53 protein-coding genes and 3 pseudogenes (2 of these 56 running past the window's edge) are annotated in these 57,671 nt (G+C 68.0%); 47 read left to right on the top strand and 9 right to left on the bottom strand.

What is annotated here, in order from left to right; all coding sequences use genetic code 11:
- From pgeF to TPAU_RS13180, 8 genes are all read left to right on the top strand, one after another.
- On the top strand, positions 1-210 hold the 3' end of the coding sequence (gene pgeF / locus TPAU_RS13215; protein ID WP_013127259.1) for a peptidoglycan editing factor PgeF. Its footprint begins 552 nt before the window's first position; 210 of the gene's 762 nt are visible here — the last part of the coding sequence; the start codon falls outside the window, past its left edge; its stop codon occupies positions 208-210.
- The gene (locus TPAU_RS13210) at positions 207-917 is read left to right on the top strand and encodes a YggS family pyridoxal phosphate-dependent enzyme (protein ID WP_013127258.1); all 711 of its coding nucleotides are present in this window, start codon (positions 207-209) and stop codon (positions 915-917) included. The genes pgeF and TPAU_RS13210 overlap by 4 nt, the downstream gene beginning before the upstream one ends.
- Before the next feature lie 52 nt (positions 918-969).
- Positions 970-1,638, top strand: coding sequence for a cell division protein SepF (locus tag TPAU_RS13205; RefSeq protein ID WP_013127257.1), 669 nt, complete (start codon positions 970-972; stop codon positions 1,636-1,638).
- A 22-nt stretch (positions 1,639-1,660) separates the two neighbouring features.
- Positions 1,661-1,960, top strand: a complete 300-nt coding sequence (locus tag TPAU_RS13200; RefSeq protein ID WP_013127256.1) for a YggT family protein — start codon at positions 1,661-1,663, stop codon at positions 1,958-1,960.
- Between the two features lie 158 nt (positions 1,961-2,118).
- Positions 2,119-2,919 carry a DivIVA-like cell division protein Wag31 gene (gene wag31 / locus TPAU_RS13195; RefSeq protein ID WP_013127255.1) on the top strand — a complete coding sequence of 267 codons (801 nt, stop codon included), beginning with the start codon at positions 2,119-2,121 and terminating at the stop codon, positions 2,917-2,919.
- 29 nt (positions 2,920-2,948) lie between these two features.
- Positions 2,949-3,617: a hypothetical protein gene (locus TPAU_RS21960; RefSeq protein ID WP_013127254.1), complete on the top strand. Its 669-nt coding sequence runs from the start codon at positions 2,949-2,951 to the stop codon at positions 3,615-3,617.
- 262 nt (positions 3,618-3,879) lie between these two features.
- Positions 3,880-6,999: an isoleucine--tRNA ligase gene (ileS, locus tag TPAU_RS13185; protein ID WP_049825990.1), complete on the top strand. Its 3,120-nt coding sequence runs from the start codon at positions 3,880-3,882 to the stop codon at positions 6,997-6,999.
- Positions 6,968-8,368, top strand: coding sequence for a DNA polymerase IV (locus TPAU_RS13180; protein WP_013127252.1), 1,401 nt, complete (start codon positions 6,968-6,970; stop codon positions 8,366-8,368). The genes ileS and TPAU_RS13180 overlap by 32 nt, the downstream gene beginning before the upstream one ends.
- Before the next feature lie 19 nt (positions 8,369-8,387).
- Here the strand turns inward: TPAU_RS13180 and TPAU_RS23570 are convergent, their stop codons facing one another.
- The 3 genes and pseudogenes from TPAU_RS23570 to TPAU_RS13170 all read right to left on the bottom strand — a co-directional run bounded on the left by TPAU_RS23570 (position 8,388) and on the right by TPAU_RS13170 (position 10,551).
- Positions 8,388-8,855, bottom strand: a complete 468-nt coding sequence (locus TPAU_RS23570; RefSeq protein ID WP_049825847.1) for an HNH endonuclease signature motif containing protein — start codon at positions 8,853-8,855, stop codon at positions 8,388-8,390.
- 223 nt (positions 8,856-9,078) lie between these two features.
- Positions 9,079-9,915: pseudogene (locus TPAU_RS23565) on the bottom strand (DUF222 domain-containing protein); the annotation flags it as partial.
- Between the two features lie 237 nt (positions 9,916-10,152).
- Complete coding sequence (locus tag TPAU_RS13170; RefSeq protein WP_013127251.1) at positions 10,153-10,551, bottom strand: SRPBCC family protein; 399 nt, start codon at positions 10,549-10,551, stop codon at positions 10,153-10,155.
- A gap of 66 nt (positions 10,552-10,617) precedes the next feature.
- Here TPAU_RS13170 and TPAU_RS13165 point away from each other — a divergent pair, with 66 nt between their 5' ends.
- Positions 10,618-11,406 (top strand): DUF6891 domain-containing protein, encoded by a 789-nt coding sequence (locus TPAU_RS13165; RefSeq protein ID WP_013127250.1) that lies wholly within the window; start codon positions 10,618-10,620, stop codon positions 11,404-11,406.
- Positions 11,407-11,418: 12 nt separating this feature from the next.
- Here TPAU_RS13165 and TPAU_RS13160 read toward each other — a convergent pair whose 3' ends face one another.
- Positions 11,419-12,366, bottom strand: a complete 948-nt coding sequence (locus TPAU_RS13160) for an asparaginase (protein WP_013127249.1) — start codon at positions 12,364-12,366, stop codon at positions 11,419-11,421.
- A gap of 124 nt (positions 12,367-12,490) precedes the next feature.
- Between TPAU_RS13160 and TPAU_RS13155 the strand changes: the two genes are divergently transcribed.
- The gene (locus TPAU_RS13155; RefSeq protein WP_013127248.1) at positions 12,491-12,988 is read left to right on the top strand and encodes a WKL family lipoprotein; all 498 of its coding nucleotides are present in this window, start codon (positions 12,491-12,493) and stop codon (positions 12,986-12,988) included.
- A gap of 3 nt (positions 12,989-12,991) precedes the next feature.
- Here the strand turns inward: TPAU_RS13155 and TPAU_RS21945 are convergent, their stop codons facing one another.
- On the bottom strand, positions 12,992-13,990 hold the full coding sequence (locus TPAU_RS21945; RefSeq protein ID WP_049825845.1) for a hypothetical protein: 999 nt from the start codon (positions 13,988-13,990) through the stop codon (positions 12,992-12,994).
- On the opposite strand from TPAU_RS21945, the gene lspA reads away from it, so the two are divergent.
- From lspA to dnaE, 10 genes and pseudogenes are all read left to right on the top strand, one after another.
- Positions 13,989-14,537 (top strand): signal peptidase II, encoded by a 549-nt coding sequence (lspA, locus tag TPAU_RS13145; RefSeq protein WP_013127246.1) that lies wholly within the window; start codon positions 13,989-13,991, stop codon positions 14,535-14,537. The two genes, TPAU_RS21945 and lspA, sit on opposite strands and share 2 nt — an antisense overlap.
- Positions 14,530-15,456: an RluA family pseudouridine synthase gene (locus TPAU_RS13140; RefSeq protein ID WP_013127245.1), complete on the top strand. Its 927-nt coding sequence runs from the start codon at positions 14,530-14,532 to the stop codon at positions 15,454-15,456. Before lspA ends, TPAU_RS13140 begins: the two co-directional genes overlap by 8 nt.
- Positions 15,453-16,115, top strand: coding sequence for a hypothetical protein (locus tag TPAU_RS13135; protein ID WP_013127244.1), 663 nt, complete (start codon positions 15,453-15,455; stop codon positions 16,113-16,115). Before TPAU_RS13140 ends, TPAU_RS13135 begins: the two co-directional genes overlap by 4 nt.
- Before the next feature lie 116 nt (positions 16,116-16,231).
- Positions 16,232-16,990, top strand: a pseudogene (locus TPAU_RS23560) (SRPBCC family protein); the annotation flags it as partial.
- A 341-nt stretch (positions 16,991-17,331) separates the two neighbouring features.
- A complete protein-coding gene (locus tag TPAU_RS23555) occupies positions 17,332-17,598 on the top strand; it encodes a DUF1731 domain-containing protein (protein ID WP_245537793.1) in 267 nt (88 codons plus the stop codon).
- Positions 17,599-17,708: 110 nt separating this feature from the next.
- The gene (locus TPAU_RS13125) at positions 17,709-18,341 is read left to right on the top strand and encodes a TetR/AcrR family transcriptional regulator (protein WP_013127243.1); all 633 of its coding nucleotides are present in this window, start codon (positions 17,709-17,711) and stop codon (positions 18,339-18,341) included.
- Positions 18,338-20,070, top strand: a pseudogene (locus TPAU_RS13120) (ABC transporter ATP-binding protein). The gene TPAU_RS13125 and the pseudogene TPAU_RS13120 overlap by 4 nt, the downstream one beginning before the upstream one ends.
- A 50-nt stretch (positions 20,071-20,120) precedes the next feature.
- Positions 20,121-21,887 carry an ABC transporter ATP-binding protein gene (locus TPAU_RS13115; RefSeq protein WP_083773951.1) on the top strand — a complete coding sequence of 589 codons (1,767 nt, stop codon included), beginning with the start codon at positions 20,121-20,123 and terminating at the stop codon, positions 21,885-21,887.
- Between the two features lie 89 nt (positions 21,888-21,976).
- On the top strand, positions 21,977-23,236 hold the full coding sequence (locus TPAU_RS13110) for a serine/threonine-protein kinase (RefSeq protein ID WP_013127241.1): 1,260 nt from the start codon (positions 21,977-21,979) through the stop codon (positions 23,234-23,236).
- 137 nt (positions 23,237-23,373) lie between these two features.
- Positions 23,374-26,925 (top strand): DNA polymerase III subunit alpha, encoded by a 3,552-nt coding sequence (gene dnaE / locus TPAU_RS13105; RefSeq protein ID WP_013127240.1) that lies wholly within the window; start codon positions 23,374-23,376, stop codon positions 26,923-26,925.
- An 84-nt stretch (positions 26,926-27,009) separates the two neighbouring features.
- On the opposite strand, the gene TPAU_RS13100 is transcribed toward dnaE, so the two are convergent.
- Entirely contained in the window at positions 27,010-27,261 is a 252-nt protein-coding gene (locus tag TPAU_RS13100) for a hypothetical protein (RefSeq protein ID WP_013127239.1), read from the bottom strand.
- A gap of 71 nt (positions 27,262-27,332) precedes the next feature.
- Between TPAU_RS13100 and aroC the strand changes: the two genes are divergently transcribed.
- The 19 genes from aroC to TPAU_RS13000 all read left to right on the top strand — a co-directional run bounded on the left by aroC (position 27,333) and on the right by TPAU_RS13000 (position 46,948).
- Entirely contained in the window at positions 27,333-28,547 is a 1,215-nt protein-coding gene (gene aroC / locus TPAU_RS13095; protein WP_013127238.1) for a chorismate synthase, read from the top strand.
- Complete coding sequence (locus TPAU_RS13090) at positions 28,547-29,167, top strand: shikimate kinase (protein WP_013127237.1); 621 nt, start codon at positions 28,547-28,549, stop codon at positions 29,165-29,167. The genes aroC and TPAU_RS13090 overlap by 1 nt, the downstream gene beginning before the upstream one ends.
- 4 nt (positions 29,168-29,171) lie before the next feature.
- A complete protein-coding gene (gene aroB, locus TPAU_RS13085) occupies positions 29,172-30,287 on the top strand; it encodes a 3-dehydroquinate synthase (RefSeq protein WP_013127236.1) in 1,116 nt (371 codons plus the stop codon).
- Positions 30,288-30,786: 499 nt separating this feature from the next.
- Positions 30,787-32,379 (top strand): sugar transferase, encoded by a 1,593-nt coding sequence (locus TPAU_RS13080; RefSeq protein WP_245537924.1) that lies wholly within the window; start codon positions 30,787-30,789, stop codon positions 32,377-32,379.
- Positions 32,380-32,429: 50 nt separating this feature from the next.
- Positions 32,430-33,458, top strand: a complete 1,029-nt coding sequence (gene gmd, locus TPAU_RS13075) for a GDP-mannose 4,6-dehydratase (RefSeq protein ID WP_013127234.1) — start codon at positions 32,430-32,432, stop codon at positions 33,456-33,458.
- A complete protein-coding gene (locus tag TPAU_RS13070) occupies positions 33,455-34,429 on the top strand; it encodes a GDP-L-fucose synthase family protein (protein WP_013127233.1) in 975 nt (324 codons plus the stop codon). The genes gmd and TPAU_RS13070 overlap by 4 nt, the downstream gene beginning before the upstream one ends.
- Positions 34,426-35,652, top strand: a complete 1,227-nt coding sequence (locus TPAU_RS13065) for a glycosyltransferase family 4 protein (protein WP_013127232.1) — start codon at positions 34,426-34,428, stop codon at positions 35,650-35,652. Before TPAU_RS13070 ends, TPAU_RS13065 begins: the two co-directional genes overlap by 4 nt.
- Positions 35,645-36,853: a hypothetical protein gene (locus TPAU_RS13060; protein WP_013127231.1), complete on the top strand. Its 1,209-nt coding sequence runs from the start codon at positions 35,645-35,647 to the stop codon at positions 36,851-36,853. The genes TPAU_RS13065 and TPAU_RS13060 overlap by 8 nt, the downstream gene beginning before the upstream one ends.
- Positions 36,850-37,986 (top strand): glycosyltransferase, encoded by a 1,137-nt coding sequence (locus TPAU_RS13055; protein WP_013127230.1) that lies wholly within the window; start codon positions 36,850-36,852, stop codon positions 37,984-37,986. The genes TPAU_RS13060 and TPAU_RS13055 overlap by 4 nt, the downstream gene beginning before the upstream one ends.
- On the top strand, positions 37,983-38,585 hold the full coding sequence (locus TPAU_RS13050; protein ID WP_013127229.1) for a YveK family protein: 603 nt from the start codon (positions 37,983-37,985) through the stop codon (positions 38,583-38,585). Before TPAU_RS13055 ends, TPAU_RS13050 begins: the two co-directional genes overlap by 4 nt.
- Before the next feature lie 164 nt (positions 38,586-38,749).
- Positions 38,750-39,984, top strand: a protein-coding gene (locus TPAU_RS13040) for an IS3 family transposase (protein WP_086012687.1) whose coding sequence is annotated in 2 segments (ribosomal slippage) — positions 38,750-39,059 and positions 39,059-39,984 — 1,236 coding nt in all. Because the reading frame shifts where the segments join, the coding sequence is not laid out codon by codon here.
- A 114-nt stretch (positions 39,985-40,098) separates the two neighbouring features.
- Positions 40,099-40,635, top strand: a complete 537-nt coding sequence (locus TPAU_RS13035) for an acyltransferase (RefSeq protein ID WP_013127227.1) — start codon at positions 40,099-40,101, stop codon at positions 40,633-40,635.
- Between the two features lie 3 nt (positions 40,636-40,638).
- Positions 40,639-42,006, top strand: a complete 1,368-nt coding sequence (locus TPAU_RS13030) for an O-antigen ligase family protein (protein ID WP_013127226.1) — start codon at positions 40,639-40,641, stop codon at positions 42,004-42,006.
- A complete protein-coding gene (locus tag TPAU_RS13025) occupies positions 41,964-42,578 on the top strand; it encodes a Wzz/FepE/Etk N-terminal domain-containing protein (RefSeq protein WP_013127225.1) in 615 nt (204 codons plus the stop codon). The genes TPAU_RS13030 and TPAU_RS13025 overlap by 43 nt, the downstream gene beginning before the upstream one ends.
- Positions 42,575-43,132 carry an LbetaH domain-containing protein gene (locus TPAU_RS13020; RefSeq protein ID WP_013127224.1) on the top strand — a complete coding sequence of 186 codons (558 nt, stop codon included), beginning with the start codon at positions 42,575-42,577 and terminating at the stop codon, positions 43,130-43,132. The genes TPAU_RS13025 and TPAU_RS13020 overlap by 4 nt, the downstream gene beginning before the upstream one ends.
- Entirely contained in the window at positions 43,125-43,943 is an 819-nt protein-coding gene (locus TPAU_RS13015) for a glycosyltransferase (RefSeq protein ID WP_013127223.1), read from the top strand. Before TPAU_RS13020 ends, TPAU_RS13015 begins: the two co-directional genes overlap by 8 nt.
- Before the next feature lies 1 nt (position 43,944).
- Positions 43,945-45,246 (top strand): lipopolysaccharide biosynthesis protein, encoded by a 1,302-nt coding sequence (locus tag TPAU_RS13010; RefSeq protein ID WP_041944426.1) that lies wholly within the window; start codon positions 43,945-43,947, stop codon positions 45,244-45,246.
- Complete coding sequence (locus TPAU_RS13005) at positions 45,209-45,892, top strand: SGNH/GDSL hydrolase family protein (RefSeq protein WP_013127221.1); 684 nt, start codon at positions 45,209-45,211, stop codon at positions 45,890-45,892. The genes TPAU_RS13010 and TPAU_RS13005 overlap by 38 nt, the downstream gene beginning before the upstream one ends.
- A gap of 33 nt (positions 45,893-45,925) precedes the next feature.
- Complete coding sequence (locus TPAU_RS13000) at positions 45,926-46,948, top strand: glycosyl hydrolase (RefSeq protein WP_013127220.1); 1,023 nt, start codon at positions 45,926-45,928, stop codon at positions 46,946-46,948.
- A 6-nt stretch (positions 46,949-46,954) separates the two neighbouring features.
- On the opposite strand, the gene TPAU_RS12995 is transcribed toward TPAU_RS13000, so the two are convergent.
- Together TPAU_RS12995 and TPAU_RS12990 are read right to left on the bottom strand one after the other, a co-directional pair.
- Positions 46,955-48,172 (bottom strand): lipase family protein, encoded by a 1,218-nt coding sequence (locus tag TPAU_RS12995; protein ID WP_013127219.1) that lies wholly within the window; start codon positions 48,170-48,172, stop codon positions 46,955-46,957.
- 34 nt (positions 48,173-48,206) lie between these two features.
- On the bottom strand, positions 48,207-48,872 hold the full coding sequence (locus TPAU_RS12990; protein WP_013127218.1) for a TetR/AcrR family transcriptional regulator: 666 nt from the start codon (positions 48,870-48,872) through the stop codon (positions 48,207-48,209).
- 110 nt (positions 48,873-48,982) lie between these two features.
- Here TPAU_RS12990 and TPAU_RS12985 point away from each other — a divergent pair, with 110 nt between their 5' ends.
- From TPAU_RS12985 to TPAU_RS12950, 8 genes are all read left to right on the top strand, one after another.
- Entirely contained in the window at positions 48,983-49,438 is a 456-nt protein-coding gene (locus TPAU_RS12985; RefSeq protein ID WP_013127217.1) for a nitroreductase/quinone reductase family protein, read from the top strand.
- Positions 49,439-49,478: 40 nt separating this feature from the next.
- On the top strand, positions 49,479-52,241 hold the full coding sequence (locus tag TPAU_RS12980) for a helix-turn-helix transcriptional regulator (protein WP_013127216.1): 2,763 nt from the start codon (positions 49,479-49,481) through the stop codon (positions 52,239-52,241).
- 75 nt (positions 52,242-52,316) lie between these two features.
- Entirely contained in the window at positions 52,317-52,682 is a 366-nt protein-coding gene (locus TPAU_RS12975; protein WP_013127215.1) for a YciI family protein, read from the top strand.
- A 37-nt stretch (positions 52,683-52,719) separates the two neighbouring features.
- Entirely contained in the window at positions 52,720-53,256 is a 537-nt protein-coding gene (locus TPAU_RS12970) for a YceI family protein (RefSeq protein ID WP_013127214.1), read from the top strand.
- A gap of 55 nt (positions 53,257-53,311) precedes the next feature.
- Positions 53,312-54,400: a M24 family metallopeptidase gene (locus TPAU_RS12965; protein ID WP_013127213.1), complete on the top strand. Its 1,089-nt coding sequence runs from the start codon at positions 53,312-53,314 to the stop codon at positions 54,398-54,400.
- 15 nt (positions 54,401-54,415) lie between these two features.
- On the top strand, positions 54,416-54,979 hold the full coding sequence (gene efp, locus TPAU_RS12960; protein WP_013127212.1) for an elongation factor P: 564 nt from the start codon (positions 54,416-54,418) through the stop codon (positions 54,977-54,979).
- Positions 54,980-55,477 carry a transcription antitermination factor NusB gene (gene nusB / locus TPAU_RS12955; protein WP_013127211.1) on the top strand — a complete coding sequence of 166 codons (498 nt, stop codon included), beginning with the start codon at positions 54,980-54,982 and terminating at the stop codon, positions 55,475-55,477.
- A gap of 49 nt (positions 55,478-55,526) precedes the next feature.
- The gene (locus TPAU_RS12950) at positions 55,527-56,495 is read left to right on the top strand and encodes a bile acid:sodium symporter family protein (protein WP_013127210.1); all 969 of its coding nucleotides are present in this window, start codon (positions 55,527-55,529) and stop codon (positions 56,493-56,495) included.
- On the opposite strand, the gene TPAU_RS12945 is transcribed toward TPAU_RS12950, so the two are convergent.
- Positions 56,492-57,671 carry the 3' portion of an FAD-dependent oxidoreductase gene (locus TPAU_RS12945; protein ID WP_013127209.1) on the bottom strand. The gene runs 797 nt beyond the window's last position, so the window shows 1,180 of its 1,977 coding nt (coding positions 798-1,977); the start codon falls outside the window, past its right edge; the stop codon is at positions 56,492-56,494. The two genes, TPAU_RS12950 and TPAU_RS12945, sit on opposite strands and share 4 nt — an antisense overlap.

Genomic DNA, 57,671 nt, shown 5'->3' with positions numbered 1-57,671 from the left:
TGCCGCACCGAGAAGGGCACGGACGGACTCGACCTGCGGGCCGGAATCCGGCGGCAGTTGCAGAGCCTGGGGGTCGCTGCGGTGGCAGAGGATCCGCGATGCACTATCAGTGACCGGACGTTGTTCTCCCACCGGCGCGGGGCACCCACCGGCCGCATCGCCTCGGTGATCTGGATCGACCCCGGTGCCGCGAACGCGGACGCGCAGTGAGCCGCCGGGACGAGCTGGCCGAGGGACTCGCTGCTACCCGCTCGCGGCTCGACGCCGCCTGTCGCGCCGCCGGCCGCGATCGCACCGAGGTCGCGCTGCTGCCGGTCACCAAGTTCTTCCCCGCGAGCGATATCGCGCTGCTGCAGGAGTTGGGCTGCACCGATTTCGGCGAGAACCGCGAGCAGGAGGCAGCCGCCAAGGCCGCCGAACTGACGGGAGCCCGGCTGCACATGCTCGGCCACATCCAGCGCAACAAGGCGAAATCCGTGGCCCGCTGGGCGGCGATGGTGCACTCGCTGGACAGTATTCGGCTCGCCGGAGCGCTCGAGCGCTCCACCGAGGCGGCCCTCGAAGCAGGCGTTCGCGCGGCGCCACTGGATGTGCTGATCCAGATCAGTCTCGATGGGGATCCCGCGCGCGGGGGCGTGACCCGGGCGGATCTCGCCGCCTTGGTCGAGACCGTCGCGCAGTCGCCCTCGCTGCGCCTGCGAGGGGTGATGGGAGTGCCTCCGCTGGAAGCGGATCCGGAACGCGCGTTCACCGAGCTGGCGGAGCTGTGGACCGACGTTCGTCGCGACCATCCCGATGCCGATGTGTTCTCGGCCGGAATGTCGGGTGACCTGGAGCTCGCCGTGAAACTCGGATCCACATGTGTGCGTGTCGGAACCGCGATTCTTGGTCGTCGCCCATTAACCTCACTTCCATAACGACAGTCACAACCGTCACACCAGCCCATGCAGGCGCCGAGGAAGGGCAAAGATGAGCACTCTGCACAAGGTCAAGGCGTACTTCGGCATGGTTCCGCTGGACGCGTACGACGACCGGTACGTCGATGACGCGACGCCCGAGCCGCGGGGCCGCCGCAGCCTGGACGACGAGTTCGGCGACTACCGCGGTGATCGCGGCTACGGCTACGCCTACGACGGCCGTCGCGCCGACGAGTACGACTCCTACGACACCGGCTACGGCCGCGAGTCCTACGACGACGGCTACGGCTACCGCGATGGCGGTTTCCGCGAGCCCGCCCGCGCCGAGGCGCCGCGCCTGCCGCGGCTGGAGCCGCTGCGCGATTCCCCGCGTTCCGTCGCCCCCTCGACCCGCGGCGCCCTCGCCATGGACACCCGCGCCGACGTGCTGAGCCAGGAGAATCCGATGTCGCGCATCACCACGCTGCGTCCCACCTCGTACGAGGAGGCCCGCACGATCGGTGAGCGGTTCCGCGAGGGGATCCCGGTGATCATGGACCTCACCGCCATGGACAACGCCGACGCCAAGCGTCTGGTCGATTTCGCCGCCGGGCTGACCTTCGCGCTGCACGGCTCCTTCGACCGGATCACCACGAAGGTCTTCATGTTGGCGACCGCCGATGTGGACGTCACGGCCGAGGATCGCGCGCGGATCGCCGAGACCGGCTTCTACAACCGCTGACGAATTCGGGCAGACTGTATTCGTGCAAGCGATTTGGCTGACCCTGCTCGCCCTGCTGGGCGTCTACACCTTCCTTCTGATCGTCCGCTTGGTGATCGAGGTGGTGAAGTCGTTCGCACGGGAATGGAATCCGTCCGGCATCGTGGCGGTCCTGCTCGAGGCGATCTTCACCGTGACGGATCCGCCGCTGAAGTTGCTCAGGAAGTTCATTCCTCCGCTGAAGATCGGGCAGATCCAGTTGGATCTGTCGTACCTCGTCCTGTTCATTCTGCTCGCCGTTCTGCGCTCGCTGATCCAGTTTGCAGCCGCATCCTCGTCGTGAGTGACCTGGCCCGACGTTCTCAGGATTCCGTCATTTCCTCGCTGAATTCCGGGTGATGAGGAACAAACGGGTCTGGTGTGACAGGATGGGCACCAGTTACAGTGTTGGCCCGAGTGACTTGGGATCTGTCGAGCAGCCGATTTGAGGGGAAACGACCTATGAAGCTGACACCCGCCGATGTGCGCAACGTTGCGTTCAGTAAGCCGCCGATCGGTAAGCGCGGCTACAACGAGGACGAGGTGGATCAGTTCCTCGATCTGGTCGAGACCGAGTTGGCTCGGCTGACCGAGGAGAACAACGACCTGCAGCAGCGCAACGCCGAGCTCGAGCGCGAGCTCGCCGAGGCCCGGTCCGGTGGCGGACAGCCGTCCGCCGGCAGCACCGTCGCGTTCGCGTCGCCGAACACGCCGGCCGTCCAGGAGTCCGCGGCGCCCGCGAACGACGAAGAGGCCAACCTCCGTGCGGCCCGCGTGCTCGCCCTGGCGCAGGACACCGCGGACCGTCTGACCAACAACTCGCGGTCCGAGGCGGAGAAGCTCGTCTCCGACGCGCGTTCGCAGTCCGAGGCGATGGTCACCGACGCCCGGCAGAAGTCCGAGGCGATGGTCTCCGACGCCCGCCAGCGCTCCGATGCGCTGCTGGCCGATGCGCAGACCCGCTCGGAGAACCAGCTTCGCCAGGCGCAGGAGCGTTCCGACGCACTGCAGGCCGAGGCGGAGTCGAAGCACACCGAGATCATGACCACCATCAACCAGCAGCGCACCGTGCTGGAGGGTCGGATCGAGCAGCTCAAGACGTATGAGCGTGAGTACCGCACCCGCCTCAAGACCTACCTCGAGGGTCAGCTGGAGGAGCTGCAGTCGCTGCGCAGCGCGGCGCCGGTCGATCACGGCCAGGGCCGTGGCGGTGACTTCAACGATCCGGGCAACAGCTCGGGCGGCAACCCCTCGTTCAAGTAGCCGCACCCGGACACCAGAAGGCGTAACGGATGCTGTTAGCCGCGCTGGGGGCGACGATCGTCGGGTTCGTCCTGCTGATCGTCGCCCTGGTGACGGGCAATCTGTGGCTCGCCATCGCGTGTGTCGTGGTCTCGGTCATCGGCGTCGTCCTGCTGCTCATCGACGTCCTGACCTACCGCCGCGCCGATCGCGACAAAAGTGTCGCGCAACGTCTCGGCGACGACGAGGCGCCCGCCTGGTCACCGGGTGACGCGGATGCTGATGAGGCTGCGGCCACGGACCCGGGCGACGTGTCGGCGAACGACCCGCCCGCGGTCGCGTCGGCGTCGGGCGTGGTCGCCGATCCCGCCGTCACGACCGGCGATGACGTCGCCGACACGGAGATCACCCAGGTGGTGCCCCGCATCGCCGGTGGTGACGACGATGCGGCCCGCGAGGCGGCCACCGTCGGCCACGAGGAGTTCGGCCATCACGACGTCGCGGCCGACGACGACTCCGAGCCGCCCACCGGGAAGTTCTCGATCGGCGGCCAGCAGTGGTCCCACGAGTCGGCCGCCGACACCGACGACGATTCGACCCGAGGCCTGTTCGCGCCCGGCCGGTACGACCCCGACATGACCGACCAGATCCCGCAGATCGAGGTCGAGCGTGCGTGGGGCGCCGAATGGGAGCCGCCGGAAGAACCCGGCACGAAGTAGCGTTATTCTGATACTGCGTCGATCCGGCCATCACCGGGGAGCATCCGGAAGAACAGGCGCCTGGCGCCCCAGTAGAACCGGACGGGCGGGCCCGTCACAGCCCGTGAAAGAGCGGCGCCACCCGCCCGGAATCCGGAGCGTGCGGCGCAAGCGGGGTGGTACCGCGGTCACCGACAACAGGTCGGGCATCGTCCCCGTGCTGGTAGTACACGGCACGAGGAGAATCGCAGTGAGCGACAAGCGCCCCTATCCCCAGGTGGACATGACGGTCGACGCGGGTGCACCCGCACGGACCGGTGCACCGTCGTTCCCCGACCTCGAGGAGCGTGTCCTCGCGTACTGGGCCGAGAACGACACCTTCCGGAAGACGATCGCGAACCGCGCCGACGCGGAGGAGTTCGTCTTCTACGACGGTCCGCCCTTCGCCAACGGACTTCCGCACTACGGCCACCTGCTGACCGGCTACGTCAAGGACCTCGTCCCGCGCTACCAGACGATGCGCGGCAAGAAGGTGGACCGCCGGTTCGGTTGGGACACCCACGGCCTGCCCGCCGAGCTCGAGGCCGAGCGCCAGCTGGGGATCAAGGACAAGTCCGAGATCGAGACCATGGGCGTGGAGAAGTTCAACGACTACTGCCGCACCTCGGTGCTGCGCTACACCGAGGAGTGGCGCCAGTACGTCACCCGCCAGGCCCGCTGGGTGGACTTCGACAACGACTACAAGACGCTCGACCTGGACTTCATGGAGTCGGTCATGTGGGCGTTCAAGACCCTCCACGAGAAGGGCCTGATCTACCAGGGGTACCGCGTGCTGCCGTACTCCTGGTACGAGCAGACGCCGCTGTCGAACCAGGAGAGCAAGCTCGACGACGCCTACAAGATGCGGCAGGACCCGGCGGTCACCGTCGGGATGCCGTTGCGCACGAAGGGCACCTCGCTGGAGGCGCTCGACGGTGTCGAGGCCCTGATCTGGACCACCACGCCGTGGACGCTGCCCTCGAACCTCGCCATCGCCGTGCACCCCGATCTGGACTACGTGCACGTCGTCGGCCAGGACGGCAAGCACTACCTGCTCGCCGAGGCGCGGCTCGGGCACTACGCCCGTGAGCTGGGCGAATCGCCCGAGGTGAAGGGCACCTACAAGGGTCGGCAGTTGGAGTACGCGGCGTACGAGCCGCCCTTCGACTTCTTCGCCGGTCACCCCAAGGCGCACGTGACGCTGCTCGCCGACTACGTGACCACCGACTCCGGCACCGGCGTGGTGCACCTCGCGCCGGCCTTCGGTGAGGAGGACATGGACCTCGCCACCGGCAAGTACGGCATCGAAGTCGTGCAGCCGCTGGACCCGGGCGGCAAGTTCACCTCGGCCGTACCGGATTACGAGGGCCTGCAGGTCTTCGACGCGAATCCGGTCATCGCGAAGGACCTCAAGGCCAAGGGCCGGCTGCTGCGCCACGAGACCATCGAGCACAGCTACCCGCACTCGTGGCGCTCGGGCCAGCCGCTGATCTACATGGCGGTGCCTTCGTGGTTCGTCGAGGTCACCAAGATCATCCCGCGCATGCTGGAGCTGAACCAGGCCATCACGTGGAACCCAGCGCACATCCGTGACGGCCAGTTCGGCAAGTGGGTCGAGGGCGCGCGCGACTGGAACATCAGCCGCAACCGGTACTGGGGAGCTCCCATCCCGGTGTGGGTGTCCGACGATCCGCAGTACCCGCGCGTCGACGTCTACGGCTCGCTCGACGAGCTGGAGCGCGACTTCGGCGTGCGCCCGACGAACCTGCACCGCCCCTACATCGACGAGCTGACCCGGCCGAACCCGGACGACCCGACCGGGAAGTCGACCATGCACCGCGTTCCCGAGGTGCTGGACTGCTGGTTCGAATCGGGCTCGATGCCCTTCGCGCAGGTGCACTACCCGTTCGAGAACCAGGAGTGGTTCGACAGCCACTTCCCGGGCGACTTCATCGTCGAGTACAACGGCCAGACCAAGGGCTGGTTCTACAACCTGCATGTGCTGGCGACGGCGCTGTTCGACAGCGCCGCCTTCCGCACGGTCGCGGCGCACGGCATCGTGCTCGGCCACGACGGGCTGAAGATGTCGAAGAGCAAGCGGAACTACCCCGATGTCAACGAGGTGTTCAACCGCGACGGCTCCGACACCATGCGCTGGTTCCTCATGGCCTCGCCCATCCTGCGCGGCGGCAACCTGGTGGTCACCGAGCAGGGCATCCGCGACGGCGTGCGGCAGACGCTGCTGCCGCTGTGGAATGCCTACTCGTTCCTGCAGCTGTACGCGGAGAAGCCGGCCACCTGGCGCACGGACTCCGAGGACGTGTTGGACCGGTACATCCTCGCGAAGCTGGCGCAGACCCGCGACGCGATGACCGAGGCGCTCGACACGTGCAACATCGCCGACGCCTGCGAGGAGCTGCGACTGTTCGTCGACGCGCTGACCAATTGGTACGTGCGTCGCTCGCGGGCCCGGTTCTGGGACGGCGCGGACGACGGTGCCTTCGACACGCTCTACACCGTGCTGGAGACGGTCTGCCGGCTGGCGGCGCCGCTGCTCCCCATGGCCACGGAGGCCATGTGGCGCGGCCTCACGGGCGGCGAGTCGGTGCACCTGACCGATTGGCCTTCGGAGACGGACCTGCCGGCGGACCCCGAGCTGGTCGCGGCGATGGACGAGGTGCGCGACGTCTGCTCCGTGGCGTCGTCGGTGCGCAAGGCGAACAAGCTGCGCGTGCGATTGCCGCTGCATTCGCTGACGGTGGCCGGGCCGGAGGCGGAGAAGCTCGCCCCGTTCGCGTCGATCATCGCCGACGAGGTGAATGTCCGCGACGTGCAGGTCTCCTCCGATGCCGATCGGTACGGCCGGGTCGAGATCGCCGTGAACGCGCGTGCCGCGGGCCCGCGTCTGGGCAAGGACGTGCAGACGGTGATCAAGGCCGTGAAGTCCGGCGACTACACCGTGGCCGACGGGGTCGTGACCGCCGCGGGCATCGCCCTGCAGGATGGCGAGTACACGCGCAAGCTGGTCGCCGCCGCGCCCGACTCCACCGCGGAGCTGCCCGACGGTGCCGGGCTCGTGGTGCTCGATCTGTCGGTGGACGACGAGTTGGAGGCCGAGGGCTGGGCCAAGGACCGCATCCGTGAGCTGCAGGAGGCGCGGCGCACCGCGGGGCTCGATGTGAGCGACCGGATCTCTCTGGTCCTGGACGTGCCGGCCGAGCACCTGGCAGCCGCGCAGACCCACAAGGATCTGATCGCGGGTGAGGTGCTGGCCACGTCGCTGGAGTTCGCCGCTCTGGATGGTGCTGCGCCCGACAGTGTGGATCTGGGCGATGGTGTCCGAGGCCGGCTCACCCGCGTCTGATGCCAGCGCCCGGTGGGTGCTGCATTTCGACATGGACGCGTTCTTCGCGTCCTGTGAGCAGCTGACCCGACCCACCCTGCGCGGGCGTCCCGTGCTGGTGGGCGGGCTCGGCGGCCGGGGTGTGGTCGCAGGGTGCTCCTATGAGGCGCGGGTCTACGGCGCCCGGTCCGCGATGCCGATGCATCAGGCGCGCAGGCTGGTCGGCGCTCCCGCGGTGGTGTTGCCGCCTCGCGGCGCCCTGTACGGGACGGTGAGTCGCCGGGTGTTCGCCACGGTGCGTGAACTGATTCCCGTGGTCGAGACGTTGTCTTTCGACGAGGCCTTCGGCGAGCCCGCCGAGCTGGCGGGGGCATCCTCGGCCGAGGTGGTGGCCTTCGCCGAGGAGTTGCGCGCGCGGATCCGTGCGGCGACGGGACTCATCGCGTCGGTCGGGGCGGGCGCGGGGAAACAGGCGGCGAAGATCGCATCGGGTCTCGCCAAGCCCGACGGGGTGTCGGTGATCCCGCCCGCCGCGCAGGAGACGGTGTTGTATCCGCTCCCGGTGCGCAAGCTGTGGGGGATCGGTCCGGTGGCGGGGGAGCGGTTGTCGCGGTTGGGGATCGAGACCATCGGACAGTTCGCGGCGATGAGCGAGGTCGAGGTGGTGTCGGTATTGGGTGTCACGCTGGGCCCGGCGCTGCATAGGTTGGCGCGGGGTCAGGACGACCGGCCGATCGAGACGCGTACGGGGGCCAAGTCGATCAGCGCCGAGCACACGCTGGAGGTCGACGTGACCACGATGAATGCGCTGCGCCGCGAGATCGATCGCAGCGCCGAGCACGCGGTGCGCCGGTTGCGCAAGGACGGGCGCGGAGCACGGACCGTGGTGCTCAAGCTGAAGCGGTCGGACATGTCGATCCTGACCCGGTCCGCGACGTTGCCGTCGGCGACGACCGACGCGGCCGTGCTCACCGCGACCGCACAGCGGCTGGCGCTGGATCCGGTGGAGATCGGCGGCCTGCGCCTGGTGGGTGTCGGCTTCTCGGGCCTGAGCAGTGTGGAGCAGTTCACGTTGTTCGGCGATGAGGCGCCCGCCGCGGAGGCGGCGCCGGTGGTGGCCGACGGTGCCGACGTGGTCGAAACCACGGACGATGCCGCCGAACCCGTCGTGGGCTGGCGGACGGGAATGGACGTGCGCCACCCGGAGTTCGGGCACGGCTGGGTGCAGGGTGCGGGGCACGGGGTGCTCAGTGTTCGCTTCGAGACTCGGGAGTCCGGTCCCGGCCGGATGCGCAGTTTCCGTGCCGACGATCCCGATCTCCGCGAAGCCGACCCCCTGGACTCGCTGGATTGGCCCGCCGAGCACCTGCGGACCGACGACGAGGACTGACGACGGTCCGTCGCGACGCTCACGCGGCTGCGAGAGGAGGCGCCGGGGATTCACAGGGCCGCCAGGCGTTGTCGGCATCGTGTTCCGCGAGCAGGGTCTCGAGGATCGGTGGCCCGTTGGGGCCGTCGAGGATCGCTGCGATGTCGTCGTGGATCGAGCCGATGAAACTCTCGTACTGCACGCGACGATCCTCGTCGCGCCACACCTGGAGGAACTTCTCGTGGTGGTGGCGCCAGCGTTGGAGGGCTTCTCGATACAGCTCGTCGGGGTGGTGCCTGTGGTTCGTGCGATGGTCCTGCGACGGATCCGCGGTGCGGCGCCAGCCGGTGCGGCCCGCGTACTCCCCGTCGCGGACGGTGATCGTCTCCCAGCCTCGGGGAAAGTCGCGGGTGCCGGGAGTCACCTTGCCGTGGTGGGCATCGCACGCGAGGGTGAGTCCCGTGATGTCGGTGGCGCCGCCGTCCGCCCACTCGGTGATGTGGTGCACCTGGCAGCGAGTGGCGGGAGCATCGCAACCCGTTGCGGTGCAGCCCTTCTCGGATCCGTACAGCGCGATCCGCTGATCTGTCGATGCCAGACGTTTCTCCCGGCCCAGGGTGCAGTGGTCGCGATGCCAGGTCCAGAACCCGGACGTACTTCGGGTTGGCGCCCATCATCTGCAGCGCATCCGGCACCGGCATCCGGCCGCCCGTGGCGGTGGTGGCGACCCCGGCCTCGGATTCGAGCTGATCGATCGCCACGGTGATGATCGGGACGCAGGGCAGACCGCGGTGCTGCCCCAATCCTCCCGATCCGATGGCAATACGCAACGCGGTGACGAGTGCATCGTGATTGCGCTGCGCGAGGCTCCGGCTGTCGCGGTCCGCGGCGGCGTTCAGTGCGGCCTGGTCGGCGGTGTCGACCGGAGAGCCGGCGTCGGCGGGGTTGTTCACGCCGGGCCGTCCGAACTTCTCCAGCACCACCTCGATCAGCGCACGGCACTCGGGAGTGATCGTGCCGTCGAGCTCGGTCATCAGATCGTCGTCCTGGGCACTGATGTGGAGGCCTCGGGCCCGGGCCGCCACATCGGGCTTGGGCTCGGCACCGTCGGGATCGATGAGGTCGATCGCGCGGCGGCCGATCGTGGAGACCTCCTCGGGTGTCACGTCTTTCGCTGCGGTGACGAGGATGTCCTCGAGGATCTGGGCGTCGTCGCCGTTGAGCGCCTTGCGGCATCCGGCGAACACCCGCTCGATCGTGAGGGCATGCCGCTCGGAGATCTCTCCGGCCCGCTGTGCGGCGGCGGCCAGGGCGTACCGCGGTTCCGGCGGCAGGGCACGATTGTGCTGCGGCACACGGGAGCGTGCGCCATGGATCCGGTCGCGGGCCTCCGTGCCCGCCAGACGGAGTTGGTCGATGAGCAACTCCTTCATACCCGTGTAGCCGAGCCGGCCGGGCAGGCTCTGCTCGACGCCGACCTGCGCCAGGAGGTTCTGCGCGTACGGGATTCGGCGTGCAGCGACTTCCAGGCGGCCGAGCGCACCCAGGAGTTCCTGAGAGTCGAGCATCACGGGATCCAGCTGCGCCAGGCGCTCGGCCGCGCATTCGAAAGAGGCGAGTGCATCCAGATAGTCCGCTGATGAGCTGGTCATCGCACCTCCTCCCGCTTCCTCCAGCATACCCGAGCGTTCGATTATCGGAAACACAATAGAATGTATATTCTATCCATCATTCCGACCGTGACGAACCGTCATCACGATGCGAAAGGCCTTGCGCGCACGTCGATCCGCCCGCCGGCCCGACGATCAATCCCCGGAGGTCAGCAGCTCGCGTAGGCGCTCAAGATCGGATCGCACGGTCGCGCAATCACGCTCGAAGTCCTCGGCGCTCGCTCCGAGGCGACGCACGGTGAACAGAACCTCCGCGCCCTCGGGGTGCTGGATCACCCGGAGTGGGTTGTGCACGACGGTGCCGTCGGGAAGCGTGACCTCGTGGTCGAGTACGCCGAACTCGTTGTCATTGGCGAACCGCACCCGCACCTCACCCATGGGGGAGTCGGTGATCAGATCGTCGCCGTCGTGACGAACCCCGGTCGCCAGTCCCGCCGCCCACCGCGGCAGGTTCTCGGGCTGCCGCGCGTAGGCATACACCTCCAGCGCGGGCCGCTCGATCACGACGCTGATGTGGCGCGACTCCTCCGGCATGACACCACGGTAGCGCTCCACCCTGGCTGCATCGAGAACAATTCACGCTCCGCTATCGTGCACCCCATGGGGAATGGGTTTTTGCAACAGAACGCGACGGTGCCGGAGTACCTGCAGTACGGGACGTTAGTGCGAGTGCTGCCGGACGATCGTCTGCGGGCCGCTTCCATGCTGGTCTACCCAGGTTATCTGAGCCCCGAATCCGCGACGGGTGTCATGGAAGCGGCAGGTCTCTCATCCGACGAGGCGCACGAAATCGTGCAGACCGCACGCACCAACTACCAGGCACACCTGGACCGGTCGGCAGGGCAGGGCGACTGGGAACGATTCGACGCAGCGTCCGCTGCGATCGCGGAACAGGGAATCGTTGTGCGGCACAGCTTCACCTGCTGCCGCACGTGCGCCGACGACGAGATCGAACTCGAGCGCACCGCCGACGAGTGGGGCTATGTCTACTTCACCCAGCAGGATGCCCTCGACCTCGCCTACGCCAAGGCCAGTGTGTATTTGGGATACGGATCCTTCGGACCGTCCCCGGCGATCGCGGCCGTCGAATTCGAACGTGCCCGCAACGATCCCGACAAGACGAAGCTCAACGCGTTCTACGAGCAGACCTTCGACGATCTCGCGCGGATCATCACCTCCGCCCTCGACGAGCAGGGCCTGCGCTACGAGTGGGACGGCGACACCGGTAACCGGATCAAGGTCGTCGACATGGACTGGCGGCGTCCCCTCGCGGAATCGGCACCCGAGTCCGCAACACCCGAGTCGGCGGCATCCGAGTCGAGGTCGCCCGAGGCGTCCGAGGCGTCGGCGAAACCGAAACGTCGCGGCTTCGGATTCACCTTCGACTAGTGCCTGTCGGGCTCAGCGTCCCAGGTACGCCGCGATCCACCGTGGTCCCACCCCCGCCGCGAGCAGCGCGAGCAACACGATCCGCGCCTGCCCCGGCCGCAGTCTGCGCGACATGACGGCCCCGGCCGCCACCAGATCCGCTGCACCGCCCCCGCCGCCGTAGCCGGCATCCACCTCGCCGGAACACACCCGCGTCGACACCACCACGGTGACACCACCCGCGATCGCGCGCCGCACCGCATCGGCCAGCGCCACCGTCGTATTGCCGCTTCCGGTACCGATCAGGACGATTCCGTCGGCCCCGGCGGCCACGGCCGCGTCGATCAGCGCACCGTCGGCGCCCGGATAGGAGGCGACGATGTCCACCCGCACCCCGGCCACCGGCATCGGCTTGGTCAGCAGCCGGTTCGGTGCGGTGCCCGCGAGCTCCGCGACCGACAGTCCGCCCTCGAAGGGCTGCGGCGCCACGGTGGAGACCTTGGCGAGCCCGCGCACCGTCTGGACGTGGCCCGCGAACGACAGCAGCACCCCGAGCCCCCGGTGCTGTGGGTCGGCGGCGACGGCGATCGCCTCGGCCAGGTTCGCCGGACCGTCGGCCTCGGGGGAGTCAGCGGCGTGCTGGGCACCGGTGAACACCACGGGCCGCGGATCGCTGTGCGAGAGGTCGACCAGCAATGAGGTCTCCTCCATCGTGTCCGTGCCGTGCGTCACCACCACACCCGCCACGTCGGGTGATTCCAGGGCGTGTGCGACGGCCTCGCGGATCGCGTCGAGCTGTTCGAGCGTGAGCGCGGAGCTGTCCACCGTCGCCACGTCGCGCACCGTCACCGCCACATCACCGACGCCGCCGGGCACCGAAGCGACCAGGTCGGCACCCGAATCGGCCGCCACTGCGGTGCCTGAGCCGTCGTCGCGACTGGCGATGGTGCCGCCTGCGGCGAGCACGACCACTTCCACCATGGGAGCAGCTTTGCGGGTCCGTTGCTGCTGAGTCAAACTTCGCCCCGGTGTCGCACGCCGCGTCGACGGGGCCGCGGCTGCTTGGCATAGTGGAGGCGCCGGACGAGGAACAGGAGGTGATTCGATGTCGGCCACACGGACCGTGCTGGTGCCCGTCATCGCCGTCGCCGGCCTGATCGGCGGGTGCGCCAGCGAGAACGCCGATGCGCCACCCAGTCCGATGATGACGACCACACTCGCCACCGTGGCCGAGGCGCCGTCGACGACCGCGGATCGGGCGCCGTCGGCCGCCCAGATCGAGGCGATGTTGGAGCGGGCAGTCGACCCGAACGTGCCATCGACGGCGAAGGTCGACTTGGTTCAGGGCGCCACCGACGCTGACGCGCCGCTGTTCGACGAGCTGGTCCGCCTGCGGCAGAGCAACCCGCAATTCACCTGGCACATCGGCAAGCCCGTCCTGGAACAGCCGGGACTGTCCAAGGCGCCGGTGTCCGGTCTGGTGGGCGGCGCCAATCAGACCGCCTACGCCACCTTCGTCTTCGAGGACACCTGGAAACTGCAGCGCGATTACGCGTGCGACATCGTCGCCCAGGTGGGGCGCAGCGCGCCGTCGTGTGGCTGAGAACTAGGCCGGCGTCCACCGGGAGATGGCCCCGGTCTTCTGCGTGAGCTTGCGCGACGGGTCGTCGCCGACCAGGGTGCGGCCGCCTTCCAACTGCACCCCGCCGTCCACGGGGAAGGCGCGTGCCGGGTCGATCGTCGCCGAGCCCTTGCCCGCCATGGTGTAGCTCTCAATGGTCAAGGTGGTGCTGCTGCCCGGGACCCGGAAGACGTCGCCGTCGGGTTCCTCATCGACCACGGCGGTCAGGACCGGGCTCTCGACGGTGCCGCCGAGCGTCACCTTCATGGTCTGGGTCAGGTCGCTGTCCGCGCGGATTTTGCGGATCGAGGTCCACGTCGCGCCTGTTCCCACCGGCTCGGCGGGCAGCGGGATCATGCGGAGGAAAGTCTGTAGCAGTGCCTGCTCGAAGGTCGCCTGCGCCTCGGTCGAGATGCCCGGAGGTGCCGCGATGGTGAATGAGCGGACCTCGCCGCCGGCCGTCAGCTTCACCCGGGCGATATGTCCTTGCTGCCCGGCGAGCGCCTTGGTCAACGCCGCATCGGTCGATGTGGGGGCGCCGAAGTACAGCACCACGTCCAGCGGATCGGCGCACGTCGGCTGCGAGGTGAAGGGGAGCGTCACGTCGCGGTTGCCGCCCGAGGGCTGCTCACCCGAGACCATGGAGACCTGGAGGGAGTTGGTGAACAGGCTGGTCGCGGCTGTCGCAGTAGGGCGCAATGCGACGGTGCGCTGTGCCCCTTCGCCCGCCTGTTCGAGCGTGATCGCGGCCTGCGGCACGTCGATCGTGGCGGCGTTCGCCGGCATCGCCGGTGCCGCGGCGGCGCATCCCGCCGACGGGGCGGGTGCCGCGTGCGAGGTCGCCTCGGGCGCCGCGGAGGAGGGGCCGGCGCCGCCGTCCGACGAACCGCAGGCGGCCGAAGCCACCGCGACCGCTCCGAGCGCCGCCACCACCTGTAACCGCCTGCCATGCACACCGCCACCGTAGTGGATGATGGAGAACATGGATTCGAGCCCAACCGAGACCAGGAGCTGGTACCGCGACCCGCGGATCGTGCTCGCGGTGATCGCGGTCGCGGCGTGGCTGATCGATATCGCCGCCAAGACCTACGCCGTGCGCAACATGGAATACGGCGAGCGGATCCAGGTGTTCGGCCCGTTCAGCCTGATCTTCATCAAGAATCCCGGCGCCGCGTTCTCGATGGCCACCGGCTACACCTGGGTGCTCACACTCGTCGCGGTGTGCGTGGTGGTGTGGATCGTGCGGATGGGGTCCAAGCTCACGTCCATTCCGTGGGCTGTCGGCCTGGGGCTGGTGCTCGGCGGTGCGCTCGGTAATCTCACCGACCGGATTTTCCGGGCACCGGGTGTGTTCCGGGGCCATGTGATCGACTTCTTCTCGGTGGGCGACTGGTTCCCGGTGTTCAATACGGCCGACTGCGCGATCACCACCGGCGCGGTGCTCCTGGTCGGGCTCACCCTGTTCGGTAAGGACCCGTACGAGGGCTTCGGGCAGAAGAAGGTCACCAGTGAGGAGGCCGCCGATGCGTGAGTCGCGCACCATGCCGGTCCCCGACGGGCTCGACGGCCTGCGGGTCGACGCGGGCGTCGCCCGCCTCCTGGGCCTGTCCCGCACCGTGGTCTCCGAACTCGCTGCCGAGGGCTCGGTCACGCTCGACGGTGCGCCGGTCGGCAAGTCCGACAAGCTGCGCGCCGGTGCCCTGCTCGATGTGACGCTGCCCGAGCCGGCGCGGCCCTTGGAGATCGTCGCCGAGCCGGTGCCGGGGATGAACATCCTCTACTCCGACGATGACATCGTGGTCGTGGACAAGCCCGTCGGGGTCGCCGCGCACGCCTCCGTCGGCTGGACCGGCCCGACGGTGATCGGCGGCCTCGCCGCCGCCGGTTTCCGGATCTCCACCTCCGGTGCCCCGGAGCGACAGGGCATTGTGCACCGCCTCGACGTGGGTACCTCCGGTGTGATGGCGGTCGCCGTCTCCGAGCGCGCATACACGGTGCTCAAGCGGGCGTTCAAGCAGCGCACCGTCGATAAGCGCTATCACGCTCTGGTGCAGGGACACCCGGATCCGATGTCGGGCACCATCGACGCGCCGATCGGCCGGCACCGCAGCTCCGACTGGAAGTTCGCGGTCACCAAGGACGGTAAGCCGTCGATCACGCACTACGACACGATCGAGGCATTCCAGGCCGCGACCCTGCTGGACGTGCACCTGGAGACGGGACGCACCCACCAGATCCGCGTGCACTTCGCGGCCCTGCACCACCCGTGCTGCGGTGATCAGACTTACGGCTCGGACCCGGTGCTGGCGAAGAAGCTGGGCCTGGAGCGGCAGTGGCTGCACGCTCGCACGCTCGGCTTCACGCACCCCACGAAGGGGGAGTACGTCGAGTTCACCTCGCCCTATCCCGACGATCTGCAGCACGCGCTGGACGTCCTGCGGGACGCGTGACCCGTACCTGGGCGCCCGTCGCGGCGGTGGCCGCGGTCGCCGTGGTGCTGGCCTATTGGCTGGGCTCGGTCACCGCGCCGCCGGTCACCCGCATCTCCGACGACCGTCTCGGTCCCGAAGCGAGCCAGTCGATCGAGGTGTACCTGAGGAAGGCCGCCGAGACTCTTGCGGCGGCCCCGTCCGGTGAGGGTCGGTGGGCACTGATCTCCCCTGCGACCGCGTGGTCGACCGAGGAGGTGTGGCGCCGGTACGGCGCGGCTGCGGGCATGGAACGGATCGGGCGGGTGCTGGTGCGGGTCCCGATCCCCGGTGTGCAGACCCCGACGGTGCCGGTGCCGACCGGTCAGAGCGCCGCCGGTATCGCCGCGGTGAACGAGCTTGCCGCGTATGCGGTTCCGTCGCTCGTGGCGCCGGGAGAGCGCGGCGCGGCGATCGCCCGCGTCTCCGCGGCGCGGCTGCGGGCCGGCGTCCCCGCGGTCGTGGGGATCGTGGTGTACGGCACCGGTGATGCGCTGCGTACCGCCGCCTCCGGGTCGGGTGTGCGGGCGGTGCAGGTGGTGCCCGACGGCGGCGGCGTCTTCGCCGTGGCGCCCCTGCTTCCGTCGTTCACCGACCGCGCCGAACCGGGTGCGGACGACGGTTCCGTCCCACCGGCCTGAGGCGCTGCGGCTCGGTACCCGTGGAGTCATTGAGCGCCGCGTGGCATCTCACAATGTGAGAATGATCTCCGATTAAGCGCATTGATTCTCTGCGATCGCGAACTAGCGTCGACGATATGGGGACACAGCATCGTATGAGGAGATTCATCGCACTTGCGCCCGAGGCGATCTGGGAGGTCGTCGCCGATCTCGGGCGGCTGCCGTATTGGCAGCCCTTCGTCGAATCCGTGACGGCCGCCGGACCGGCTGCGCTCGGCGCGGAATTCGACTGGACCCCGGCTGTGCCGGGCGACTGGGTACGCCGCCGGTTCGCCTCGCCCGTGCGCGTCACCGCGTTCGAGCCCGTTCGGACCCTGGCGGTCGCGCAGGATCATCGAGCCGCCGCCACGACGCTCAGGTGGGACCTCGTCCCGGTCGACGGTGGCACCGAGGTGGTGCAGACCGTCACCGTCGACGGACCGTCGGGACCGCTCTACGACCGCCTGATCGGCCGCCGGTTCGCCGCCCACGCCGACGAGAACCTCGCCCGCCTCGCGCGCCTCGCCGGGCCGCCGCGCGCGGAACGCCGACTCCATGTGGTGATCGCGGGCGGCAGCGGCTCCCTCGGCCGCCGTATCGCCGCGGATCTCACCTGCCGAGGCCACGATGTCACCATCGTCACCCGTTCGATTCGGGGCGACATTCCGCACCCGCAGGTCACCTGGGACGGGCGGCGTGTCGGGCCGTGGGCCGCGGTTCTGGAGCAGCCGGACACCGCGGTGATCAACCTCGCGGGGAAGCTGGTCGACTGTCGCCCGACCGCGGCGAACATCGCAGCCCTGACGTCCAGCCGCGTGGACGCCACTCGCGCCCTGGTGCAGGCGTCCGCCGAGCGACCGGTCGCGTGCTGGATCCAGGCGAGCACCACCGCGATCTGGAGCGACGCGGGGGAGGAGCGCTGCACCGAGGGGACTGCGCTGCCCGACCCTGGCCTACCGCAGATGACCGGCGTCGCCCGCCCGTGGGAGGAGGCCGTCGCCGACGCGAATGCCGGGCGGCTCAGCGTCGTTCGCACATCGATCGTCCTCGATACGGAATCTCCGGCGTTGGCGCGGATGGTGGGCGTGGCCCGCGCCTTCCTCGGCGGTTCGCTCGGTGACGGCCGCCAGTGGTTCAGTTGGATCCACATCGACGACTGGCTCGCGCTCATTCGGGCCGGTCTCGGGATCGAACCGGGGTGGATCTGCCGGATGGTGTGGTGGTCGCCGCGGCGCCGCACCCCGTGCGCAACGCTGAACTCATGCGTGAGCTCCGTCGGCACCTGCACCGCCCGCCCGCTCCGCCGACGCCCGCGCCGGTGCTGGCCGTCGGCGCGATCGCGATGCGCAGTGACCCCGCCCTCGGACTCACCGGTAGGCACGCGACCTCGGCAGTGCTTCCCGCTGCGGGATTCGTTTTCCGGCACCCGCGCATCGACGGTGCCCTGGCCGACCTACTCGGCTAGCGGCGGGTCGATTCCCCAGGGACGCAGCCGGAAACGGACATTGGGTACACCGGTTTGCGGGCGGCGAAAAGCAGTTGTGAGCGCCCACTCATTTCTGTACTCTCGGCATCGTGCCCGCCGCTCACGACATCCGTCCGCGCGCGCCGCATCTGCCGCCCGACGAGCGGCGGGCGGCGCTCATCGCCGCGACTCGCGACGCCCTGTTGGAGTACGGCACCGTCCCCACCACCAAGCAGATCGCGCAGCATGCCGGCGTCGCGGAGGGCACGATCTTCCGTGTCTTCGACTCCAAGGAGGCGCTGCTCGATGCCGTAATGGTCGAGAGTTTCGCTCCCGACGACCTTCTCGACCAGATCGACGCGATCGATTCCGCGCTGCCGCTGCGCGAGCGCCTGTACCGGTTCACCGACCTCGTTCAGCAGCGGTTCCAGCGCATCTTCGGCCTCATGGATGCGCTCGGCATCGTCACACCGCCGCACACCCGCGACATCGACGCCCGCCGCAAAGCCCGCGAGGGCGGCCCCGCGCTGATGGCCCGTTTGCGCGGCGTGATCGGCGACGATGCCGATCAACTCAGCGTGACCCCGGAAGAGGCCATCCATCTGCTGCGCCTACTCACGTTCTCTGGTAGTCACCCGCACATCAGTGAGGGGGCGACCCTCACTCCCCGCCGCATCGTGGACGTGCTCCTCGACGGAATCTCAGCCCGCCCAGCCGCCACAGCCGACAGGACCCCTCAGTGACCCTCATCCGACTCATCGCGGGCCGCCTGCGGCCCTACGCTCCGTGGTTGTGGACCGTCGCCGCCTTCCAATTGGTCAGCGTCATCGCCAATCTCGCGTTGCCCTCGATCAACGCCAAGATCGTCGACCTCGGAGTCACTCCGGGCGACACCGGATACATCTGGCGGATGGGTGCCATCATGCTGGCGGTCACTCTGCTTCAGGTGGTCGCCGCGCCGGCGCCACCTACTTCGGTGCCCGCACCTCGATGGCCTTCGGTCGTGACACCCGCGGCGCTCTGTTCGACACCGTCGGCGGCTTCTCCGGCCGCGAGGTGGCGAAATTCGGTGCGGCCTCACTGATCACTCGCACGACCAACGACGTCCAGCAGGTCCAGCTCCTGGTGCTGATGACGCTATCGATGATGATTCAGGCCCCCTTCATGGCTGTGGGTGGCGTCATCATGGCGGTTCGGGAGAACACGCAACTGTCTTGGCTCATGGTGGTCGCCGTGCCTCTGCTGGTGGCGGTGCTCGGCGTGGTGATCGCGCAGATGATCCCGGGCTTCCGCCAGGTGCAGACCCGGCTCGATGCGGTGAACCGGGTGCTGCGCGAACAGCTCTCCGGTGCCCGGGTGATCCGCGCGTTCGTTCGCGAGCCCATCGAGCGGGAGCGGTTCGAGGAGGCGAACTCCGCGCTCACCGCCTCCAGCATCCGGGTGATGCGACTGATGGCCGTCATGTTCCCGTGGGTGATGCTGGTGCTCAACCTCTCGACCGTGGCGGTGTGGTGGTTCGGCTCGCGTCTGATCTCCGACGGCAGCGCCCAGATCGGCGAGGTCACCGCCTACATGCAGTACATGATGCAGATACTCATGTCCGTCATGATGGCCACGTTCATGGTGATGATGGTGCCCCGCGCCTCCGTCGCGGCCGACCGCATCACCGAGGTCCTCGATACCGAGCCGACCGTGGCGCCGCCCGCGAATCCGGCAGCACTGCAACGGATCACCGGCAACGTCGAACTCGACCGGGTCTCGCTCACCTACCCCGGTGCGGAGGCGCCCGTGCTCCGCGAGATCAACCTCACCGCAACGCCGGGAGAGACCGTGGCCGTGATCGGCTCCACCGGTGCAGGTAAGACGACGCTGATCAACTTGCTGGCCAGGCTGTTCGATGTGACCGGCGGCGCCGTCCGCTACGACGGGGTGAACATCACCGACATCCGACCGGACGCGCTGTGGGGCCACATCGGTCTGGTGCCACAGCGCCCCTATCTGTTCAGCGGAACCGTCGCCACCAACTTGCGCTATGGCGATCCCGACGCCACCGATGAACAGCTGTACGAGGCGCTGACCATTGCTCAGGCGGCCGACTTCGTCACCGAGATGGGGGGCCTGGACGCACCGATCGCCCAGGGAGGCACCAATGTCTCCGGCGGGCAACGGCAGCGACTCGCCATCGCTCGTGCGCTGGTCTCCCGGCCCGCCGTGTACTTGTTCGACGACAGCTTCTCGGCACTCGATCTGGCAACCGACGCCAAACTGCGGGCCGCACTCGCGCCGCATACCCGCGAATCCACCGTCTTCGTCGTGGCACAACGTATCTCGACGATCGCGGGCGCCGACAAGATCCTGGTCCTCGAGGACGGCGCCGTTGTCGGGCTGGGTACTCACACCGAACTGATGGCGAGTTGTCCCACGTACCAGGAGATAGCCGGCAGCCAGGCCACCGAATCGAGCGCGGCGTGACCGGGCCCGGAAGCCGCGCGGCCACCGCAGGCGCTCCCGGCCAGAAGCCGATGACCTTCTGGCCCTCGCTCAAACGATTGCTCGGCATGCTCGAATCGCAGCGTTCGGCCGTGGTCGCCGCGGTCGTCCTCGCTGTGGGATCGGTGGTCGCGGCGGTGCTCGCGCCCAAGGTGATCGGCTCTGCTGTCGACGCCATCTACGACGGTTTCCTCAGTGCTCGGACGGGTGGTCCGGGGATCGACTTCGACCGGGTCGGCACGATTCTTCTCTGGGTGGTCGCGCTGTACATCGGCAGTGCACTACTGCAGTACATCGAGGGCTACCTGCTCAACGGCGCCGTGCAGAGGGTGATGTACGAGCTGCGCCGCGACGTCGAGGAGAAGCTGAATCGGTTGCCGCTGAGCTACTTCGACAAGCAGCCCCGCGGCGAGTTGCTCTCCCGCGTGACGAACGACATCGACAACCTCGGGCAGTCGCTCACCCAGGCCCTCGGGCAGCTGATCATCTCGGCGCTCACCGTGATCGGTGTGCTGGTGATGATGCTGGTGGTCTCGCCGGTGCTCACTCTGGTCGCGATCCTGGTGATCCCGCTCGTCGTGATCCTCACCGGCCAGATCATGAAGCGCAGCCAGAAACACTTCGTGGGCCAGTGGCAGCACACCGGAGCCCTCAACGGTCAGGTGGAAGAGGCGTTCTCCGGGCATGCCCTGGTCACCGTCTTCGGCCGCCGGGACGCGGTCAAGCAGCGTTTCGATGTGGAGAACGACGCGCTGATGACGGCCAGCTACAAGGCCCAGTTCCTGTCCGGCCTGGTGATGCCGATCTCGATGTTCGTGGGGAACCTGCAGTACGTCGCGATCTGCGTGGTCGGCGGTCTCCGGGTGGCATCGGGCTCGATGTCGCTCGGCGACGTGATCGCGTTCATCCAGTACTCGCGGCAGTTCACCCAGCCGCTCACGCAGATGGCGTCGATGGTGAACCTGCTCCAGTCCGGCGTCGCCTCCGCCGAGCGCGTGTTCACGGTGCTCGACGCCGACGACGAGGTGGCGGATCAGGCCGGCGCGCTGCCCGTCCCCACCCGGGGCCGCGTCGCGTTCGAGGACGTCGCCTTCGGCTACGACCCCGACGAGCCGCTGATCGAGCACCTCGACCTGGTCGCCGAACCGGGCCGCACCGTCGCCATCGTCGGTCACACCGGCGCGGGAAAGACCACCCTGGTCAACCTCATCCTGAGGTTCTACGAATTGACCGGAGGCCGGATCACGATCGACGGCACCGATATCGCGCAGGTGCGGCGAGCCGAGCTGCGCTCGAAGATCGGCATGGTGCTGCAGGACACGTGGCTGTTCGAGGGCACGATCGCCGACAACATCCGGTATGGCCGGCTCGACGCGACCGACGAGGAGGTGCGGGCCGCGGCGAAGGCCACCTTCGTGGACCGTTTCGTGCACTCGCTGCCGGACGGCTACGACACCGTCCTCGACGACGAATCGGGCAGTGCGTCCGCCGGCGAGCGCCAGCTCATCACGATCGCTCGGGCGTTCCTGGCCGAACCGGCAATTCTCATTCTCGACGAGGCCACCAGCTCGGTAGACACCCGCACCGAAGTCCTGTTGCAGCGGGCCATGCGCGCGCTGCGCGCTGATCGCACGAGCTTCGTGATCGCGCATCGGCTTTCGACCATCCGCGACGCGGACGTCATCGTCGTGATGGATCACGGGCGGATCGTGGAACAGGGAGCGCACGACGAGCTGTTGGCCGCCGGCGGGGCCTATGCCCGGCTGTACCGGGCCCAGTTCGAAGGCGCCGAGATCTGACCGCAGGTCGTTGCCAAGGAAGGTGCAAGGGCGCACGCTAGGCTTGTCCGCAGAGAAATACGGACGATGTGGGGCAGAAGCGGCAGCGGATGAAGGATGAACTCGCACCGGGCACGGTGATCGGCGGCTATCGGATCGAGCGACGCCTCGGTTCCGGTGGCATGGGGTCGGTGTACCTCGCCAAGCATCCCGAGCTGCCCCGGCACGACGCCCTCAAGGTGTTGAGTTCGGGTTACGAGGGCGACGACGGTTTCCGGAAGCGGTTCCTGCGCGAGGCCGAGCTGGCCGCACGCCTGGACCACCCGAGCATCGTCACCATCTACAACCGCGGCAGCCAGGGGCCGCTGCTGTGGATCGCGATGCAGTACGTCCAGGGGGATGACTGCTCGGTGCTGCTCAAGCGCACGCCCGCCGGACTCGAACCCGCGACCGCGGTGCACATCGTCGGCCAAGTGGCGCGCGGACTCGATCACGCGCACAAGGCCGGTCTGCTGCACCGCGACATCAAGCCCGCGAACATCCTGGTGTCCACCGATGACGGTGACGATGGCGACGGGCGGCGCGTGCTGCTGACCGACTTCGGAGTGGCGAAGGGCGGTGACGACGCCTCCCAGCTCACGGCCGTCGGCACCGTGCTCGCAACTCTCGCCTACGCCTCACCCGAGCAACTGTGCGGGGAGGACCTCGACCCGCGCTCGGACCAGTACTCGCTCGCCGCGACCTTCTTCCATCTGGTCACCGGGAAGGTGCCGTACTCGGGTGCCAGCACCGACGCCGTGATCGATGCGCACTTCAACGCGCCGCCGCCCCGGATCTCGCAGATCCGCGACGGCGTGCCGCCCGCGGTCGACGCGGTGGTCGCCCGGGGTCTCGCCAAGACTCCGGCCGAGCGCTTCGCCACCTGCAAGGAATTCACCAACGCGCTGCGGTCGGCCATGGCGGCTCCGCCCGCCCGCCGGGTCCCGCAGGGCCGCCCCGCACCTCGACCGGGTTCCGTCCCCGGTCCGGGGCATCCGTCGGGTCCGCAGCCACCCGCAACTCCGAACCGGTCGGCGGCAGCGCAGCACCGTTCGGTGGCTCCCGGGATCCGGGGCCAGGCCAACCGCGCCGTTCCCGCGATGCGTCCACCCGGTCCGCAGCACCCGGCGCCGGTGTACGGCTCGGGCAGTCCGTCGGGTGCGATGCCGCGTCCACCGGGTCCGCCCGTGCCGGCGGCGCAGCGCCGCCCCGAACCGACCCGGGCGCCGGCCGGGGGACCCAACTCGACACTCTCGCCCGGCGTGCTCGCTCTGGTGGGCGTGGCGATCCTGGCGCTGCTCATCCTGGTGCTGATCATCGCGTTCGGCTGACGCGTGTGGCGTGTGGGGAAGGCGGGACGGCGGCCTCCCGACGGCCGCGTCGGCCTGACGGAACCTGTCGGACCGAGGGCCTACACTCGAATCGCAGCGTTGAGATTTCCACCGATGATGGGTCGAGGTGAGTGAGCGTGCCCGCGCAAGATTCATTCGTGCATCTGCACAATCACACCGAGTACTCGATGCTCGACGGGGCTGCCAAGGTCGACCCGTTGTTCGCCGAGGCCAAGCGGCTGGGTATGACGGCGGTCGGCATGTCCGACCATGGCAACATGTTCGGGGCGTCGGACTTCTACAACACCGCGGTCAAGTACGACATCAAGCCGATCATCGGCATCGAGGCGTACATCGCGCCGGAGTCCCGGTTCAACACCAAGCGCGTCCGCTGGGGCGATCCGTCGCAGAAGAGCGACGACGTCTCGGGTTCGGGCGCCTACACGCACATGACGATGGTGGCCGAGAACGCCACCGGTCTGCGGAACCTTTTCAAGCTCAGTTCCCTCGCTTCGATCGAGGGGCAACTCGGCAAGTGGTCTCGCATGGACGCCGAGATCATCGCCGAACACGCCGAGGGCATCATCGCGACCACCGGCTGCCCGTCGGGCGAGGTGCAGACCCGGCTGCGATTGGGGCACGAGCAGGAGGCGCTGGAGGCCGCGGCCAAATGGCAGGAGATCTTCGGCAAGGAGAACTTCTACCTGGAACTGATGGATCACGGCATCGACATCGAGCGGCGCGTGCGCGAGGGGCTGCTGGAGATCGGCCGCAAGCTCGGGATCAAGCCGCTCGCCACGAACGACTGCCACTACGTCACCAAGGACAAAGCCGAGTCGCACGGCGCGCTGTTGTGCATCCAGACCGGTAAGACCCTGTCCGATCCCACCCGCTTCCAGTTCGACGGTGACGGCTACTACCTCAAGTCGGCGCAGGAGATGCGCGAGCTGTGGGATGCGCAGGTGCCCGGCGCGTGCGATTCGACTGTCGAGATCGGTGAGCGGGTCCAGTCCTATAAGGAGGTCTGGGAGCACAAGGACCGCATGCCGCGGTTCCCGGTGCCCGAGAACCACACTCAGGAGTCCTTCCTCGAATCCGAGGTCATGGACGGCCTGAACCGTCGTTTCCCGGACGGTCCGCCGCCGGATTACGTCGAGCGCGCCAGGTACGAGCTCTCGGTCATCAACGAGATGGGCTTCCCCGCGTACTTCCTCGTGGTCGGCGATCTGATCGCACACGCACACGAGGTCGGTATCCGCGTGGGCCCGGGCCGTGGTTCAGCGGCGGGTTCGCTCGTGGCGTGGGCATTGGGCATCACCAACATCGATCCGATCCCGCACGGCCTGCTGTTCGAGCGGTTCCTCAACCCCGAGCGCGTCTCGATGCCCGATATCGATATCGACTTCGATGATCGTCGTCGCGGCGAAATGATCACCTATGCCTCGGAGAAGTGGGGCTCGGACAAGGTGGCGCAGGTCATCACGTTCGGCACCATCAAGACCAAGGCCGCGATCAAGGACTCGGCCCGCGTCATCTACGGGCAGCCCGGTTACTCGATCGCCGACCGCATCACCAAGGCGCTGCCGCCGCCCATCATGGCCAAGGACATCTCGGTCAAGGGCATCACGGACCCGGCGCACGAGCGGTACAAGGAAGCCGTCGAGGTCCGCCAGCTGATCGAGACCGACCCGGACGTCAAGAAGATCTACGATATGGCGCTCGGGCTCGAGGGCCTGATCCGCAACGCGGGCGTGCACGCGTGCGCGGTGATCATGTCCTGCGATCCGCTCACCGACGCGATCCCCGTGTGGAAGCGCGCACAGGACGGCGCGATCATCACCGGATGGGACTATCCGTCGTGTGAGGCCATCGGCCTCCTGAAGATGGACTTCCTGGGCCTGCGCAACCTCACCGTGATCGGCGATGCGCTGGCCAACATCAAGCACAACCGCGGCATCGATCTCGACATGGACCAACTCCCGCTGGACGACGAGACCACCTACCAGCTGCTGCAGCGGGGCAACACGCTCGGCGTCTTCCAGCTCGACGGTGGACCGATGCGAGATCTGCTGCGGCGCATGCAGCCCACCAAGTTCGAGGACATCGTGGCCGTCGGTGCGCTCTACCGGCCGGGCCCGATGGGTGTGAACGCCCACAACGACTACGCCGATCGCAAGAACGGCAGGCAACAGGTCAAGCCGATCCACCCGGAGCTCGAGGAGCCGCTGGCCGAGATCCTATCGGAGACTTTCGGTCTGATCGTGTATCAGGAGCAGATCATGCAGATCGCGCAGAAGGTCGCGGGCTACTCGCTCGGTCAGGCCGACCTGCTGCGGCGTGCGATGGGTAAGAAGAAGAAGGAGATCCTCGACGAGGCCTACGGTGGCTTCCAGCAGGGCATGCTCGACAACGGGTTCTCCCAACCCGCGATCACCGCGCTGTGGGAGACGGTGCTGCCGTTCGCCGGCTACGCGTTCAACAAGTCGCACGCCGCAGCGTACGGCCTGGTCTCGTATTGGACCGCGTACCTCAAGGCGAACTACCCGGCCGAGTACATGGCCGCGCTGCTCACCTCCGTCGGCGACGACAAGGACAAGGCCGCGATCTACCTCGGCGACTGCCGCCGCCTCGGCATCACCGTCCTCCCGCCGGACGTCAACGAGTCCTTCCACGCCTTCACTTCCGTCGGCGAGGACATCCGCTTCGGCATGGGCTCGGTGCGCAACGTCGGCGAGGGGGTTGTCGCGTCCATCGTGAACACGCGTGAGGAGAAGGGGAACTTCACGTCCTTCTCCGACTACCTCGCCAAGATCGAGGTTGCGGCCTGCTCCAAGAAGGTGACCGAATCCCTCATCAAGGCGGGCGGTTTCGACTCGCTGGAGCATCCCCGCAAGGGGCTGTTCCTGGTGCACAGCGACGCGATCGAGTCGGTGTTGTCCACCAAGAAGGCCGAGGCCGTGGGCCAGTTCGACCTCTTCGGCTCCATGGGCGACGAGGGCGGCGGTACCGAACCGATCGACGACGTGTTCACGATCAAGGTGCCGGACGAGGAGTGGGACGGCAAGCACAAGCTCGCGCTGGAACGCGAGATGCTCGGCCTGTACGTCTCCGCCCACCCGCTCGACGGTGTCGAGCACGTGATCGCGGCGCAGACCGACACCCCGATCCCGGCCATCGTCGAAGGCGATGTCAAGGACGGCACTCAGGTGACCGTCGGCGGCATCCTGCAGTCGGTGAACCGGCGCGTGAACAAGAACGGCGCGCCGTTCGCATCGGCGCAGATCGAGGATCTCTCCGGTGGCATCGAGGTCTTCTTCTTTCCGCAGGCCTACGCCGCGTATGGGGCGGAGGTGGTCGAAGACGCCGTGGTGCTGATCAAGGCGCGGGTCAACTTCCGGGACGACAAGGTCACGCTGATCGCGAACGACATCGCCCCCATCGATCTGTCGCAGATCGGCGTTGCGAAGCCGTTGTCGCTGACCATGCCGACGCGAATCTGCACGCACGACAAGGTGTCCGCGCTCAAGCAGGTGCTCCAGCGGCACCCCGGCGTCTCGGATGTGCACGTCAAACTCGTTAGCGGGGATAAGGCCACGACGCTGCGGCTGGACGACACACTCCGAGTGAATCAGTCGTCATCGTTGATGGGTGATCTGAAGGCCCTGCTCGGCCCGAACTGCCTGTCCTGACGCTGAACGAGCCCGCCTGCGCGAGGCCGGCCGAGACGACGAACGCCGCTGAGGATCCCCTCAGCGGCGATTCTCGAGGTTCCTTCAGGAGCGGGCGTGCACGGCGCGTGCGGTCCACCACACCGCCGCACCGGAGCCCGCTGCCGCGAGGATCGCGGGAGCGAAGTTCGTGCCGCCCACGGCGGCAGTGAGCACAGCGCCGAGGGCCAGCACGACCATTGCCACGAGGACGGCCTCGGCCTTGTACAGCGGCCACCGGACACCGAAGACGTCGACGCTGCGCCGGTCCGCGGGGGAGCGGCCTGCTGAAGTCGAGGATGTGGTGATCACGGTCATGAGAGTGATGGTAGCCGGTAATCAAGGTTTCGGCTACCCGAACTCACGCTCGGGCGGGTCGATCTGGGAAGATGAGTCCCGTGTTGCGCTGGATCACCGCAGGAGAATCGCACGGCCCCGCCCTCGTGGCCCTCGTCGAGGGCATGGTCGCGGGCGTCGAGGTCACGTCGTCGGACATCGGCGCGCAGCTCGCGCGTCGCCGCCTCGGCTACGGCCGGGGTGCGCGGATGAAGTTCGAGGCCGACAAGGTGACGATCCTGGGTGGCGTGCGCCACGGCGTCACGCTGGCCGGGCCGATCGCCATCGAGATCGGTAATACCGAGTGGCCGAAGTGGGAGCAGGTCATGTCGGCCGATCCCGTCGACCCCGCGGAGCTGGACGGCGTCGCCCGCAACGCCCCGCTCACCCGCCCGCGTCCCGGTCATGCCGACTATTCGGGCATGCTCAAGTACGGCTTCGACGACGCCCGTCCGGTGCTCGAGCGCGCCAGCGCGCGTGAGACCGCGGCCCGTGTGGCCGCCGGCACGGTCGCCCGCAACTTCCTGCGCCAGGCGCTCGGCGCCGAGGTGATCAGCCACGTCATTTCGATCGGCGCGTCGGAGCCCTACGCGGGCCCCACGCCGTCGGCCGCCGATCTGGAGCGGATCGACGCCTCGCCCGTGCGCGCCTTCGATGAGGCGGCCGAGCAGTCGATGATCGCCGAGATCGAGGCCGCCAAGAAGGACGGCGACACACTGGGCGGGGTGGTCGAGGTGGTGGTGACCGGGCTGCCCGTGGGCATCGGCTCCGTCACCTCCGGTGACACCCGGCTCGATGCGCGCCTCGCGGGTGCCCTCATGGGGATTCAGGCGATCAAGGGCGTCGAGGTCGGCGACGGCTTCGAGACCGCCCGCCGCCGAGGCAGCGCGGCACACGACGAGATCCTCCCCGACAAGGGCGGTGTGCTGCGCTCCACGAACCGGGCGGGTGGCATCGAGGGCGGCATGACCAACGGCGAGGAATTGCGCGTGCGCGCCGCCATGAAGCCGATCTCCACCGTGCCTCGTGCCCTGCGCACCGTCGACATGCAGACCGGAACGGAGGCCGTCGCGATCCACCAGCGCAGTGATGTCTGCGCGGTGCCCGCGGCCGGCGTCGTCGCAGAGGCGATGGTCGCCCTGGTCGTGGCGCAGGCCGCCCTGGAGAAGTTCGGCGGCGACAGCCTCGCCGAGACGCGCAGCAACATCGAGCGGTACTCCGAGCAGGTGGCGGCGCGGTTGCAGCGGGTGACGCCCGAGGCGATCTGATGGGGCCCGCGCCCCAGCGAGCGCCGCAGGGGCCGGCCGCGATCCTGATCGGTCCGCCCGGCGCGGGCAAGACGACCATCGGCCGGCGCCTGGCCAAGGTGCTGCGCGTGGACTTCCTCGATATCGATGAGGAGATCGAGCGCCGCGAAGGTCGCACTATCCCGCAGATCTTCGCGGGCGACGGCGAGCCGGCCTTCCGCGCCATCGAGGAGGCCGTGGTGGCCGATGTGGTCGCCACCCACCCCGGTGTCGTCTCGCTGGGCGGTGGTGCGGTGTTGTCCGAGACCACCCGCGAGCTGCTCCGCCGGCACCAGGTGGTGTACCTCGAACTCACCGCGGAAGAGGGGATCCGCCGCACCGTCAGCCCGACCGCGTCTGCGCGGCCGCTGCTCAAGGGCGACGATCCCGCTGCGGCGTACCGCGCGCTCATGGCCCGGCGCACGCCGATCTATCGCGAGCTGGCCACCATCCGGGTCTCCACCGTCGGGCGGGCGCCCGGATCGGTGGTCCGCCAGGTGCAGCGTCGCCTCAAAGACACCGCGCCCGGCCGGGTGCGCCGCGGTCCCTGGCCGCTCCTGCCCGCCGTGCTGCGCACGTCCACCAAGAATCGATCGGAGTAAGCAGATGCCGGAAGAAGCCCCCGTCAAGGTCCGCGTCGACGCCGCAAGCCCGTACGACGTGATCATCGGGCGCGGTCTGCTCGACGAGACCGTGGCCGCCGCCGGCGATGCGACCAAGGCCGCGATCTTCTACCAGCCGACCCTTGCCGAGACCGCCGAGGCGTTGCGGCAGGCACTGGCGGACAAAGGGATCGACGCGCACCGCGTGGAGATCCCGGATGCCGAAGCGGGCAAGGATCTCCAGGTCGCCGGGTTCTGCTGGGAGGTGCTCGGCCGGATCGGCCTCAGTCGCCAGGACGTGATCTACAGCCTCGGCGGTGGAGCGGCGACCGATCTCACCGGGTTCGTGGCCGCCACCTGGATGCGCGGCGTGCCCGTGGTCCACATCCCCACGACACTGCTGGCGATGGTCGATGCGGCCGTCGGCGGTAAGACCGGCATCAATACCGACGCCGGAAAGAACCTCGTGGGATCGTTCCATGAGCCGCGCACCGTGATCGTTGACCTCGCGACTCTGGAGACGGTGCCGCGCAACGAGATCATCGCCGGTATGGCCGAGGTCATCAAGACCGGTTTCATCGCCGACCCGGTGATCCTGGAGCTCATCGAGAAGGATCCGCAGGCCGCGCTCGATCCCACTGGTGTTGTGCTGCCGGAGCTGGTGCGCCGCTCCATCGAGGTGAAGGCGAAGGTGGTTTCCGCCGACCTCAAGGAATCCTCGCTGCGGGAGATCCTCAATTACGGTCATACCCTGGGGCATGCGGTGGAGCGCCGGGAGCGGTACCGCTGGCGCCACGGCGCGGCCGTATCGGTGGGCCTGGTGTACGCCGCCGAGCTCGGCCGCCTTGCAGGCCGTCTCGATGACGAGACCGCGGACCGGCACCGCCGGGTCCTCGATTCCGTGGGCCTGCCCACCAGCTACGACGCCGATGCGTTCGGGCAACTGCTGGAGTACATGGGCAAGGACAAGAAGAACCGCGCCGGAATGCTGCGGTTCGTGGTCCTCGACGGCCTCGCGCGACCGGGCAGGCTGGAGGCCCCGGACCCGTCGTTGCTGGTCGCTGCCTACTCCGCCGTCGCCAAGGAAGGCACACCGCCTTCGGGTGCCGTGCTGCTCTAGCTACTGCGCGCTTCTCGCCGCACTCGTCCGGGAGGGCGAGCGGCGGTCGACGACCGCTTCGGGACCACGATTCGGCGGTCAGATCGATGGATGTTCCGCCCGACGCCGCCTCACTCGCATCGTGATCGGCTATCTGCGCTGATCGATTCGATGTGTAACTCATCGTTCTCGTACGCCGTTCACCGATTGAATCCAGTTTGTTGCCATTCGTCGCGCTGAAATCGATGCACATATCACCTAATTTTTATTGATTGATTTCGTGTCCGATCGGTGAAATCGCAAGCTGCATTTGTGTGCAATCGCAGACGTCTTCTTATTCATGGGGGCCGGCCGGATACCACATGCGGCGGCGATGCGTTTTTCGGCACGAGTGCGCGCCGACGACGTTTGCGAATGCGGTACCGGTGAGTAACATTTACTGGTCAACCTCTGGATATATTAAAGAGTTACTAGTGCTGGCCGCGTGCTGCTCGATATCGCCTCTACCAGTTACTAATTGGTGGTCACGCGTTGTAACGTTGCCGTCGAATTCGCGGATAGGCAGACGACAGAAATCGCAATCGTCAAACGTCCTTCAAGATCGGAGGAGTGGATGGTCACCATTCGTCGCCTCTTTGGGGACGGTGTGGCGGGAACGCGCGCGGAAGGCGTCACGCCGTCGTCTCCTGCTCTTCGTCGCGCACGGCATACTCGACGCGTTCGAACTACCGACACGGTGGTGATCTCGGCCGCTGTGTTGATCGCCCAGTTCGTCCGATTCGGTGACGACGCATTCGCCAGGTTCGAGCCGAGCGCGATCCCCCTGTTCGCATTCTCTGCCGCCCTGGTCGTGCTGTGGAAAGTCGCACTCCATCTGGCTCAAGCCGACGACGAGAAAGTGATCGGTTCGGGAGTCGCCGAGTACAACAGCGTGCTCACGGCGAGTCTGGGGCTGGTCGGGGCCCTCGCGCTGGCGGGAATGCTGACGAACTTCGTTTTCGCTCGTGGCTATTGGGCTCTGGCCTTCGGTCTCGGGGTGGCTGGTTTGCTGATCTCCCGTACCGCCTGGCGTCGCAGGGTGCACGCCGACCGGCGATCCGGTCGAGTGACGACCTCTCTTCTCGTCGTCGGTACCCGGGTGTCGGTGGCGCGCTTCCAGAACTCGATCGCGGGAAATCCCGCGCGGGGCTATCAGGTGGTGGGAGTGGTGCTCACGGATGCCGGCGATGATGACGCCGCGCCGTGCGGGCCCGACGGTACGGACGGTGTCAGATTTCCCAACCTGGAAACCGGGCTGGCCGCGATTCGTGATCGCGGCGAGTGCGCAGTCGCGCTGACCGCGATTGACGCCCTGGAGGTTTCCGCGATGCGCGAGCTCACGTGGAAGTTGGACGAGATGCACATCGACCTGATGGTCGCGCCGGGCGTCCTCGCCGCGGCGGGGCCGAGAGTCGCGTATCGCTCCGAGGCGGGACTGCCGCTCATGCACATCGAGCGGCCGCGATATCTGCGCGCGACCACTCTGATGAAACGCCTCTTCGACGTGACGCTCGGCTCTGTCCTCTTGTTGCTGCTCTCCCCGGTGTTCGTGATCACGGCGCTCGCAGTGAAGTTCGACGACAGGGGGCCGATCTTCTATCGATCGGAGCGCATGGGGCTCGCCGACAGGCCATTCGGAATGTGGAAGTTCCGAACCATGGTGGTGGGCGCCGACCGCATGCTCTCGGATCTCGCCGATCTCAATGAAGCAGCCGGGGTCCTGTTCAAGATGCAGAACGATCCGCGCGTCACCCGAGTGGGAAAGCTGTTGAGGCGCTACAGCATCGACGAGCTTCCTCAATTGTTCAATGTGATCGCCGGAACCATGAGCCTGGTCGGCCCGCGCCCGCCGCTGCTCTCCGAGGTGGCGGCCTACGATGCGATCACCACGAAGCGAATGCTGGTGCGGCCGGGGATGACCGGACTCTGGCAGGTTTCGGGACGTAGCACTCTCTCCTGGGAGGAGACGGTGCATCTCGACCTCACCTATGTGGAGAACTGGTCACTAGCCGCCGACCTCCAGATCCTATGGCGCACATTCCGGGCCGTCCGTGAACATCACGGCGCGTACTGACTCTCCGCACGTATTCGAACCAATGCACCAGACAGCGAGGATCAACTCTGATGACGAAAACAGCACTCATCACCGGGATCACCGGTCAGGACGGGTCATACCTCGCCGAGCTCCTACTGGCGAAGGGCTATGAGGTGCACGGAATCATCCGTCGAGCGTCCACCTTCAACACTTCTCGTATCGACCACCTCTATCAGGACTCGCACGAGGACGACGCGAGGCTGTTCCTGCATTACGGTGATCTCAGTGACGGCGCCCGCCTCGTGACTCTCCTCTCCGAGGTACAACCCGACGAGGTCTACAACCTCGCCGCCCAGTCCCACGTCCGCGTCAGTTTCGACGAGCCCGAGCACACCGGTGACACCACCGGAATCGGGTCGACCCGATTGCTCGAAGCGGTCCGTATGTCCAAGGTGGCGTGCAGGTTCTACCAGGCTTCCACGTCGGAGATGTTCGGGGCGACGCCACCTCCTCAGAACGAGGACACCGTGTTCTATCCCCGTTCTCCCTATGGCGCGGCGAAGGTGTACTCCTACTGGATCACCCGGAACTACCGCGAGGCATACGACATGTTCGCGGTCAACGGGATTCTTTTCAATCACGAGTCACCGCGGCGTGGTGAGACTTTCGTGACACGGAAGATCACACGCGCCGTCGCCCGGATCAAGGCGGGGGTTCAGGAGCACTTGTACATGGGCAACTTGGACGCGGTCCGCGATTGGGGGTACGCGCCGGAATACGTCGAAGGGATGTGGCGCATGTTGCAGGTCGACGAGCCGAACGACTTCGTCCTGGCGACGGGGGTCGAGTGCACGGTTCGAGAGTTCTTGGAGACGGCGTTCTCGCACGCGGGGCTCGATTGGGAGCGACACGTGCGCTTCGATGAGCGCTATCTCCGGCCCACTGAGGTGGACGCCCTGATCGGGGATGCGTCGCGCGCCGCCGACTTGCTGGGGTGGAAGGCGCAGGTGCACGCGCAGCAGCTCGCTCGCATCATGGTCGATGCCGATATCGCTGCCCAGGAATGCGCCGGCCGCCCCTGGATCGATCGTCCCGAACTCTCCGGAGCCGGCGCATGATCGGCGAGAGCCGGCTCCTTCCCGCAGATCGGGATTCGCTGATCTACGTTGCCGGACATCGAGGTTTGGTGGGCTCGTCGATCTGGCGGGCGCTGCGTCGTGCCGGTTACCACAACGTCATCGGGCATCCGCGATCCGAGCTGGATTTGCGCGACAGGGATGCCACGGCAAGCTTCTTCCTGGAGGCCCGTCCGGATGTAGTCGTCCTCGCCGCGGCGCGAGTCGGCGGGATCGCGGCGAACAACGCCGAGCCCGTCGAGTTCCTCTCCGACAACCTCCTGATTCAGACCAACGTCATGGATTCCGCACTGGCGGTGAAAGTTCCGAGGCTCCTATTCCTCGGATCGTCCTGCATCTACCCGCGCCTGGCCGAGCAACCTATCCGTGAGGACTCGCTTCTCACCGGAGAACTGGAACCCACCAACGATGCCTACGCCATCGCCAAGATCGCCGGCATCATCGGAGTGCAGGCGGTACGCCGCGAGTACGGGCTGCCGTGGATCTCGGCGATGCCTACGAACTTGTACGGACCCGGTGACAATTTCGATCCCATCGCCAGTCACCTGCTTCCGGCACTGATCCGGCGCTACCGCACGGCGGTCGACGAGGGAGCCGGAACGGTCGTCAACTGGGGGAGCGGGACACCGAGGCGGGAACTGCTGCATGTGGACGATATGGCTGCGGCATGCCTGTACCTCCTTGAGCACTACGACGGGCCCGTGCAGGTGAACGTGGGAACCGGCGTCGACCACACGATCGCGGAGATCGCGGCGATGGTCGCACGCGCTACCGGGTTCGAGGGCATCACCCGATGGGACTCTTCGAAACCCGACGGCACCCCGCGCAAGCTCCTCGATGTCGGTCTCCTCAGGCGCTTGGGCTGGTCGAGCGAGATCTCGCTGCAAAGTGGTATCGACGAGACCACCGCGTGGTACGTCGCCAACCGCGATGGAGAGCGGATCCGGCGATGAGGATCACCATCGCCGCCCTGAACTTCGCCCCGGAAGTCACGGGCATCGCTCCCTATACGACCGCGATCGCCGAGGGGCTCAGTGTCCGTGGACACGACGTCGAGGTGCTGGCCGGACTGCCTCATTATCCGGGGTGGCAGGAACTCCCGGGATATCGCGGCCGTGCCGTCGAATCACGGTCGGATTCCCTGCGGGTCCGTCGAGTCAACCACTACGTGCCGAACGGTCACAGCCTTCGCGGTCGTCTCCGGATGGAGATGAGCTTCGGTCGCAGTGCGGCAGCGCGATCGTGGTCCTCTCCCGATGTCCTCCTGATGATGAGTCCACCTCTCTTCGCCGCGGGAGCGCTGATCGCCGCCGCACGGCTGCGTGCGGTTCCCACCGTGGTCGCGGTGCAGGATTTGTACGGTAAGGGCGCGAACGAGACCGCAGCACTCGCTTCTGCGGCCGGTGCCCTCACGTGGATCGAGAGCCGAGTTCTCCGGGCGGCGTCGCGGGTGGTCGTGATCCACGACCGGTTCGCCGACTCAGTCGGGGCGATGGGGGTGCCGGCGAATCGGATCGAGACGATTCGCAATTGGACTCACGTCCCCGACATCGGCGATGTGAACGTTGCCGAGGTCCGGGCGGAGCTCGGCTGGAAGCAGCACGAAGTGGTGGCCCTGCACGCCGGGAACATGGGAATGAAGCAGGGGCTGGAGAACGTCGTCGAGGCGGCCGCCCTGGCCGAACGAGGTGGGCTCCCACTCCGCTTCAGTCTCGTCGGAGGAGGCAACCAGCGGGCACATCTCATCGCGGCGGCAACAGGCTTGCGGTCGATCGAGTTCCGCGAGACGCTTCCGTCTCGGGAGTTCCTGCGAGCTCTTCGCGCCGCGGACGTGCTTCTCGTCAACGAGCGCTCAGGGGTCGCGGATATGGCGGTTCCGAGCAAGCTGACCTCGTACTTCGCGAGCGGCCGTCCGATCGTCGCCGCGACCGACAGGGGCAGTGTGACCCAGGCCGAAGTCCGTGCTGCCGGCGCGGGCGTCACGGTTCCCGCGGACGACCCCCGTGCTCTCGTCGATGCCTGCCTGCAATTGGCGGCCGACCCCGGGCGTGGGAGAGCATTCGGCGCCGCGGCGAGGGCATTCGCAACGGGGCATCTCAATGAGTCGCGGGCGATCGACGACTACGAGCGGGTCTGCTGGTCGGCCCTCACCCATCGCAGGGGTGCGGATGTCTGAATCTCGCCTGCGGGTAGGGGAACTCGATCGGCTCTTCGCCGGTCGAGCCATCGTGTGCGTCGTCGGGCCAGTGGAGGGCCCGGCAACGGAGATTCTTCCGCGCTTGCGGTGGATGGTCCGCTCCGAGCCCGCGAACCGGATCGGAGTGATACCGGACGCGCATTCGGTGCGCTGGCGCCGCACCGAGCCCGACGAGAGCTGGCTGATCACCGACCGCGACTTCGCCGTCGACGACATCGAAGGTGCGATCCGCCGGCTGCACGCGCGACCGTCGTCCCCTCCGGTCCAGGTAGGTCTGGAGCGCGGACACCTGCTCCTGCGCGTCGATCACGGAGTCGGTGATATGGGCCTGATCTTCGCGATCGTAGCGACGCTCTCGCAGCCGGGCTCGCCCTCACGAATCATGTTCGACTCAACGCCGACGGGTTTCGGTCTTCGCCGTCCGATCGCCCGGGTGCTGCGCCGCGAGCTGGTCAACGATCCGGTGGAAACCACGCGCGCCGGCTTCGACCTCATCGGCTCGCGATTGCGCCGCTCGGGCCAGGACCAGTCCGATACGTCGCAGGTGGCGGATGTCATCGGCGATCCGACTTCGGTGTTCGTCCGGTCCGATTGCGGATACATCGACGTTCTCGTGGCGGAGCGGGCCGGCATGGACGCAAACCCCAGTGTCAGTGCGCTTCTCGCCTATGCGGTGAGCACCGAACTGGTGGCGCTCGACTCGGGCCTGACCGAGATCGACGTGGTGGTGAGTCTGCGCGGCAGAACCGGCGACCGGCGCGAGGCCGCGGGCAACCTCACGGCGGTCACCTCGGTCCCGCTCGGGCCGACGTCGCAGTTCGTGGGGCAGTTCGATCGCGCGGTACGGTCGCCCCGCGTGCCCGTGCAGCTCGCGCTGTCTCTGGCGTTGTCCTCGGTGACCCGTGGCCGATCGCGGGCACGCCGGTCCGGACCGTCGGTATCCATTTCGAATCTGACCCGCGCCGCGTCCGCGGCTCGCATCGCGTGGTCGGGCCCGCCCCCCGTGCGTACGTGCGCGGTCGGCGCGCCGCTGAACGGCCCGGGATGTCTTGCTGTCGTCCTCACTCAGGTCGGCTCGGAGGTTCAGGCGACGGTCCATCTCGACCGCACCCGACATCAGCCCGAGGACGTCCGCAGGGCCGTCGGCCGCGCGCTGGCAGCGGAGTGGTGGAACCGATGAGAGTGCTTCATATCGCAACGCTGTTCAGCACGGACGGTGCCTACGGTGGGCCGACACGAGTGGCGCTCAACCAGTGTCGGGCACTGCGTGAACGTGGGCACGTGGTCACGATCGCGGGGGCGAGCGCGGGGTACGAGGACACACCCACAGAACTCGATGGGATCCCGGCGTTGCTCTTCCCGGCTCGCCGTGTCGTCCCGAGGTCCGGGTTCGCCGGACTCGCTGCTCCGGGCCTGCTCGCGCGGTTGCGAACGGTCCGTGCCGACTTCGACGTGGTACACGTGCACCTTGCTCGTGATCTGGTGACTCTGCCGGCGATCAGGATGGTGCAGGCGCTCGGTGTCCCGACAGTGGCTCAGACACACGGAATGATCGGTGCGAGTGGCTCCTCATTGGCCGCTCCGCTCGATCGTCTGTTGACCGGACCCGCCCTACGGCGTGCGAAGGCGGTACTGCACCTCACGGAGACCGAGCGATGGGGACTGGCAGCGACGATTCCGGGCGAGCTGGCCACCGTCGAACTTCCCAACGGTGTGCCCGCTGCGGGTTCTCCGCCCCCGCACAGTCCCGGTGCGGTGGAAGTGTTGTTCCTCGCGCGGCTGCACGAGCGCAAGCGTCCTGAGTTGTTCGTGGACGTGGCACGCGATCTCCTCGCCGACGGCGTCCACGCCACCTTCACGGTCGCGGGACCCGACGGTGGCCGCCGCGCAGCCGTCGAGCAGGCCGCGGCGGGAACTCCGGTACGGGTGGAAGGGGCGATTGATCCCGCCGCGGTATCGGCGCGCCTCGGCCTCGCCGGCATCTACGTGCTGCCGTCGATCGACGAGCCCTATCCGATGTCGGTGCTGGAGGCGATGGCGGTCGGCCGACCGGTCGTGGTGACCGAGAGTTGCGGTCTCGCCGATGTCATTCGCGAAACCGGTTGCGGCGTCGTCGTCGACGAATCGAAGTCGCGGTTGAAAGACGCGATCGGAGAGCTGATCGCCGACCCCGTGCGGACGCGGGATATGGGGCGCAGGGCGGCGATCGTGGCCCGGGAACGATTCTCGATGGACGCGATCGGGGAGCGCCTCGAGTCGTTGTACGCGCCGATGGTGTCCCCGCCAATGGCCGCGGACGAGGTGCGGCCGTGACCCCGCGAGCGCCGGTGCGTGCGATCTCCGTGACTCTTCTCGCGGGGGCCCTGATCGGGGCGCTGATCGGGTTCGGTGTGGATCGGGTCACGACGAAGAACTTCGAGGCGACTGCGTTCGTGGTGACCTCGGCCGACGATGTCGCCACCGATCCGAGCTCGTTGCACCAAGCGACCTACGGCGTGTGGCGCATCCCCGAGTACGAAGCAATCGTCCGGTCGGCGAGCTTCCTCGCTCGAGTGGTGTCCGAGCGCAAGCTCGGGCTCGCACCGGGAGAACTGTCGCAACGGATCCGAACGGGTACCGCTGCGAAGCGGACCGCTGTGCTCACCATCAGCGCCACGGACGGGTCCGCAGTGATCGCGGCGGCGCTAGCGAACGCTGTGGCGCAGACGCTGACCGAAGTGATCGGGGAACGCGAGCGGGGGGTCGATGTTCGCGCCACAGTTGCGGCGGGTGCCGTGCCTCCGGTGCGTCCCGACGCACCGACCGCGGTATTGGTCGTCCTGCAGTACGCCGTAGCGGGCGTCGTCGTCGCATGGATCGCAGTACTTCCGTTCGTCCGAAGGAGGACACATCGTGGCACTCACACTCCGTAGCCCGCAGGACCGCTCAGGACTGCTCGCCCTCGTGGTCTGGTTGCTCCCCGGATCCCGACTCAAGACGCGACTGCTCAACGCACTCGGCAACGACATCGGGCCTTACCCCCTGTTCTTGGACACGTGTAATCCAGCACATGGCTGGGGGAAGTGAGAATCCAAGGATGGCCAGGAAGAGTTACACCGATGAGTTCCGGTGCCGGGCGGTGGACTTGTATGAGTCGACGCCGGGTGCGACGTTGCAGGGGATCGCGGCGGATTTGGGTGTGTCCCGGGGATCGTTGAAGGGGTGGGTCGACAAGCTCGGCTCCGGGACGAGGACCGCGTCGGCTGCGGCGGGGGTGTCAGTGGGGCGGCGGGAGTCGCAGGCGGCGAGGATCACGAGGCTGGAGGCCGAGAATGGGGTGTTGCGGGTCGAGCAGGCAAAGCTTGCTGAGGAACGCGACATTCTCCGTCAGGCGGCGAAGTATTTCGCCGGGGAGACGAGTTGGTGAACCGCTTCCAGTTCGTTGAGGACCACAAGGACGCCTACGGCGTGAAGCGGTTGTGCCAGGTGATTGGGATCGCGCGGTCGTCGTTCTACGCGTGGCTCGCTGCAGCGCAGGGGCGGGCCGCGCGGACGGCGGCTGACTCGGTGCTGGCGGGCCGGATCCGGGTGCTGCAAGACCCGAAACAGGGCGGGGATCGTGCTTACGGAGCGCCTCGGATCACCGCTGACCTCAACGCCGGCGCAGCCGAGAGTGAGCGGGTCAACCACAAGCGCGTGGCGCGCGTGATGCGTGAGCACGGCCTGGCCGGAATCCGGCTCCGCAAGCGTGTGAAGACAACCGTCCCGGATCAGTCCGGTCGACGCTTCCCAGATCTGATCGGCAGGAACTTCAGCACCGGCGGTCCTGGTCGCCGCTACGTCGGCGACATCACCTACCTGCCCATCGCCGACGGCAGCAACCTCTACCTCGCGTCGGTCATCGACCTGGGCTCACGCAAGCTGGCAGGCTGGTCGATGGCCACTCACATGCGCACCGAGCTCGTCGAAAACGCACTACGGGCCGCGCAGCGCGAACGCGGCACCCTGGCTGGGGCGATCTTTCACTCCGACCACGGGTCGGTCTACACCTCGAAGGCCTACACCGCCCTCTGCGAGCACTTCGGCGTGACCCAGTCGATGGGAGCGATCGGCTCGTCCGCGGACAACGCCCTCGCTGAGAGCTTCAACGCGACCCTCAAACGCGAACTCCTCCAAGGCCGACCAGCGTTCGGCGACCAGGCCACGGCCTACCGGGCCGTGTTCCGGTGGGCCAACCGCTACAACACCCGCCGCCGGCACTCCGCGATCGGCAACATCACACCAAACACCTACGAAACCGCCTACCGCGCTACGCTCACGCAAGCGGCATAACCGAAATGACATCGTGTCCAAGATCCAGGGGCAAGGCCCATCGGTGCAGGTGTCGTCGTTGGCCCCAATCTGGTGATCGGCTGCGGCCCGATCCGCATCGGGACGGGAGCGAGAGTGGGTTCGCTCAACGTCTTTCGGAACCTGTCGGAGGTGCAGATCGGCGAGGGATGCTTCTTCGGCAACCTCAACTCGATCACGGCGCACCCCGACTTCCAGCGCGCCACACCGTGGGCCGGGAGGCTCGTCATGGCTGCGGAATCGGGTATCACGAGCAGGCACTACCTGGATTGCTCCGGTGAAATCACCGTATGCCGGATGGCAGCGATCGGCGGGGTGCAATCGATCATGCAATCGCACGAGATCGATCTGCGTCGCAATGAGCCGAGTATCGGGCGGATTTCGATCGGAGAGCACTCGCTCACCGCGACGCGGGTACTGATCCTCAAGGATGCACACCTGCCCCCGCGGTCGGTTCTCGCCGCCGGCGCAGTGTTGACGCGCGGCGATACCGGTGAGAAGGAGGGCGTGTACGCGGGCAACCCCGCGCGATTCGTCAAAGTACTCGGCGCCGCCAAGTGGATGAGCCGCTCCGAGCTCGATACTCCCGTGCGGCCGTCCGGTGTGGCCGGCGCTCACGAGGCGGTCGACTGACTCGTGATCCTCGTCCTCGCAGCATTCACCGCAGGCGTCCTGGTCGTGGCGCTGATTCCGCGGTCGACGCTTCGGCTTCCGATCGGCGAACAGCGGCGCGCGGCCGTCCTCACCGTCCTGCTCACCGCTTGGCCGGCATCATGGACGTTCCTGTTCGGCCCGGCGATCTTCGGTGATCTGGTGCCCTCGTTCTATCCCGTGATCTGGTACGGGCCGGCGATGACCGCGAGTTTCGTGATTCTGGTCCGGAACATCAACACTCCCGGCGCGAGGCCCGACCGGGTGGCGTTCCTCGTCGCGAGTGTCAGCGTGCTCGCGTTGCTGTCGGTGGTACTCGCCCCCAAGAATTCGAGTGACATCATCCGCTGGGCGATGGCCGCGCTCCTCATCTCGGGCACTCTCGTCGCGGCTGGGCGGGTGCCCGCCAGGGCGATCGCGGTGGGTTGCCGAATCGCACTGGCATTGATTGCACTGGCCGTCGTCGTTGCGGTGCTCGCTACTCCGGCAGTGGTCAGTCCCTGCCGGGCCGACAAATGCGGAATCGCCGGGCAGGTGCTGACCTCGCCCTTCGCCGGTAACGGGAACATCCTCGGCCTGTACGCCGCCATGCTGTTGCCGTTCGCTCTGCACCGTGCGGGGCTCGTCCGCGCCGGGCTGACGGTGGTCGGGGTGATCGGGATCTGCGAGCTCGCCGGTTCGCGATCGGCGCTCATCGGGGTTGCGCTGGTCACCGTCGTCTATGGCGCGATCAGGGTGTGCTCGACGGCGCGCGCGAGGTCCGTTGTTCTGGCGGCCGGTGTCGCGACAGCGCTCGTCGGGTCACTGGTCCCCGCGGTGATGGTGTACGGGGACGAGGCGTTCACGTTCCGAGGCACGTTGTGGAATCAGGCGAAGTCGTTCATCGCGGAACAGCCGGTCTTCGGGGCGGGGCCGACCGCGTGGGAGAAGTTCGGTCTCACGTCGGTCGAGGACGCGAACTACTCGCCGCACAACATCTGGCTGGACATGACGGTCTCGATCGGCGTGTGGGGAGTATCGGTCATCGTTCTCGCTCTGGTGCTTCTGCTGCGGCGCAGTGAATCCGAAGACCGGATCGCCATCGGCATGTACCTGTGTGGGCTCCTGGCGATCGGTGCGCTGGAGTCGCTGTTCGTCCCGTACTTCATCGGGATCGCGCCGTTCGTCGCGATCCTCCCGTTGCTCGTCGGGGGAATGCGTGACGAACTCCCCGAGTCGGTGCCGTCCACGGGTGATCCACCGGAGCCGAGCAAGCAATCCCACCCCACGCCCCCGGACGGCGGTTCCGCCGTCACGACATCGGAAGTGACATGGACACGATCATCACCCTCGTACGTCGTCGCCTCGCAGTGATCGCGCTGTGCGCGGTGATCGGTGCGACCGCCGCCCTCGCCACGGCCTTGACCGGACCTCAGTCCTTCCGTGCCACCGCGCGACTGTTCGTCGCAACATCTGCCCAGGACGTGGCCACGGCCAGTCAAGGCGACCAGGCGGCGAAATCCCGTGTTCGAACCTACGCCGCGCTCGCTACCAGTGAAGATGTGTTGCGGCAGGCGGCTGGACGAGTCACGAGCACCACATCGGCGGCGGACGTCAAGTCGGCGATCGTGGTCTCGAGCCCACCAGACACGGTCCTGCTCGACATCGCAGCGACCGCCGACGACGCCGGTCTCGCCGCGGCGAAGGCACAAGCGGTCGCCGACCAGATGGTGGCAACCGCCGCTCTGGTGGAGAAACCGATTCGGTCCGGCCCGCCCTCGATCGGCCTGGTCATTCTGCAGCCGGCCGCGAGCGGGGTCACGACCGTCCCGCGCTTCGATCCGGTGACGATCGGGATGTACACCGCGGGTGGGCTCTTGGTCGGCCTGTTGATCGCACTGCTCACACCCGAGCGCATCCGGCTGTCAGGGAGGTTCCGGAAATGAGCGCGCATTCCTCCGCACCCGCGGTCGAGGTCCCGGTATTCCGGAACCTCGCAGCGTTCGACGGCAGCAGTATCGATCGCGGCAAGTCGGTGCTGGTGCGCCTGATCTGGCTGACCGTGTCGGGCACCGTTGTGATGCGGTGGTGGTTCCCGAACCGGGCGCGGATCACCGTACTTCGGGCGTTCGGGGCACGTATCGGTACCGGTTGCATCGTGCGTCACCGGGTTCGGATCGAGCTGCCCTGGTTCCTGGACGTCGGCGACCACAGTTGGATCGGTGAAGGAGTGTGGATCATCGACAAGGCGCCGGTGCGCATCGGGTCCCACGTCTGTGTATCCCAGGCAGCGGTGTTGTGCGCCGCGAGTCACGATCGCCATCGCCCGGACTTCCCGGAGGACAACCGCCCCATCGTGATCGGCGACGGCGCGTGGGTCGCGTTGGGGGCGACCGTCCTCTCCGGAGTCACGGTCGGGCGCAACGCAGTGGTACGCGCTGGAACCGTGCTGGCCCGCGATCTCGCGTCGGTTCACGTGGACGGAGGCACCGATGTCTGAAACAACGAGTCCGGTCACACTGTCGGTGCTCATGCCCGCCTACAACCCCGGCGGATATCTCGACGAGGCGATTCGCAGCGCTGTCACGCAACTGGGCCCCGATGACGAACTGGTGATCCAGGACGCGGAGTCCAGTGACGGCGCTGCGGCGGTCTTCGCCGCGTGGATGACCGCGGATAGACGAGTCCGGGTGGTCCAGGAGAAGGACGGCGGTCAGAGCGATGCTCTCAATCGTTGCCTCGCCCGGGCACGAGGGCAGTGGTGCGTCTGGCTCAATGCGGACGACATCCTCGCTCCCGGCGCGCTCGATGCGGTGCGCGACGGTGCCGGTCCCGGGATGGATCTCGTCGTCGGCGCCAACTACATACTGCGCGCCGACGGTGGTGTCGTCGATGTCTATGCCGGCCATCGACTCACGGTGGATCGATTGGTGTCGAAGGGGTGCGCGGCCTTCTCGGGATCGATCGCCATGCGAACGGACTTCCTCAAGGATGTGGGTGGCTTCGACGCGCGCCTGAACACGATGATGGACCTCGACCTTCAGCTCCGCATGGCGCGTGCGGACCCGGCACAGGTGGTCACCGATCATGTGATCGGCGCGCTCAGATTCCACGAGGTCTCCAAGTCGGCGAACCTGTGGCGCGAATTCGTTGCGGAGAGCCACGAGGTCCGGATGGCACAGGCGGATTCACCGCGGCTCAAGATTGCGGCCCTGGTGTGCACAGGCTTGCACGTGGCCTCCGTGCCGATCTTCCGCCTTCGTCTCACTCCTGCGTACCGCACCCTGCGCAACGCCGTGATACGACGCTGACGTGGGGCGGCACTCGGCACCCCCGGAGTCGAACGTACTGCGTTCGGCGGTGAGCCGGGTGGCGGCGCGGGCGGTCAGCTCCCTCGCGCTCGGTCTGTTCCTGGTCGTATTGGCGCGGGGCACCGAAGTACGCGCGCTCGGAACCTTCATGACGGCGTATGCGGTGGGGTTGATCATCGGATCGGCAGTCGGGCTCGGTGCTCCGGTACGGATCCTCCGCGCGCCGGCGGAGCGCCCGGGGCTTCCCGGCGCCCTGTACCGGGTGCACACCGTGGTGGTGTGTGCGGTGTTCGGCGTCGCGGTGCTCGGTTGCTCGGCATGGTCGGTCGTGGCTGCGTGTGGACTCGTGTTCGCCTGGGGAGACACGGTTCTGAACTACGCACAGGCGCACCTGGTCGCCACCGGGCGACATCGAGCGGGCAACCTATTGATTCTCGCGCATCGTCTGGCTCCGCTCGTGACCGCGACCGGACTGTTGGTCACCTCGGGGTCCGTCGCCTTTCCAGCACTCGCCGTAGCGCTCGCGATCCCGGTGGTGCTCGGGGTGGTGGTCCCGCATAGCGCGAGCGAACGGTCGGCCGCACTCGATTGGCGTTCGGTGTTCGAGCCGGGCTGGTTCGGATACCTGGGATACACCGGCGCGGCCATGGTGGGGCAGTTGCAGATTCCCGTCCTCGGAGCGGCAGGCGGCGCATCGATGGCCGCGGCGTACTCGGTGGCGGCTCGCGTGAGTGGTCCGCTCACATTGATCACCGTCTCGCTCAGTCAGGTGCTGGTGCCCGAGCTCGCGCGGAGGCAGCACGACCCGGCGAGATTCCGCACCGTGTACCGCATCGTCGTTCTCGGCGGCGCAGGCTACGCGGTGATCGTCGCTCTCGTGAGCTGGCCGGTCGCCAGGGCGGTCACCGCGCTGGCCGGACCGCAGTACACCGATGCCACCGTGCTGGTTGCGGCGTGCGTAGTGGCGGCGGGACTCAGTGCCAACAGCCAAGGCCTCTCGGTCAAGCTGCTCGCACTGGGACGCCCGCAGCGGGCGACCGCTGCGATCCTCGTCGGGAACGTGACCGGGCTCGTCGTCTTGTTCGGTACCGGTCTATCTCAGAATCTGCGGTCGGTGGCATGGGCACCGATCGTCACCGAAGCCGTGGTTCTGGCACTGATGGTGCTAGCTGTCACCTGGCGATTTCCACCCCGGCACGGGGTGCATGAAGGAGACGAGAGCAATCATGTGGAGTATCGCGAAGGTAGTCCGAGTCACCGTGGCGATGATCGTGGTCACCGCGTCCAGCGGCTGCGGAACTGAATACCTCGACCTGCCGGCCTCGAGTATCTCGCTGCGCGCTACGGCGCCCGCGTGGTCGGGCACGCGGGTGGCCGTCGTGGGTGACAGCTTCACCGCCGGAACACAGTACGGCGGAAGGGGTGAGGCGAACTGGGTGGCCCGTACCCGGGCGGCAGTGCAGGTGGCGAGCCTGTCGATCGATGTGGCGGTGTCCGCGTACGGCGGTCAGGGATACCTGGCCAAGGGGGAGGGCGGGCACACGTTCGGCGACAGCGCTCGCGCCGTCGTCGATTCGGAGACCGCCGGCGTGGTGGTGTTCGGCGGTTCGAACGACATCAACGTCAAGGGCGATCTGCCCCGTGCCGTGCAGGCGCTATGCGATGAGGTGCGGAAGACGGCACGGGGAATCAAGATCCTGATCGTGACCCCGGCCTGGCCCAGTTCGGCGGCCGGGGTGGTCGCCGTCGCCGACAATGCCGCTGTACTCAAGAACGCCGCACGCCCCTGTTTGGCGGAAGTCATGGATCCGGTGGCCGACAAGTGGTTTCCTGATCTGGACAGTCGGCGCGCAGAGTTCATAGGATCCGATGGCATCCACCCCACTGACGCGGCGCACGCCGTCTTCGCGGACCGAATCGCTCCGTGGATCATGCAGTTCAAAAGATAGCGCGCCCCGCGCGGGCACGAGGTAGGGAGAGTTATGAACTCGCTGATCGCCCGCCTGATCATCGCGATCGTCCTCGTGCTGTCGACCGGTCCCGCGGTGCCGGCACCGGCGCGCGCATCCGTGTGGGTCCCCGTCGGTGTGTCGTCGGTGTGCACCCTGCAGCCGGGCTGCGATCCCTACGACGAGGCCAACAAGACGGCCGCGGTCGGCGGTCGATTCCTGCGGATCCCGGTCCCGTGGAACCTGATACAGGCACATTCGGCGTCGGTCTTCGACTGGAGTCGCGTGGACGCCGCGGTCGCGGGGGCTCGAAACGCTGGATTGATGGTTCTGTTGGTCCTCTACGGGCCGGCTCCGGTATGGGCGCAAGCGGCAGGCGCTGATCCCGCCGGGACCGGCAATCCGCCCGCGGATCCGCAAACCTTCGGGGCATTCGCTTTTGCGGTCGCACAACGGTACTCGTCCACAGTGAGTGCCTTCCAAGTGTGGAACGAGCCCAATATCCCGCACTATCTCCAACCGCCGACCGCGGCAACCTACCTGCCTCTTCTCAAGGCCGCCTACCAGGGGATCCGGGCAGCTGGCGCGCAGCAGCCGGTGATCTCCGGGGGGACGTCGAGCTCACAGGTCGGCACCGGTGACGTCGCTTTCCTGCGAGATCTGTACACGCTCGGGGGAAGGGCCTATTTCGACGCGGTAGGCGTGCACCCCTACACTTTTCCGAAGTCGATCACGTCCACCGGATCGGAGATCCTGATCGCCGGCCGCCAGGTGATGGAGGCGAACGGCGATGGCGCGAAGAAGATGTGGATCACCGAGTACGGGCAACCGACCGGGACGAGTTCGGTCGCGGTGTCCGAACAGATGCAGGCCAGCTTCATCGTCGATGCGATTGAGCGGACTCAACAACTCAGCTGGGTGGCGGTCTTCGTGGTGTTCAACACCCGCGACCTGAGTGTCGATCAGTCCGTGGTCGATTCGAACTTCGGCCTCTTTCGTTTCGACGGCAGCCCGAAACAGGCGGCGTTCTCCGTGCGGACTCTCCTGATGGGGTGATGGGTATCAGGAACGTGCAGGCGCGGGAGCCGTGCATGCGGCGGGGGCCGGCTTGCGTGCGATGCGATCGCCAAGCCAGGAGGTGACGTCGGTGAGGTCGGAGACCGCGTAGTGGCCGCCAGGGCGGACGCGGTGCTCGACGGGGACTCCGGCACGGCACATCGTCGCGACGGCGGACTGCGTCCATCTCGGTGGAATCAATTCGTCGTCGGCCCCGTTGATCACCAGCGTCGTGATCGCGGGATTCGGGCGCTGGGGGAGTTCTGTGCGCCGGAGGTAGTCGAAGAACCGCGCAGTGCCGTCGTTGTTGGAGGCTGTGCCGTCGGAGCGTGCGTCCGCCGCGCCGATCGGCGGATCCGAGGGGTCGATCCACGGTTTCGGTGCGGCGCCGGAACACCCCTGTGTCAGTGCGTCGGCATTTTTCAGCAATGTCCCGTGCAGGACATCGCTGGTGCGCAACCCGGGGTCGGAGGCCTGAGCCCCGAAAACCAGCTGCGGAAGTATCGAGTACTGAGCCCCATTCAATTGGCCGCGCACGATCAGCTCCGGAAACTGCAGCGACAGTGCAGGAACCACCATCGCATTGGCACGCAGGCCCAGCTCAGGAGCAGCCGTGGGGGCGAGCTCGGCGGCGGCCTCGGTAGCGCGGCCACCTTGTGACACACCGAGCAGGAATATGTCATTGGACAGCGTGGCGTCGGTGGCACGGGCGGCACGGACCGCACCGAGAACGTCGTATCCGTGGCTCATCGAGTCCAGATAGGGGTGGCGGCCGGCAGAACCGAGACCGAGGTAATTCGGCATCACCACAGCTGCGCGCAGTTCTCGCACCACGTTCACGACGATCGGGAGATTCTGGAACATCGAGGGATCGAGCGTCGGCGCGCACTGCGGTTCGACGCCGGTAGTGCCGTGGCCGAACGCCACCACGGGCCACCCGCCCGGTGGTGGCGTCCCCGCCGGTACGTAGACGCCGCCGGTGGCGGCGGAGGGAGTGCCCGTGGGGCCGATCGTCGTGTAGGCGATGTCGCGTGCGCTGGATGTGATGCCGGCAAGCTCCTTGGCGATCGCAGTGGCCGGGGACGCGGAGATGAGGGTCCCGAGTGATTTCTGGTCTGCGCGAAGGGTGATGCTGGGGAAGGAAGGCGCGGTCGGTGCGGTGCCGCACCCGGCCGCCGATGCGGTGACGGTGGCGGCGATGAGTCCGCACAGGGCGCGTTTCACAGCTCCAGCGTAACGATGCGGGGGCGGCTGGGCGTCAGAGTCCCAACTGGTTCGCGATTCGATCAAGTGCGTAGCCGAAGAACTCGTCTGCGGGGTCAAGGGTGTTCGCGAACTGGCCGAAGATTTCGAAACTGACGATTCCGAAGAGCTGGGTCCACGCGAGCACGCCGAGCGCGAGCTGATTCCGGTCTGCCTCGGGGGCAACGGCTTCGGCGATCTCGTCCAGCTGTGACCGCAGCTCGTCGGTGACCTCCGGGGGCTCGCCGTGTCCGTCGGCCGCGATGCGGGCGAATGTGCCCGAGGTGCGGATCGCGGCGGCGATGGTCGCACGCGGCGCGGCATAGCCGGGCACGGGAGAGCCGAAGATCAGGGCGTACTCGTGCGGATGGTCGCGGGCCCAGTTCCGGACGGCGTGGCCGCAGGCACGCCAGCGTTCACGCGGTGTGCTCGCCGCCGCGTCCGCCTGCTCCACGGCGTCACCGAGCGCGGTGTAGGCGTCGGTGATGAGTGCGGTGAGCAAAGCGTCGCGGCTGGGGAAGTATCGGTACACCGCGGACGATGCCAGCCCAAGGTCGCGTGCGACGGCTCGCAGTGACAGTGCGGCGGCCCCGACGTCGCGGAGTTGCTCGCGGGCGCGTGCGGTGATTTCCGCGGTGATTTCGGCGCGGGCGCGTTCGCGTGCAGTTCGGGAGGCGTTCATGATTCGAGTATTGCATCGATCTGAAACAAGAGCACTGCTCTTGACAATCATCCCGCGGAAGCGGAGCATTAATTCGAAACGAGAGCAGCGCTCACCATTTGGAGGATCTCATGTCCGCACCCACGACCGATCACATCCGTCCCGGCCGCATCGCCACCGCCTTCAACAACACCGTCGCGTGGCTCGCCCGGCGCGGCGTGTCCGTGTACGGCAGTAGGGAGCTCGCGGTCCGCGGGCGAAGCTCGGGGCAGTGGCGCACCGTTCCGGTCAACGTCCTCACCGTCGACGGTGCCGACCACCTCGTCGCCGCACGCGGCGTCACCCAGTGGGTCAGGAATATGCGTGCCGCAGGCGAGGGCGAACTTCGCCTCGGTCGCACCGTCGAGCCGTTCACCGCGGTTGAGCTCACCGATCCCGCCGCGAAGATTCCTGTGCTGCGTTCCTACCTGCGTCGGTGGGCGTGGGAAGTGGGAGCCTTCTTCCCCGGCCTCTCCGCCGGCAGCTCCGACGACGAGCTCGCCGCGGCCGCGGTCCGCTACCCGGTGTTCGCGATCCACCGCTCGTGACCGGCCTCGCGTCGCCCGCCGCCCCCGATAGGGTGGCCTCGTGACGCTGGTAGGCAGAGACGGCGAATGCGCGCGGATCGACCGGCTACTTGCCGGCGCGCGCGCCGACCGCGGCGGCGCCCTCGTCGTCCGCGGCGAGCCCGGTATCGGCAAATCCGCCCTCCTCGAACACGCTGCCCACGAGGCGCAAGCGTCGGGAATGCGGGTCATCCGCGGCGCAGGCATTGAGTCCGACGCCGAGCTGGCCCACGGCGGCCTGCACCAGTTGCTCTGGCCCCACCTGGCGCGACTCGACGCGTTGCCCGCGCCGCAGGCCGCCGCCCTGCGCACGGCATTCGGGCTCGACGATGGCTTGGCGCCCAACCGTTTTCTCGTGTCAGCGGGAGCGCTCGCCCTGTTCGCGGACCTTTCCGACGATGCGCCGCTGCTGGTGATCGTCGACGATCTCCAGTGGCTCGATCGCGGTTCCACCGAGGCTCTCCTGTTCGCCGCGCGACGCTTCGCCGCCGATCCCATCGCGATGCTGTTCGCGGTCCGCGAGACGTCGATGCCCTTCGTTACTCCCGGCGTCGACACCATCGCGCTCGACGGGCTCCGCGCAGGTGATGCCGCCTGCATCCTCGATGCGCACGCACCGGGGATCGATGGACCTCTGCGCGCTCGCGTCCTGGATGAATCGGCGGGAAATCCGCTCGCCCTCATCGAACTCGGCTCACTGCGGAAGGCGGGTGACGAAAGCGCGCCGTCGGACATCGCGGGTCCGGTGGGTGCGCTCCCCGTGTCGCAGCGCGTGCACCTGGCCTTTCGCGGCCAGATCTCAGCGCTCCCCGACGCCACGCGCCGCGCCTTACTCGCCGCGGCTGCGGACTCGGCCGCTCCGCTTGCGACCACGCTGCGTGTCATCGAAGCGCTCGGTGGCGGGATCGCCGATCTCGTGCCCGCCGAGCGGGCAGGCCTCATCACCGTTGGAGAGCGGATCCTCTTTCGCCATCCGCTGGTTCGGACGGCCGCCTACCGCGGCGAGCCGCTGCCGCACCGGATCGACGTGCACCGTGCCTACGCTCATGCGGCTGCGGCTGATGCGGACCGCCGGGCCTGGCACCTCGCCGCTGCGACGACGGCACCGGCCGAATCCGTCGCCGCCGAACTCGACGGTGTTGCCGAACGCGCCCGCCACCGCGGCGGCGCCATGGCCGTCTCGATCGCCTACGACCGCGCGGCACGGCTCAGCGAGGACGGCGAGCGCAGGGGCGCACGGGTCGCGCTGGCGGCGCAGGCCGCCTACGACGGCGGACGGCCCGACCGTGCACAGCGACTCGCCTCCGAGGCCCTGGCGCTGAGCGGCGACGCCGGGGTGCGCGCGGATGCGGTGTACGTGCTGGGCGCGGTCGCCTACGAACGCCAGTCTCCGCGCGCCGACGCCGAGCTCACCCTCGAAGCGGCGCGGTCGACGCTCGCGGACGATCCGGAGCGGACCGTGCTCGCGTTGTACGAAGCGGGACACGCCGCCCGGCACGGGGCGGCGGGAGATCTGCTGCAGGAGGTGGCCGCGGTGCTCCGCGACGTCACGCCACCCGAAGAGTGGACGCCCGTCGTCGAAGCTCTCCTCGGTTGGGCCGAACTCGCCGACGGCAGGCCAGGCCATGCCATCACCCGCATGCTCCCACCCGTAGTGGGCTCCGGCAGTGTCCCACTGACCCATGCCATCACCGCCGCCATCAGCGGGCTGCTCACCGCGCGAGAGGATGAGGTCGTTCCCGCCGTCGAGGAGACGCTCGACGCGGCGCGCGCAGAGGGCGCGCTGGGCTGGATCCCGTACTTCCTCGGCGTGCTCGCGGTCGCCCGGCTGCTCCGCGGGGAGTTCGCAGACGCTCGCGCCTGCGTCGCCGAGGGCGCGGCGGTGAGCGAGGAACTGGCGAACCGCACGGAATTGCTCGCGCACCGTTCGCTCGAGGTGTGGTTGCTCGCGGTGTCGGGGGAGGAGCAGAGCTGCCGGGCTCTCGCCGAGCACGTCCTCCCCGAGGCACGGCACCGGCACCGCGTCGACGCCGACATCGGGATGTGGGGGACCGGCGTGCTGGACCTCGCGGCGGCCCGGTACGCGGACGCAGTGGTCGCGCTGGAGGCCGTGTGCACAGGTCCGGCCCGGCGCGACGTCCTGCTGCGCGCCGTGCCCGACCTGGTGGAAGCAGCCGCGCGCGGCGGCGTGCCGGAGCGGGCGGCTGGTCCGCTGGCTGACTTCGCGGAGTGGGCCGAGGTCGTCGGCCGGCCCGTGACGAGCGGCCTCGCACAGCGCTGCCGCGCCCTTCTCGCCGACGACGACGAGGCCGAGGAGCTCTACCTCGGAGCACTGCGCCTGCATGAGGAGGCCGCGGGTGGCTACGACCTGGCCCGCACCCGGCTGGTTCACGGGGAGTGGCTGCGCCGCCGACGGCGCCGGACGGAGGCCCGGGCTCAGCTCGACGCCGCGCTCGCCGGGTTCGAGGACGTCGGCGCCGCCGCGTGGGCGCAGCGCGCTCGCAACGAGCTGGCAGCGCTGGGCGCCCCGGGGAAGGGAAAGCGCAGCGCAGGACCACTCAACCTGCTCACGCCGCAGGAGTTGCAGGTGGTGCGGCTCGCGGCGGCCGGCAACACCAACAAGGAGATCGCGGCGCACCTCTTCCTCAGCCCGCGCACGGTGGGCTACCACCTGTACAACGCCTACCCGAAGCTCGGCGTCGCGGGCCGCGGCGACCTCGCGGGCATCGTCGCGCAGGAACGTGGCACCGGTACTCCGCTCCTGGAACCCGGTCATCGCGACTGATCCGCGCGGAGCCGGCCGCTCGTAGCGTTCTTCCTAGGGCGAAACGCCCGCACCGGACCCGATCAAGGAGCGATCATGACCCAGTACTTCCTCAGCCTTCCGCACGATTCCGCCGAGGAGACCACCATGGCCGATATCGACCCCGCCGAGCTGGAGGCGCTCTTCGCCGAGGTGGGGGCGTTCAATGACGAGCTTCAGTCGACGGGCGCGTTCGTCTTCGCAGGCGGCCTGCAACCGCCGTCGACCGCGACCACCGTGGACGCCTCGGGCGACGCGCCGGTGTTCACCCCGGGGCCGTTCGTGGAGGCGCCCGAGTACCTCGGCGGCTTCTGGGTGGTCGAGGCCGACAACGACGACGACGCGATCGAGTGGGCCAAGAAGGCCTCGCGCGCGCTGCGCAGTCGAGTGGAGGTCCGCGCGCTGCAGGAAGCGCCGGCGTGACCGGTGCCGGCGCCCGGCCGGCGGTACATTCGGGACTGTGACCGAGACCAGGACCATCGATCAGTCCAGCGCGGTGCTGGAGGTGCACACCGGTGTAGCCGGCCGGTCGGCCCGTCTCGGTCATCGCCTGGTACTCGCCCCCGGTACCTGGCGGGCGGACATCGGCGTCGACGGTGATCAGCCGGTCTCGATCGCGGTCACCGTCGACGCGAGGTCTCTGGAAGTGGTCTCCGGCGAGGGCGGCCTCACCCCGCTCAGCGCGCCGGAGCGGACGGTGGCGACCGCCAACGCGCAGCGGTCCCTGAAAACGAAGACCAATCCCGCGATCGAGTACCGATCCACGTCGGTCGCGGCGTCCGAGAACGGATTCCGGGTGCAGGGTGAGCTGACGATCTGCGGCGCCGTCCGCTCCTGCGATTTCGCACTGGTCTACGAGGAGGCCGAGCCCGCGCCGGTACTCGCGACCGCCGTCCCGGTTCGACAGAGCGACTTCGGCATCAAACCCTTCTCGCTCATGATGGGCACCCTGCAGGTCGCGGACGAGGTCACCGTGATCGCTCGCGCCACCGTATGAACCTGCGCCATCTGCCGTGCCCCGGCCGCCAGTACGCCGCGATACGGTGGCAGGTATGCCGCAGACGACCACCGATTTCGCACGCCGGCGCGACAATCTCCGCGCCCTGCTCCCCGGGCACGATCCGAGCCTGAACGCGATCCTCATCACCAATCTCGACAACGTCCGCTATCTCTCGGGCTTCACCGGATCGAACGCCGGCCTGCTCGTGGCCGCCGATCCCGCCGACGACGCCATCGCCACCGATGGCCGCTACCTCACCCAGGTCGCCGAGCAGGCGGGTGATCTGCGTGCTGTCATCGAACGCGACGTGGCGGCGGCCCTGCTGGCCGGGACGGCGGGCAGCATCGTCGGGTTCGAAGCGAACTCCGTCAGCTACGCCGACCACGCCCGGCTCGCCGCGCAGGGCGCCCGGCTCGCACCCACCACCCGGCTCGTCGAGGGACTGCGCGAGGTCAAGGACGCCGGCGAGATCGAGCTGCTCCGCACGGCCTGTGCCATCAGCGATCAGGCCCTCGCCGCCCTGATCGATGAGGGCGCGATCCGCCCCGGCGCGACCGAATCGCAGGTGGCCCGCCGGCTCGAGAACCTGATGTACGAGTTCGGTGCCGAGGCCGTGGCCTTCGAGACCATCGTCGCCGCCGGCGCGAACTCCGCCATCCCGCACCACCGGCCCACCAACGCCGTGCTCGCCGGCGGTGACTTCGTCAAGATCGACTTCGGCGCGCGGTATCGGGGCTACCACGCCGACGAGACGCGCACCGTCGTCCTCGGCGAGCCATCCGCCTGGCAGCGGGAGATCTACGACGTGGTCCGCGCGGCGCAAGCCGCCGGCCGGGAGGCTCTGGTGCCGGGTACCGACGTCCGCGAGATCGACGGCGCCGCGCGGTCGGTGATCGAGGCTGCGGGCTATGGCGAGCAGTTCCTGCACGGCCTCGGCCACGGGGTCGGTGTGGAGATCCATGAAGCCCCGGCGCTGGGCAAACTCGGCAGCGGTACACTGTCCGACGGTGCTGTGGTCACCGTGGAGCCGGGTGTGTACCTCCCGGGCCGTGGTGGAGTCCGCATCGAGGACACCCTCGTGGTCCGCGCTGATGGACCGGAACTGCTGACCCGCACCACCAAAGACTTGATCACACTCTAGGAGAATCGACACACCGTGGCATCGACTGCTGACTTCAAGAACGGACTGGTCCTCAACCAGGAGGGCCAGCTCTGGCAGATCATCGAGTTCCAGCACGTCAAGCCGGGCAAGGGCCCCGCCTTCGTGCGGACCAAGCTCAAGAACGTGGTCTCCGGCAAGACGGTCGACAAGACCTTCAACGCCGGCGTGAAGGTGGACGTGGCGACCGTCGACCGCCGCGACTTCGACTACCTGTATCACGACGGCTCGGACTACGTGTTCATGGACGCCGAGACCTACGACCAGATCAATCTCCCGGAGGAGAAGGTCGGCGAGGGTGCGAAGTTCCTGCTCGAAAGCATGCGCGTGCAGATCTCGATGCACGAGGGCGAGGCCCTGTTCGTCGAGCTCCCGATCTCGGCCGAGTTCGTGGTGCAGCACACCGATCCGGGCCTGCAGGGCGACCGCTCCACCGGCGGCACCAAGCCCGCCACCCTGGAGACCGGCGCCGAGATCAACGTGCCGCTGTTCATCAACACCGGCGACAAGCTCAAGGTCGACACTCGCGACGGCAGCTACCTGGGGCGCGTGAACTCCTAAGTGCCCGATCAGTCTGAGAACAAGCGCCCCAAGAAGTCGGGCGCCCGGCACCGCGCCCGCAAGCGCGCCGTCGACCTGCTCTTCGAGGTCGAGGCTCGCGGCGTCACCGATGTCGATGGTCTGCTCGCGGAGCGCCGGACCCTGGCGGCGGACGATGCGTCCGTGCCGCCGGTCTCCGAATACACGGCCCAATTGGTGACCGGCGTCGATGTCGATCGTGAGCAGCTGGACTCCGTGATCACCTCGCATCTCACCGGATGGACGCTCGCGCGTCTGCCCGCCGTGGACCGAGCGATCCTGCGTGTCGCCGTGTGGGAGCTGTTCAACGCACCCGACGTGCCGCCTGCCGTGGTGGTCGACGAGGCCGTCGAGTTGGCCAAGGAGCTCTCCACCGACGAATCGCCCTCGTACCTCAACGGCGTACTGGGCAAGGTCGCGACGCTGGCTCCGCAGGTGCGTTCGGCCGCGGCGGCGCAGCCCGCCGACCGCGCGGAATAGACAGAACGGGGCGGTTCGCGGCGCGCGCCGCGGTCGATAGGCTGCCGCAATGGCCGCCGATCCCACCGCAGCAGACCCGCCCGCGCATATCGCCACTCGGATCGGCCGGCGAGCGGGGACGTGGTTTCCGTTGGTGGTACTCGCGGCCGGCGCTGTGGCGGTCACCGTGCCGGGGCCGTTTCTGAGTCTCGCACCGGCGATCAACCCGCTCCTCATGGTGATCATGCTCGGCATGGGTATGACGCTGCGCGGTGCCGACTTCGCGGTGGTGGCGCGGCGGCCGGTGCCGTTGCTGATCGGCGTGCTGGCGCAGTTCGTGATCATGCCGCTCACCGCCTGGTGCCTGGTCTCGGTCATCAGCCTGGATCCCGCGATCGCGGTCGGCGTGATCCTGGTTGCCGCCGCGCCGGGCGGCACCGCGTCCAATGTGATGGCCTACCTCGCCAAGGGCGATGTCGCGCTGTCGGTCGCCATGACCTCGGTCTCCACGCTGGTCGCGCCGGTCGCCACGCCGCTGCTGGTGCAGTGGCTCGCGGGCTCCTACCTTCCGGTCGACACCCTTGGCATGTTCCGGTCGATCGTGCAGATCGTGATCATCCCGATCGCCGTCGGTGTCCTGCTGCGCCGTTTCCTGCCTCGCCTGGTCGATGGCCTGGTTCCGTGGATGCCCACGGTGTCGGTAGCCGTCATCACCCTGGTCGTGCTCGCGGTGGTCGCGGGCAGCGCCTCGGCCGTCCTCGTCTCGGGACTAATCGTGTTCGGGGTGGTGATCGCGCTCAACGGCGTGGGGCTGCTGCTCGGCTACGGCGCGGCGCGCGTCTCAGGTCTCGACGAGGCCGCGCGCCGCGCGGTCAGCATCGAAGTCGGTATGCAGAATTCGGGGCTCGCAGCGGGTCTGGCGCGCACCCATTTCGCGCCGGAGGCGGCGCTACCGGCGGCGATCTTCTCGGTGTGGCACAACATCTCCGGCTCGATCCTCGCGAGCTTCTGGTCGCGCCGACCACCGCTGCCGCGTTAGCCGAGCCGGGTGGCCAACGCCCGAGCATTACGCAGCGCCAGCGCCTGGATGACCCCGGCGGGGTGCACGCCACTGGCCGTCGGCAACATCGACGCGTCGGCGATCACGATGTTCGGCGCGTCCCACAGGGCACCGTCGGGGTCGGCAGCGCCGCGCTTGGACGACGCAGCCATGCGGACGGTGCTCATCGCCTCGAAGGAGGCCAGCGCGATCTCGCCGACGCCGTAGCCAGCGGAATGCGAGCGGCCCAGGAACCCCTCGATGGGCTGGTCGCCGGGGACGTAATCGCCCCCACACTGCTGACCGGTGAAGATTCGTCGCGCACCGGCAGCTTCCAAGATCCGCACAGCGGTGTCGACGCCGGTGCGCAGGTGCGCCCGATCCGCCTCCGCGAGGTCGTAACGCACCGACGGCTCGCCCGACGAGTCCATCATCACCTCGCCGGAACCGCGATCGCGCAACACCACCCGCAGCAGCGACAGGTGCGGAAGCTGGCGCATCACGTTGAGGTGCTCGCCGGCATTGCGCCATGGCACATAGCTCGACGCCACCGCCGGAGTCACCGGTGCGGTCTCGTAGATCACCCCGAAACCGCTGCCGTCGAGATCGGCGTGCGCATCGCTGTATCGGGCCGAGGTGGTGCCGTACCAGGGCGCCACCACGTCACTGAACACCCCGAGCGCCGTGGCGGTGGGATGCAGGTGCAGGTGTTTGCCCACGTGCTGCCCGCCCAGGCCCGACCGGGCCAAAAGCGCAGGGGTCTCGAACGCGCCGGCGGCCACGACCACCGCGCTGCACCGCACCGTCAGCCAGGAACCGCCGGAGGTGCGGGCGACGACGCTCCGGGCCCGGTTGCCCTGCACCTCGATCGACCGGGCCTGTGCGCCGGTCACGATCCGAGCGCCCCGCTTCTCGGCGTCGCGCAGCCACGTGCGTCCCGCGTCGTGTTTCGCGCCGATGCGACACCCCAAGCCGCAGCGGCCGCACTCGACGCCCTGATCACAGTTGTTGTCCACGGCGCGCTGCACCGTGTGCACGGGCAGGCCCAGATCGCGGCACCCCTTCTCCAGGAGTTCGTCACGGGGTGCGGGGGCGCTCATCGACGAGGTGACGCCGACCCGCTGCCACACCGCATCGAGTGCGGCGTCGAAATCGGGGCCGGTGTCCACACCGCGG

Origin of the sequence: Tsukamurella paurometabola DSM 20162 (assembly GCF_000092225.1) — a bacterium.
Classification (GTDB): domain Bacteria; phylum Actinomycetota; class Actinomycetes; order Mycobacteriales; family Mycobacteriaceae; genus Tsukamurella; species Tsukamurella paurometabola.
This window is presented reverse-complemented; position numbering and strand designations above follow the sequence as displayed.

What these genes read in the sequence shown, in the direction of transcription:
- TPAU_RS13090 (WP_013127237.1), top strand. Translation starts at nt 28,547, where the DNA reads ATGGGGCCCGCGCCCCAGCGAGCGCCGCAGGGGCCGGCCGCGATCCTG.
- TPAU_RS13025 (WP_013127225.1), top strand. Translation starts at nt 41,964, where the DNA reads ATGGACACGATCATCACCCTCGTACGTCGTCGCCTCGCAGTGATCGCG.
- TPAU_RS13140 (WP_013127245.1), top strand. Translation starts at nt 14,530, where the DNA reads ATGCGTGAGTCGCGCACCATGCCGGTCCCCGACGGGCTCGACGGCCTG.
- TPAU_RS13020 (WP_013127224.1), top strand. Translation starts at nt 42,575, where the DNA reads ATGAGCGCGCATTCCTCCGCACCCGCGGTCGAGGTCCCGGTATTCCGG.
- TPAU_RS12975 (WP_013127215.1), top strand. Translation starts at nt 52,317, where the DNA reads ATGACCCAGTACTTCCTCAGCCTTCCGCACGATTCCGCCGAGGAGACC.
- TPAU_RS12950 (WP_013127210.1), top strand. Translation starts at nt 55,527, where the DNA reads ATGGCCGCCGATCCCACCGCAGCAGACCCGCCCGCGCATATCGCCACT.
- gmd (WP_013127234.1), top strand. Translation starts at nt 32,430, where the DNA reads ATGACGAAAACAGCACTCATCACCGGGATCACCGGTCAGGACGGGTCA.
- TPAU_RS13115 (WP_083773951.1), top strand. Translation starts at nt 20,121, where the DNA reads ATGACCTTCTGGCCCTCGCTCAAACGATTGCTCGGCATGCTCGAATCG.
- wag31 (WP_013127255.1), top strand. Translation starts at nt 2,119, where the DNA reads ATGAAGCTGACACCCGCCGATGTGCGCAACGTTGCGTTCAGTAAGCCG.
- TPAU_RS13060 (WP_013127231.1), top strand. Translation starts at nt 35,645, where the DNA reads ATGTCTGAATCTCGCCTGCGGGTAGGGGAACTCGATCGGCTCTTCGCC.
- TPAU_RS13015 (WP_013127223.1), top strand. Translation starts at nt 43,125, where the DNA reads ATGTCTGAAACAACGAGTCCGGTCACACTGTCGGTGCTCATGCCCGCC.
- TPAU_RS13170 (WP_013127251.1), bottom strand. Translation starts at nt 10,551, where the DNA reads ATGCCGGAGGAGTCGCGCCACATCAGCGTCGTGATCGAGCGGCCCGCG.
- lspA (WP_013127246.1), top strand. Translation starts at nt 13,989, where the DNA reads ATGGATTCGAGCCCAACCGAGACCAGGAGCTGGTACCGCGACCCGCGG.
- TPAU_RS13100 (WP_013127239.1), bottom strand. Translation starts at nt 27,261, where the DNA reads ATGACCGTGATCACCACATCCTCGACTTCAGCAGGCCGCTCCCCCGCG.
- aroC (WP_013127238.1), top strand. Translation starts at nt 27,333, where the DNA reads ATGAGTCCCGTGTTGCGCTGGATCACCGCAGGAGAATCGCACGGCCCC.
- TPAU_RS13155 (WP_013127248.1), top strand. Translation starts at nt 12,491, where the DNA reads ATGTCGGCCACACGGACCGTGCTGGTGCCCGTCATCGCCGTCGCCGGC.
- TPAU_RS13070 (WP_013127233.1), top strand. Translation starts at nt 33,455, where the DNA reads ATGATCGGCGAGAGCCGGCTCCTTCCCGCAGATCGGGATTCGCTGATC.
- TPAU_RS13165 (WP_013127250.1), top strand. Translation starts at nt 10,618, where the DNA reads ATGGGGAATGGGTTTTTGCAACAGAACGCGACGGTGCCGGAGTACCTG.
- TPAU_RS12985 (WP_013127217.1), top strand. Translation starts at nt 48,983, where the DNA reads ATGTCCGCACCCACGACCGATCACATCCGTCCCGGCCGCATCGCCACC.
- TPAU_RS13065 (WP_013127232.1), top strand. Translation starts at nt 34,426, where the DNA reads ATGAGGATCACCATCGCCGCCCTGAACTTCGCCCCGGAAGTCACGGGC.
- TPAU_RS13180 (WP_013127252.1), top strand. Translation starts at nt 6,968, where the DNA reads ATGGTGTCCGAGGCCGGCTCACCCGCGTCTGATGCCAGCGCCCGGTGG.
- aroB (WP_013127236.1), top strand. Translation starts at nt 29,172, where the DNA reads ATGCCGGAAGAAGCCCCCGTCAAGGTCCGCGTCGACGCCGCAAGCCCG.
- TPAU_RS13160 (WP_013127249.1), bottom strand. Translation starts at nt 12,366, where the DNA reads ATGGTGGAAGTGGTCGTGCTCGCCGCAGGCGGCACCATCGCCAGTCGC.
- TPAU_RS13000 (WP_013127220.1), top strand. Translation starts at nt 45,926, where the DNA reads ATGAACTCGCTGATCGCCCGCCTGATCATCGCGATCGTCCTCGTGCTG.
- TPAU_RS13205 (WP_013127257.1), top strand. Translation starts at nt 970, where the DNA reads ATGAGCACTCTGCACAAGGTCAAGGCGTACTTCGGCATGGTTCCGCTG.
- TPAU_RS21945 (WP_049825845.1), bottom strand. Translation starts at nt 13,990, where the DNA reads ATGTTCTCCATCATCCACTACGGTGGCGGTGTGCATGGCAGGCGGTTA.
- TPAU_RS13005 (WP_013127221.1), top strand. Translation starts at nt 45,209, where the DNA reads ATGATCGTGGTCACCGCGTCCAGCGGCTGCGGAACTGAATACCTCGAC.
- TPAU_RS13055 (WP_013127230.1), top strand. Translation starts at nt 36,850, where the DNA reads ATGAGAGTGCTTCATATCGCAACGCTGTTCAGCACGGACGGTGCCTAC.
- ileS (WP_049825990.1), top strand. Translation starts at nt 3,880, where the DNA reads ATGACGGTCGACGCGGGTGCACCCGCACGGACCGGTGCACCGTCGTTC.
- TPAU_RS12990 (WP_013127218.1), bottom strand. Translation starts at nt 48,872, where the DNA reads ATGAACGCCTCCCGAACTGCACGCGAACGCGCCCGCGCCGAAATCACC.
- TPAU_RS13110 (WP_013127241.1), top strand. Translation starts at nt 21,977, where the DNA reads ATGAAGGATGAACTCGCACCGGGCACGGTGATCGGCGGCTATCGGATC.
- TPAU_RS21960 (WP_013127254.1), top strand. Translation starts at nt 2,949, where the DNA reads ATGCTGTTAGCCGCGCTGGGGGCGACGATCGTCGGGTTCGTCCTGCTG.
- TPAU_RS12965 (WP_013127213.1), top strand. Translation starts at nt 53,312, where the DNA reads ATGCCGCAGACGACCACCGATTTCGCACGCCGGCGCGACAATCTCCGC.